Source organism: Acetobacter tropicalis, from assembly GCF_001580915.1.
GTDB classification, from domain to species: domain Bacteria; phylum Pseudomonadota; class Alphaproteobacteria; order Acetobacterales; family Acetobacteraceae; genus Acetobacter; species Acetobacter tropicalis.
Genome location: NZ_LHZQ01000204.1, coordinates 1 through 52,306, shown reverse-complemented (window position 1 = coordinate 52,306; position 52,306 = coordinate 1). Strand labels below are relative to the sequence as shown.

Genomic DNA, 52,306 nt, shown 5'->3' with positions numbered 1-52,306 from the left:
TTCTCATTCAAAAGCCACTCTTTTTATGGGGGGATTACCATGCAAGAGAGTAATAAGGGGTTAGTTTCCATAATAACCTCAGCCTTACTGACTCTTATTGGACTATTCCTGTTCCTGGGAGGGGCTGAACTGCTCTTCCTTGGTGGGTCCTGGTTCTATATTCTGGCAGGCGGTGTACTGCTTGCCATTGTCTTCAGTAGCTTCAAGAACCCCAAACTAGCAGCCCGCCTGTATGCAGCCCTGCTGCTAGTGGCCACTGTCTGGTCCCTTTTTGAAGTCGGCTTCAATATCTGGGGCTTGGAAGTTCGTCTTCTTACCCTCATCGGCCTTGGCGTTTGGTTGCTGCTGCCGTGGGTATGGCGCACCGGCGCAAGCTGGCTTACCGATAAACGCGAAGTGCTGGGTGCGGTTGCCGTCTCCAGCTTGGTCGTGCTGGCAAGCTGCTTCTCCTCCTATTCCATCAATGGCAGCTTACCGGCTGACCGCATGAATGCGCAGGGGCAGAGCGACCAGGCCTCCAATGGTGAACCGGATGGAGACTGGAGCGCTTACGGCCGCACTGTGGGAGGGGACCGCTATTCTCCCGTTGGGCAGATCACGCCAGCCAATGTCAACCACCTGAAACGGGCGTGGATGACGCGCACAGGTGACGTTCAGCAGGCCGGAGAAGGCACTGTTGCAGGTCCGGACCAAGGCCATGAGTTCAATCTGGAACTCACCCCCATTAAGGTTGGAGACACACTTTATATGTGTACTCCCCATAGCTGGGTGATGGCCGTTGATGCCGCAACAGGCAAGATCAAGTGGAAGTTTGACCCCAAGCCGAACACGGCGGATCTGGACAAAAACGTCTATCTGGCTTGCCGTGGGGTGTCCTACTATCACATCCCCGATGAAATCCAGACAAGCTGCCGTAACCGGATTTACTCCCCGGTAGCAGACGTGCGCATGGTGGCCGTAAACGCGGAAACCGGCAAACCGTGTGATGATTTTGGCGACCACGGCTTTATTTCCCTCCGCCAGTATCTGGGCCATGTGCCGCTGGGCTTCCACTTTGTGACATCCCCGCCCATGGTGGCTAAAAACCGGGTGATCACCGGCGGCTGGATTTTTGATAACCAGGCAAATTTTGAACCCTCCGGCGCTATCCGCGCATTCAACGCCACCACTGGCGAAATTGAATGGGTCTGGGATGCCGGCCACACGCCGGAAACCTGGAAGCCCGGCCCGGATGATGTGCTGACCCGCGATACTCCCAACGCGTGGGGTGTTTATACGGCAGATCTCAACCTTGGCCTGGTTTACATTCCCACCGGCAACTCCCCGCCGGACAACTGGGGTGGATCACGCCGTCCGTTTGATGATGCCACATCCTCCGCCACCATTGCACTTGATATTGAAACCGGTGAACGCCGCTGGACGTATCAGACCGTGCATCATGACCTGTGGGATATGGACATTCCGTCTGGCCCCTCCATGGTTGATCTGCCCGGACCGAATGGGGAAACTATCCCTGCCCTGGTACAAAGCACCAAGCGCGGGGAATTCTTTGTGCTTGACCGCCGTACCGGCCAGCCGGTACCTGGTTACCCGGTGGAAGAAAAACCGGTGCCAACCGCAGGCATCGCCCCGGATGACCGCGTATCTCCTACGCAGCCCTACCCGACGGCCATACCTTCCCTTACACCGCCTGACCTGAAAGAAACGGACATGTGGGGTGCAACCCTGCTGGATCAGATGATCTGCCGTATCGAGTATCGTCAGTCCGCTTATGAAGGGCAGTTCACGCCGCCGCATGTTGGCAAGACAACCATTGTCTATCCTGCATTCTATGGCGTGGTGGACTGGCAGGGCATTACCATTGACCCGCAGCGCAAGATTCTGCTCGCCAATGCAAGCTACCTGCCGTTCCGCATCCGGCTGGAAAAACGCTCAACGCTTGAAAACTCCGGCACACTGCCGAAGTGGGATGGCAAGGGTGAAGAACCTGCCGCCAAAGGAGATGCTCTTTCCGTCTCCCCGGATTATGGCACGCCTTACATTGCTTACACCAACCCTTGGCTGAACCCGCTCCAAATTCCTTGCAAGGGGCCAGTATGGGGCACGCTGACGGCCATTGACCTGGTAACCAAGAAAATTGTCTGGCAGCACCCTGTTGGCACAACGCGGGATACGGGGCCTTTCCGGACCCACAACAACCTGCCGCTGCCTACCGGGATGTATAATATTGGTGGCAATATTGTAACCAAAGGTGGCGTGGTGTTCATGGGGGCTACAGCAGATGACTATCTGCGCGCCTTTGACCTTTCCACCGGCAAGGTGATCTGGCGTGACCGTCTGCCCGCAGGTGGTCAGGCAACACCTATGTCCTATGAGATTGGCGGCAAGCAGTACGTTCTGATTGCAGCCGGTGGCCACGGTGGCCTCGGGACAAGAAGCGGTGATTACATCATAGCTTATACGCTCGACGGTGCTCAGGGCTCCAACGCCCAATAAGCAGACTTATTGCGGGGCTTCCGGCTTCTGCCGGGGCCCCGTTTCTTTTTACGGAAATTCTTCTCATGCATCTGACAGAAAAGCCGGAGCGGCTCCGCTCTCTGCTTCGTTTCGTCATACCCGGCATGGCGCTGATTTATGCATCTTCAGCCCAGGCAGCAGACATTACGCTCGGGATTATCGGCCCGCACGAGTACGATCTGCCTGTTGATTTCAAGCCCTTCAATGTTCTTGTGCAGTACGGCAACGGAAATGCAGCAGGCAACACGTATAACAGCGTGGGCCAGCGCGAAGCCCGTGGCGGCAGCCACACCTGGTCCGGCATGACCAAATACGTGCATTTCCGCAGTTTTGACGCCATTCCGCACGTAGGCTTTGCGTTTGAGCTCATTCAAAGTGAAAGCTTCACGCTTGCAGATGGCTCAAATTATGGTGGGTTCGGACCGACCATTGTAGGACCCGCAGCGTGGTTCAAGCCCAATGCGCACAGCACGTTCGGGTTTCAGACTTTCATGCAGACACCCGTTGGCACACGGGATGCAACATCCCCCAATTACTGGTCCAACATTTCCAGTTTTATCTTTGATTATGAGTGGAAACATTTCAGCTTTGATGGCGATGCAGGAACTGTTACCGGCTCCACCAAGCATGTCAAAGGCCAACACAGTTATTTTCCTGGCGTTGTATTTTACTCCAACCTGCGATTCAGTTGGAAAGCCACCCAAAAGATAGAACCTTTTCTGGCATTTGACTGGCAGAATGTTACCGGAACATATGATAATACATCCGGGCACTATCTGGATAATTCAAACAGCCGCGAAATTGCCATGGGACCGGGTATCATGTTCAATATTTCGAAGCATGTCTCCTTTACCGGCCGCTACTCTCATTCTCTGGAAGGACGCAATACCCCTGAAACCAACGCATATTATATGAAGTTCGTGTATCTCTGGTAGGAAGCCTTTTCAGCCTCACCCGTTCTCTGCCACACACAGAATTTTCTTTAAAATCGGCAAGGAGATATAGTAACAGGTAAGTCAAAGCTCAAGAAATGGTCTCTTTGCTCCAGCAAGGAGGATAAAAAAACGAATTGGCTGGTAACTGCATGAACGGTAAACAAAAACCTCTCTCTGAGACGGAAAGTGATATTCTTCCTGGCCGTACTGCCTATCCTTTGACATCCGTGAATGCGCCCTATGTTCAGCAATCCTGGCAACGTTGTATGTCAGCCTATAATCTGGACCCGGCACAGGGATGGACAGCCGATGTCCTTTCCAGCTCCGAATTCCTGCATATCAGTGGCCGCTCCGCTGTTCTGTTAAAATCCGCCATGGGCGAGATGCGCAGGCTGTTCAAGCTTGTACAGGGGATGGGCCTTATGGTGCTGCTGGCTGATCCTGATGCCACCATTCTGGCGCGCTGCGTGGATGAAACCCATCTTTCGGTCTGCCGCCGCCTGTATCTGCGGAAAGGTGCCATCTGGAACGAGGCTGCAGCAGGCACAAACGGCGTTGGAACCTGCATAAAAGAGAAATGCCCGGTTTTTCTGGGGCAAGGCGACCACTGGCGCTTCTGTTTCTCTCTTCTTGCCAGCTATGCGGTGCCTGTATTTGACGCGCAGGGACAAATTGCAGGCGCACTGAACCTTGCCGCCCTGAGCGGCAACACCACCCGCCCGTATGCCGCCCTTGTCACTGAAACGCTGATGCTGTCAGGGCGCCGCATTGAAGAGCAGCTTTTCCGCACCCGCTATGAGGGAGACAGAATTCTCACGCTTGGCCCTGCGGAAGACTGCTCCTCCCCGTTGGTTGCCATCAACACCGATGGTGAAGTAACCGGCGCAACCCACGCTGCTCGCACCCTGATGGGATGGACTGATGACATGATTCAGGACCACCCTAATCTGCTGGCCGAACTGGATTCTGAAGGAACTGTGAGTTTTCAGAAAGCGGAAGAAAGTGTTGTCCGTTCAGCTCTTGCAGCCTGCCAAGGCAATGTGAGCGCCACAGCACAAAGCCTGGGCGTAAGCCGGGCAACCCTTTACCGCAAAATGAAAGCACTCAACATTTCTCATTGAGGCCCGTGCGCGCCAGATACTCCGCATACACTGCCCCCACCGCAACGGAGACCAGACGCGCCTGAACACTATCGGCCCGGCTCGTTAGCAGAATGGGCACTTTTGCACCAAGAACAACACCTGCGGACTCTGCATGAGACATGAAAATCATGTTTTTTGCCAGCATGTTTCCTGACTCCAGATCAGGGGAGACAAGAATCTGGGCGCGCCCTGCTACGGGAGACTCAATGCCCTTGATCTGCGCGGCTTCCTTGTTGATGGCATTATCCATAGCAAGAGGACCATCCAGAACGCCCCCCAGTATCTGTTTCCGCTCCGCCATCTTGCACAAGCAGGCGGCATCCACCGTGCCGGGAATTTTAGGGTTAACAACCTCTACAGCAGAGAGAAGGGCAACACGGGGCTCTCCCAGCCCTAACCCGATATGCAGATCAATTGCATTTTGAACAATATCGCGTTTTGCTTCCAGGTCCGGAAAAATATTGATAGCCGCATCTGTTACAAAAACCAGATCATCATAGTCAGGAAGAGCCAATAAAAAAACGTGGCTGATACGGCGGCTTGTCCGTAATCCTGCTTCAGGCACCACAACAGAATGCATCAGGATATCCGTATGCAGGCTCCCCTTCATCAAGGTACGGAGGCGACCTTCCTTGACCAGAGACACAGCCCGCGCCGCAGCAGCCTCCGGTGTAGGCATATCAATAATGTCCGCCTTTCCAAGATCACGATTGGAGGCTTTTGCCAACGCAGTGATAATTTCTTTATCCCCGATCAAAACTGCCTGCATGAGGCCATGTTCCCCTGCCTCCAGCGCCGCTTCAAGCGCATGCTGTTCACAGGGCCAGACCACACCGACTGGTATAGGGGATGATAGTTTGGCAGCTTTCTCTATCAGATTTTCAAAAACATGATGACTTTTAAAGCGGGACACCACTGTCATATCCGCAGCATCCTGAATGTAGCATTTTGATACTCTTTTTGCAGAAAAGACATCAGTCATGATTCAACTTTCAGGAAGTGGTTACGTTCTGAAGATAGACTATCGTCAAGATACGCCGATATTCTACCAGGATAAACCGTGTCTGTTCTGGCGCAGCTCCCTGCGCTGCCAGACATCTCTGGACAGAGGCAAATTTCCCCACCCCGTTCTGCTCCATCCAGTATTGCACCTCTTCCAACATTGTCTGAATCTACTGAGGTCCTCAATGCAACAGTTGAGCACTTATCAAGTCCTATATCGTTTCCCAAAGAAAGAACGGTTAATAATTTTGGCATGAATGTCTTTATTTTATGGAGCTCTGTCTAGAAGCCATACGCCTGCGGCTATACTTGTTTGACTTTTTGTGGAAATCTTTACCGTATCGTCAAGGAGCAAGGAGTGTGGACACCGTTGGCACGGCAACAGCAGGATAAACTTTCTGAGGACAGTCCAGCGGCCCCCCGGAAACGTGGGGCTTATCGTGCGTCTCAAAAACGCGAAATGACAAAAGCCTTCAAACAGGACGCTTTGGAAAGCGCCGCATGGAAAGTTTTTTCCACTATTGGTTTTGATGCTGCCACCATACGAGACATTGTTTCCGTCAGCGCAGTTTCACCCGGAAGTTTCTATAATTATTACAAAACCAAAGATGTTATTTTTGATCTGCTGCTGATCAAAATTATCAAACGTGTCCGGAACGCCATTCTGCATTCTCGGTGTGAAACTGACACGCTGGAAGAAATGCTTGTCAAAAGCCAAAGCGCAGTCTTGCAGGAGCTACTGAGCATTAGCGGCGCACCGCGTTTTTTTGAGCTGAACCAGCATCATGTGCGTGCACGTTTGTTCATTATGCCAGAAACAAGCGAGATGCTGGATGATCTGAAAAAAAAGCTTATTCAGACAGTAAACATGCTCCACATTTCTCCAGACCGCATGAACTTCATTGCCTCTACCGTGCTGACAACAGGGCTGGAGGCATTGCTTTATATTGCCCATAACCCCATTCTGGATATCCAGAATGTTGCAAAGCTGAGCGCCAACATGTCCGCCGCGAGTATCCGGGCAGCAAGTGCTGTTTCCGCCTGAACACTAAGTCCCAACTATCTGGTGAAAATGCTCTCCCGCAGGCGTTTTTGCCAGATCCCACGGAACCCATCCCTGCTCTATCCTTCGGGTGGTAACACCATAAACGGACCGTAAAATATTTTCCCTCAGATCTGATGGTGGCAGACTGGTTACGGTTTCTCCGTCCTTCATAAGCACCAGTTGATCACAAAAACGCGTTGCCAATAGCAGATCATGGATTACCAGCACAATACAACGCCCTTCAGCCGCAAGATTACGCAGTAGATGCATGACCGCAAGTGCATGGGCAGGATCAAGTGCCGCCACAGCTTCATCCGCCAGCAGAACTGGCGTTTCCGTGCTCAGCGCCCGCGCCAACATAAGGCGCGCCCTCTCCCCTCCTGAAAGTTGATCAGCCGTGCGGCCAGCCAGAGCCTGCAATCCTGTCAGCGCCAAAGCACGCTCAACAGCGGGGTGATATTCAGCCCTGGTGGCTCCCTCTCCATAAGGCAGCCGCCCCAACGATGCGATTTCCCGCACCGGCATGGGCGGAAAAGGAGGAATATCCTGCGGCATGTAAGCCAGCATCCGCGCCCGTTTCTGGGCTGTCAGGGTTGAAAGAGCCCGTCCCTCCGCCAAGACTGTGCCAGAAGACGGTACACTCAAACCCGCCATGAGACGCAACAAGGTGCTTTTACCCGCGCCATTCGGCCCGATAAGCCCGGTGACACACCCCGCAGGGAAAGTGGCGGAAGCAGAACGCAGCAGCGTATTTTCGCCATGCCGACAGGAGAGTTCAGTAACGGTCAGCATCAGAACCCTCCGCGTTTTCTGAACTGAATCACCCTGTGAAAAAACACAGGAGCCCCGATCAATGCCGTTACAACACCAATCTGCAATTCCTTGTGCGTAGCAGCCAGACGCACCACGATATCAGCCCCCAGTAGAAGAGTAGCACCTCCCAGAAAAGCAGGCAGTAACAGACGGGATGGCCGATGGCCTGCCAGCCCGCGCAACAGATGCGGCACAACAAGCCCGACAAAGCCAATAGCCCCCGATACAGCAACACACGACCCAACGGCCAGAGACGTCCCCATAACGATCCGCATCTGCACGCCCGTTACGCCCTTAAAGCGAAAACCGAGCGTTGTCGCGACATCCTCCCCCATGATCAGGGCATCAAGTGCTCGTGCGGAAGAAGCCATAAGCACACACCCAATACCAACACCGGGCAACACGAGCAGAACGTCCAATACTGTCCGATCTGTCAGAGATCCCATAAGCCAGCGCATGATTTCAAAAGATGCATAAGGGCTTGGCACCAGATTGAGCACCATGGCCGTTAAGGCAGCGGTAAAGCTGCTGAGTGCTGCGCCCGCAAGCAGCAGCACAAGAGCCCCACCCCGCCCGACAAGCATGACCAGCAGAACAGCCGCCACCAATGCACCTGTAAGCCCCCCAAGCGGCAGCACGGCCAAACCCAGTTGTGCGAGCCCTGTATAAAATACGCATACCGCCCCCAAAGCCGCCCCGCCTGACACACCTAGCAAGCCTGGGTCTGCCAACGGATTACGCAGATAGCCTTGCAGCACGGCACCAGAAAGCCCCAAAGTGCCCCCCACTAGAATGGCAAGCAGCATACGCGGCAAGCGTAATTCGCCTAGAATGACAGCCTCGGCCGTGTGTTGCCCTGCCAGCCACTCCAGCAAGGCCTGTGTGAAAGAAAACGCATGCTCGCCCCAGAGCAGCGACAATGCGGAAAGACCTACAATACAGCCTGCCAGCACGCCATTCAGAACCAAGGCCCGCGTTTTCATTCTGCGTCCTCCGTCTGCTTCAGGTTATTCCGCGCGTGCCGGAGAAGGGCGACAGCATCCAAGGTTTGGGGGAGACCACAAAGCCAGAGGGAGGCCGGAATATCCACGACGTGTTTTCCTGAAAAAAAGCGTTTCAGCACCGGATTATCCAACATGGCTTGCGCAAGGGAATAGCCCTGCCCTGATCTGTCTCGCACCAGAAGGTCAGGTTGCTGAGCCAGCAATGTTTCAAGCGGCACGCGTCCGGCCGCTGTGATACCAGCTACCGTTGACAGATTACGCAACCCGGCATGCGCCAGCACATCATCCGGTAAAGACCCCGCACCTGCTACAAAACCATTTGCTTCATACACTGCGGCCACGGGGTCCTCCGCCTGACGTGAGATGCTGAGAAGCGCAAGTCTTTTCAGGAAGGCATCCACCATCTGTTGGCCTCGTTCAGGGTGCCCAACAGCCTGTGCCACCTGCATGATCTGTACTGGAATATCCACCAGAGAAGAGGCCGGTGGAAGAGTAAGAACCTTCGCTCCGACCTCCCGCGCAGCTTTCACGGCAACGCGGGCCGTGAACTGTCCTGCCAGCACCACATCCGGATGCGCACCAATCACATTTTCCGCCGTTGACGACAGAACCGGAACATCCTGTGCTTTTTGACACAAGACCGACCCAGAACAATCCTGCACCAGCGGACTAAGCCCCACAATCTCGGCCCGGTCAGCCAACATCAGAGCCAACTGATCCGTACAAAGATTCAAGGATACAATCCGTTTGGCAGCCCGCGCCGGAGCAGGCAGCGCTGCCACCAGCAGGCTACACAACCCCAGCAGATGCAGCCACCTCCGCATCAGTAGCTCAGGGTCACACCGCCATATCCCCCTCTGCCCGGCTGAAGATAACCAATTGGCTCTTCATACTGCCGGTTAAGAAGATTGTCGGCGCGCGCAAAAATGCTGACATAGCGGTTAATCTTGTAATTGGCCGCAATATCTATGGTGAAGTAGCCGTGCCCCTTGCCGCAGGTGCTGCAATAGGATGTCCCGATAACCGGCAGATCACGCCACCCGCTGACGTACAGGATATTCCCCGAGAACATCAGATCCTGAATAGGGGTCCAGGTTGTATTGAAGTTGAACTTGTGTTGCGGACGACGCTGCAAAGCCAGATCACTGCTGACATCCCGTGCGTGGGTCCAGGTATAATTCAGGTTGAAGTCCAACGTTTTGAGGGCCTTCCAGTCAAGAAAAGCTTCCACACCATACATACGCGCGCGCGCCACGTTGCCATAGGAATACTGATAATAGGGATACCCCCCTACCATCTGAACATTTTCCGTGGACTGGATCAGGTTTTTGACGCGGTTATCATACCATATAGCGCCAAAATGCAGCTTATCCCCCAGCAGTTTCTGTTCCACCCCAGCATCATACCCGATCAGCCTTTCCGCCCGCAGGTTCGGATTACCCGTCTGGGAATAGCTGGAACCGACCTGACTGGAAAAAAGCTGATACAACGTGGGCCCATGGAAGCCTGAACCCGCGCTGGCTTTGATGATGGTACCTGTGCCGGGCACATGGATGGAAGGGGCAACACGCCACGTTACATAATGCCCGTAGCGGGAATTGGAATCATACCGCACGTTAGCCGCACCATAGAGAATATGGTTCCAACTGCCCTGATACTGGCCATATCCTGCCGTCGTATCCATACCAGCCTGTGTGTGATAGCCGGTATCATACGCTGAGGCCGCCGTATGGCTGGAATCAAACGTATCATGAAAATGCTCCGCACCAATCAGGAGCGTGCCGTATTTCTTGAAATCAAACTTACCGTGCCAGTCAATTTTCAGGCGGCTTGAACGGTAATAATCCGGCCCGGTGGCATAGAAGCCCGTTTCATTCCAGCGGTTACGGTTGGTCATGTACCCAAGTCCAATAACCTGATCAAAAAAACCATTAAAAGACACGAGATGCGCAGTGCCGCGCACCACGGCCTCATTCATGTTGTTCTGCTCACGCACATTCCCTCCCCCGTAGGCCTCGCTTTGCAGATCATAGAGGGAATAGGTGTGGTAATTGCTTTGAATGAGGCGAGCAGTCAGCCCCAGATCGAAATTTCGGGTGACATCATACCCAAGACGGATAGTGGCAGACCGGTTGTCGTTACGGTTACCTTTATGCCGTTGCTCCCGTGTCGCCCCATAATAGCGGTCAATATAACGCGGAATGCCGTGAAACCCTTCCATCCGGTAATGAGAGAGTTCGACATTGTAGTGGAAGCGCCCCTTGCTCCCGCGCGCGCCGATAACCTGATTGAAGGTGCCGTAAGACCCCCCTTCTATCCGCACAAACGGCTTGAAACGCCCCTGCCCCTGCGCAGTGGTCATATCAATCACGCCTGCCATGGCATCCGCACCATACAAACCGCTTTGTGGCCCGCGCAGAATTTCTATGCGGCCCAGACCATCTGTAACAAACTGACCCGCATCGAACATACCGCTGGCTGAACTGCCATCGTTCACGTCCATGCCGTCCAGCCGGACCTTGACTTCATTGGCGTTATTACCGCGCATCAAAATGGACGTTGTGGCCCCAAACCCGCCAGAGCGCACCACGTTCAGCCCCGGCTGGCGTGCCAGAATATCTGGCAACGTGCGGCGCTGCTGGGTCAGCATCTGTTCTTCCGTAACAATGGTCAGTGCCGTGCCAATATCATCCGTGCGTGTGGGCGTTCTGGCAGCACTGACTGTTATCAGTTCGGAGACGAGCTGGCTGGGAACAGGCTGCACAGAAACCGGAGTAGGTGTGGCGACGGACTGTTTTTTGGCAGGTTGTGCTTTTAGCCGCGGTGAAACAGGCGCATCCGCCGCCAGCGCGGAACTACCCCACAACGTGAGAAGAGTGGAACTGATGAGAAAAGCATTGCGGAACATCAGAGAAAAAGGCCTCGCGGTAAGAAAGACGTCGCCACGAGAGAAAGCCCGACCCTGACCACCCCGAAAACGTCAGGAGTGCCCCTGGTCCAGTCACTTTGCTGACACCCCCCGATCAGCACTTCCCGTCTGCAACCCCGGCTGATGGCAGGTTTCCTGGCTTGCGGTAGGTCATCCTGCACCAACCTTCCCAGGAGAGGCTCCCAGTGGCCTGACGTACCAGCCAGTATGTGCAGGACATGCCGCTTACAGTTGCGGGGACAGCCCAGGCTTTGGCCTTGCATGGCAGACCGCACCCGGTTCCCTTTTACATCGCTCCCTGACAGGGAGAGAACCATCACGCCCGGTTGATGCCGCCAAAAGGCAGGAAGTGTCAAGAAAACAGCCGTCTTCTCCCCCATGCTTCCAGAACATTCCGCACGATTGAAAGAGCACTGAATGTTATGTTATATTGTAACATTTATCACGTTATTGAACTCAGCTTCAGGGAGCCCCTCCATGCCCGCATTGCTGCCCGTTACCGTCCTTTCCGGCTTTCTGGGGGCGGGAAAGACGACGGTGTTGAACCATATTCTCAATAATCGGGAAGGCCGGAAGGTCGCCGTTATTGTGAATGACATGAGCGAAGTGAATATTGACGCTGATCTTGTGCGAGAAGGCGGAGGCGATCTTTCCCGCACTGATGAAAAACTGGTGGAAATGACCAATGGGTGCATCTGCTGCACCTTGCGGGATGATCTATTGCAGGAAGTTCATCGGCTGGCGGCAGAGGGTAAATTTGACTATCTGCTGATTGAATCAACCGGCATTGCAGAGCCGCTGCCTGTTGCCGCAACCTTTGAATTCCGGGATGAAGACGGCAACAGCCTGAGCGATAGCGCAAGGTTGGACACCATGGTCACTGTGGTGGATGCCGTAAATCTGCTTAACGATTACGCCTCAACCGACTTCCTGAAAGACCGCGGTGAAACCGCAGACGAGGAAGATGACCGTGCCTTGGTCGATCTGTTGGTCGAACAGATTGAATTTGCAGATGTGGTGGTCATCAACAAGGTCTCTACCGCCACGCCGGAGCAGGGAGAAGCAGCCCGCCAGATTGTGCTGGCACTGAACCCTGATGCGGATGTTATTGAAACGGACATGGGGAAGGTTCCCCTTGAGCGTGTCCTGAACACGGGCCGGTTTGATTATGACAAAGCCCATCAGCATCCTCTATGGTTCAAAGAGCTTTATGGCTTTAAAGACCACACGCCGGAAACCGAGGAATACGGCATCCGTAGTTTTGTCTATCGCGCTCGCCGTCCCTTCGTGCCCGCTAAATTCAAGACTTTTCTGGATACCAACTGGCCGGGCGTAGTGCGCGCCAAGGGGCATTTCTGGCTGGCCACGCGCCCGGACTGGGTAGGGGAACTTGGACAAGCGGGCGCACTGGTACGCAATCAGGCCATTGGCTTGTGGTGGGCGGCCATTCCCAAAAGCCAGTGGCCGGAAACTGACCAGTGGCGCGATTTTGTACTGAGCAAGTGGGACCCTGTGTTTGGAGACCGGCGACAGGAAATTGTGTTCATTGGTACGCAGGACATGGATGAAAGCGCGCTACGCGCCGCATTGGACGCCTGCCTGACGCCAGAGGATGGCACTGGCCGCTTTGACCCTGAACGCTATGCCCACCTGCCAGACCCCTTTCCCGTCTGGCGGCGAGAAGCAGCATAACGGAGGGTGGCATGTCGGCGTATCAGTTTACCCACCACCCCCACAGATCCAACTCGGAAGGACAGATTACTCCCCCCTCAAACGAGCGCACGCTGCGTCATGAAATCTGGCACCGGCATGCGGGCGATGAATGGTCCGCCTTTGAACAACTGCCACCGTCCATTCGCCAGAGGCTAAGGGAACATGCGTATGACGCGTGGTCCGTTAATGCACTGATCCTGTGGCGACATTATAAACGGGTGCATGGCCCCAACCGCAGAGCGGAACGGGCCCTTATCCGGTATCTGGACTATTGTGAGCGGCTTGAGCGGGACGCCTTTGCCACGCGCTACCACAACAGCTACGGCACCCCTCTGCCGCATGATGCCGCTGTTGCCAGTATTCTGCGCTATACCGCACCGGCCATGCCTTAACGGTAAAGGAACTCTCTGATCAGGCAGGCTTCCACACTCTCTCACCCTCAGCTTCAAGCGTGGTGCAGGGTTTTGAGAGCCCCCTGTTTTTATGTATAAATCCGATATGTGAGTGGAATGGTTTCTGTTACGCAGGAACTATAAACCACGTCTCTACCGGATGGTGTTTCTGTATGTTTTTACGTTCCTTGTTACTGGCCTGCGCTGTTCTGACAACGCCGTTTTCCCTCTGTCAGGCTGCAACGTCTGACGAGCAGAAAACGGCCCATATGTTCAGCACCCTGCAAACAGACCCCGTGCGGCTTGCTGTGTTCATGCGCCAGTTCCCCAAAGGAGCGGACCTTCATAACCATCTCGTGGGTGCCATTTATGCGGAAAGTTATCTGAAATGGGCCGCGCAGGATGGGCTGTGTGTTTCAGTTGAACAGGGCACAATCTTGCCCCGTGCATGCACCTCCACCCCGGCAAAAGGCGAAAAACCGGCAACAGACCTCCCCTCTGATGAAACATCCGAAAACCGCATGATTGATGCCCTTTCCATGCGGGATTTTGTGCCTACGGCCAATGATCGGTCAGGCCATGACCATTTCTTTGCAAGCTTTGCAGGTTTTGGCCCCGCAACCGAAAAACATGCCGGGGACAGTCTGGCGGAAGCGCTTGACCGCGCTGCGCAAGATCACATCACGTATGTGGAACTGATGATCTCACCCGGCCTGGGCGGTATGATTGCGAGCGGAAACGCCCATCCTCTTCATGGTGAGAATTATGAGCAGGCCATGAAAACCCTTCAGGCAGACCTTCCCAAACTGGTTGCCCAAGCCCGCCATGAAACAGACGACATGGAACAGCAGGCCCAACACGTGCTGCACTGCGGTACGCCGCAGGCTCACCCCGGTTGTGCTGTGACAGTGCATTATCTTTACCAGACCTTACGCACCGTTGCTCCCGCTGCCGTGTTTGCACAGTTGTATGCAGGCTATGAAATGGCCCATACAGATCCCCGCTTTGTGGGCGTCAATTTTGTCTGCCCGGAAGATGACCCCATTGCCATGCGCGATTATGACCAGCATATGCGCATGTTTCAGGCGTTAAACGCTGTCTACCCGGACGTAAAACTCAGCCTGCATGCTGGCGAACTAACACCGGGCCTTGTACCGCCGGAAGGCCTGACACACCATATTCGCTCCGCCATAGAGGTAGCCGGTGCCCGCCGTATCGGACACGGGGTAGATATCATGTGGGAAAATGATGCCACGGGCCTTTTGAAGGAAATGGCGCAGAAAAAGGTGATGGTAGAAATCAACCTGACCAGCAATGATGTTATTCTCAATATCAAAGGCAAGGCTCATCCCTTTACCTTGTATCGTCGGGCCGGTGTTCCTGTTGCCCTTTCCACGGATGATGAAGGGGTATCCCGTGGAGACCTGACGCAGGAATATCTACGCGCCGCCACAACATGGCCACTGACATATCAGGAACTGAAGCAGCTTTCCCGCAATGGATTAATCTATTCCTTCATTCCCGGGGCAAGCCTGTGGCAGGATGGGTATATTGTTTCAGCCTGCCGTGCTTCAGAAACCTCACAATGCCGTTCTTTTCTGGCCACGAGCGAAAAAGCCCGTTTACAAATGGTGCTTGAGAATAATTTCAAGCAGTTTGAAGCAGACACTGCACATAACACGCTTCTTGCTAACTGAAACGGCGCTGTAGAAAAAAGAGCTACGGTTTTCATCCCTGAAGCCGTGGCCCGTGGGTCTTGCCGCACAGGTTTTAAGCTTGCTCCGGCACCTACCGGCCAGAAAGCCTGCTCCGGCTGGCGGGGCTGGTAAAAATTGACCACCAAAAGCATATCAGTGGCTGCTCCCTCTTCTTGAAAACACAGGCACAAAACAGGCCGTGCAAAAATTTTTGGCACGGCCTCTCTTTATCTCAGAAGAAAAGTGTTTTCTTGGAGCTCTATGCTCTGAGAATTGTTTATTGCAGAACAGGCTTTCCCAGCGCCGGGTCTGTTCTGCTCGGCTTGCCTGTTTCCACATGGCCTGCAAAGCGGCTCTCTGTTTTGGGTTCAGATGCTACACGCACGCTAACATCATACCACTGATCACTCTTGGCAAGCGTGAGCACTGTGTGGGACACGCCATTGGCAGGCACCACCACAGTTTGCTGCGGTTGACCGTAAGCATTGTCATGCAGATGGAGCGTTTGCGGGCGGTGAGTTCGGTTGGAAAATGCGAGTGTCAGGCCGCCGGTGTGGGTATTTTCCTGAGCGGTTACACGCACCGCCGTCCGGCCCGGACGGTGGAAATAACGCGCAAACCCATTGGGACCAATAACCGTCAAGCGAAGCTCATAGCCCTCAGCCTCACGCCATTCATCCTGAAGAGAAGCTCCAGCTCCCACCGTGTAACGACGCGGCTTTTCGCTGGTCTTGTCCTGATAGACGTAAAAACATGCCCCTGTTGTTCCATAGTTTTCAAACTGAAGTGTCAGGCTACCAGCGGGGCCATCCACTTCATTAACAGCAAGAACATACGGAAGCGCACGGGCAGGACGGCGCCCGGGTTCCTGCTCTCCAATATCAGAAAGGCTGCTTTGCACCGGCACTGCCGGGTCTGGCAGTTTACAGGACTGATCAACCTGCTGCTTGTAATCCGCTGTATCCGGCAACCCACCCTTGAGGCCCTGATTGCGTGAAAAATCAAACGCGCTTGTCAGGTCACCGCAAATAGAGCGACGCCATGGGGTGATGTTTTCCTCACGCACGCCAAAACGAGCTTCAATAAAGCGGAGAACAGACGTGTGATCAAATACTTCCGAGCACACAAAACCACCCGTGCTCCATGGAGAAAGCGCCAGCATGGGAACACGCGGTCCCAACCCATACGGCAACATATCTGCTGTATAACGTTTGGGTTCATACGGTGTAATCCGGTCATGAATTTCACCGCGTGTCTCTACCGTGCTTTTACCGGGCAATACGGGTGTTGGAGGCTGTGGCGGAGGCACGTGATCAAAATAGCCGTCATTTTCGTCATACATGACAAGCAGAACGGTTTTGGCCCACACTTGCGGGTTGGCTGTCAGGGCATTCAGCACTCTGGCAATATAAGTTGCGCCGTAACCCGGCGTCCAACGCGGATGTTCAGAATAAGCCGCAGGCGGCAGTAGCCATGAAACCTGTGGCAGACGATCCGCCATGACATCCTGCCGTAGATTATCCAGCGTGCGTTTTGTCATGGCACGTTGATGCAGAGGCGAACCCTCCGGCGCGTCCACATAATTACGGAAATTCATCAGCACATTGGTACCAAAGTTTCCGTTCTCTACATCGGAAGGAGAAAGCCCCTGCTGATAAACCTGCCAACTGACACCGGCCGCTTCCAGCCGCTCCGGATAGGTTGTCCAGCTAAAGGGGCCCGGCACTTCAGGGTAAAACGCACGGTCCACCCAGTCCACATTATCCAGAACCGGGCCGCCACCCACTCCATCCGCATCAACCGTACCGGTCATGAGGTAAAAACGGTTAGGATGCGTTTGCGTAGGGGTCGAGCAGAAATAGTGGTCACAGACCGTAAAGGCATCTGCCAGCGCGTAATGATATGGAATGTCTTCGCGCGTATAGTAGCCCATGGTCATGTCGGTTTTATGCCGGGGCCATTGATCATTCCATCCAGCATTGATTGCCGCGTGAGTGGGCTTCCAGTTATGATCAAGGTCAAGCACGCACTGCGCACTGGTTACATGGGTGCGCAACTGGAAGGGCATGATCCGCCCTTCCCCTGCTTTTTGGCGCCACTGAGACCAGACAGGCGCGCCATCTGGAGAGCGAACGGGATGACGGTCTGCCACCCCTCGCACCCCACTCAGATGCCCGAAATAATGGTCGAAGGAGCGGTTTTCCTGCATGAGCACCACAATATGCTCTACATCTTCAAGAGTGCCACTCCGCCGCTCCGCCGGAATGGCCAGCGCCCTGTTTATGGACGCCAGCAGGCCTGCCGTAACTAATCCACCACCACTTTTCAGCAGCCCTCTACGCCCGATAACCGGCATGGTTTTCCTCTCAGTCAATACAAGGCCGTTATGATACCCTGCCTGAGAGGAAGAGACCAGTTCCTTTAAAAATCACTGCTGATGGTTACGATCGCCGCAAACGGTGAGGCAATTTTGTAAGTCGCCGAGCTTCCGCGGATTGTATTTCCAAAAATCCCCATGGTTGATTTTGCATTCACCTGCGTACCATTGATCCAGCTCAGATACCGCTCATTAGAGATGTTTTGCAGATTCAGGCGAATGGTCGGGCTTTTGAAAATACCCATTTTTGGTAGACGGTAGCCCACATTGATATTCATGCGCACATACCCTGGAATGTGCTCATCATTCATGAAGGTGGAATACTGCTTTGCGACATATTTGAGGTTGAAGCCGGCAAAGCGGTGTCCATCATCATAATCCAGGCCAAAACCAACCTGATATGCCGGTGCCTGAGGCGCTGCCTTGCCTTTGGTATGCATGTAATCCGTTATGGAACCTGAGGAAACCGGCAGATTGCTGTCTGTCACCGCATGCAGATATTCAAAGGAAACATAAGGCCGAACATGGTGGAAAGGACGGGTGCCGATTTCTGCATCCACACCATCAGAATGTTCACCACCCCCGTTGATGTTGGTTGTCCAGGTCTGTCCCCGTTCATTGACCAGAGTCTGTGTAAACAGGCGGTTGGTGAAGTTGTAATGGAAATAGGTCACGGAGCTTGAAATCAGATCATCCTGATAACGCCAACCCACTTCTTCCGAAATGGAGATTTCAGGCTTCTGGTCAGGATTGGCCTGCGTGCTGTACCCTCGGCCAGCCTGATAGGTGCCTGAATCATAGAGCGCATAGTTCTGCGGCATACGATAATTGGTAGCAACAGAGACAAAAACCTGATTGTGGGTATCAATCTTGTACCGGATCGCCGCCGTTGGCAGAGCTTGATAGTAGTTTGTATTGACGTATTTCTGACCAACATCAGGCAGATAGTTGGTGCCCCGCCGCTTGACGATGGAATATTTCAGACCTGCATCAAGTGTCAGCTTGCCATGAAGAAGGGAAAGACTATCGCCAATAAATGGCGTGTGAACCTGTGTCTGGGTTAACGTATTACGATACTGGGCGGTCTGACCGTTGCTCAGCACCACATTATTGCTGTCTCCCCACAAGCTCAGCGGCGTGCCATCACTGCTCACTTCGCTATAAGGAGAGGTCTGGCGCTGCTTCGAATACTCAAACCAGTATCCAACCATCAAACGGTTGATGCCTGCAGTCCATGTCAACTTTGTTGTCGCTCCCGGACGATAGGTTTCCGTCAGGGATGGATTGTACAACATCACGTTGCCTGACGGAGTCTGGCCGTTTATGGAACCCGGCAGCGTCTGGCTGCCATAAGACATCTGGCTCATGTTTGTGGAATACGCGCCACCACCATTGCCGTAACCATACCAGAAGTAAGGTGTTTCGGTCAGCACCAGATGATCAGTCAGCTTGAAAGTGGACGGCATTGAGGCATAGATATTGGTGAACGGATTAGGGCGCATTTTGTAATAATTGCTATCCCCTTTCACGTAATGCCGTTCATAGACCGTATTGGGCGGGTCACCACTCACCAGTCCACTGCTGCCCACCGGGTTATCAAACCCAATTCCCCATTTGTTCCAGCTTGCCTTCGTAACGTTGGGGTAAGCATTGTTTTTCAAAGAGTTTCCAACTACGGCAAGAGAAATACGGTTTCCATCGCCCCAGTCATTCACGATTTTCATTTCACCGTGTTTCTTGTTTTCCCAGCCGGGCCCGCGCCAGTGGTCCTGCCGCGCCTGCGAATAGGAGAAATAGGCACGCAGGTTGGTGTTCCCAATATAGCCCGTATCAAACCGAGCGAAGCCCCTCGTTGCGTTATAGGAGCCGTAGGTCATGTCCACATGCCCCCCCATGGTCTTCTTGGGGTCGATCATATACATATCGACCACACCGCCAGACGCACTGATATGCGGACTATCCAGATCGGCAGATCCCTGCGCCAACCGAACGGTCTTCAGGTTTTCGGCATCAACAATTTCCTGCGGATAGACGGCAAAATTCCCGATATCATTGATAGGGAAGCCTTCCAGCGTAAAGCCCATCTGGGATTCTGTCAGGCCACGGACGGACATATTGCCGCCCGTCATACCAAGAGGATCCGTATCAGAAACGTTTGCACCCGGCAGGAGCTGAAGCAACTGCATCGGGTTAAGGGCCGGGTTCTGCTTGGCAATATAATCACGGGTGACCGCAGAAACAGATTTTGGAGAATCCGTTGGCGTCATGAGCCCCCCACCAAACGCACGCCCCGTATCCCCATCCCCCAGATCACGCGTGTGGCCGCGCACTTCCACATTTTCATCTGTTGGAGAGGTTTGCCCCATCATGGTTGGAAGAGCGGCCTTCTGTTGAGACGGCTTGGTCTCCTTAGCGGGCTGGGCCTTGGCCGTGCTACCAGCAGCCTTCTTTTCAGACACTGTGTCAGCCAGCGCCACGAGAGGTGACGACAGAACAGTCGAACAGATCAGGCAGGCAAGAACTGAGAAGTGCCGCTTGGAAGACATTCAATCCTACTTTCAGTGAGGAATATGGGAGGAACTTGCCGCGCAGTTTATTCAGTTGTTTTACTAATAGAAGACATTCATAATAATTTCATATTTCCTCCGGACGCACCGCCCCCACAGGTTTTAAGAAACTGACATTTTGTTTTTTTATCGTAATGAGATAAGGCATTTTTTAATGGCTGCCATTCCTAAAAACAACTACATTTTCGAAGGAAGTAAAATAATTACAGAAAAGTAACATTATATGAAAATACGTGCTCGTTCTTTCTCTGTCGCGGCAAGCGTCATGCTGGCTCTGGCGGCCTCCAGCAGCCAAGCTTTGGCTTGGGGACGAGAAGGCCATCAGGTGGTGGCTGCACTTGCTTGGGACTATCTGACGCCCGATGTGCGGAACACGATCACCAGCCTCCTGAGCCAGGATAAAGACACCCTCACCCCGCCGGACTTTGTGTCCCGTTCCACCTGGGCTGATTCCTGGCGGGCGGCCGGACACAAGGAAACTGGCGAATGGCACTTTGTTGATATCGAACTGGACCATCCTGATCTGGCACAGGCGTGCTACAATTTTCCCGCGCAAACCGGCCTAGCCAGCGCTGGCCCTGCTCAGGACTGTGTGGTCAACAAACTCCCTCAATTTGAAAAAGAACTGGCTGACCGAACAACCCCAACGGCAGAGCGTATTCTGGCTCTAAAATATATTGTGCATTTTGTAGGAGATCTTCACCAACCTCTGCATGCTGCGGATAATCATGACAAAGGCGGAAATTGTGTGCGGATTGCTTTAGGGGGCCCCCGCACCACAAACCTGCATTCCTACTGGGATACAGCGCTGGTCTCCGAGCTTGACCCCAACCCCACCAGTCTGGCTGACAAACTCTTCATGCAGATTACGTATGACGATAAACAGAAGTGGCAGCAGGGCACACCCGCAGACTGGGCACAAGAAAGTTTCACGTTTGCCAAGCAATATGCCTACATTCTGAACACCCCGGCCGGGTGCTCTCAGGACAGCGCTCCCATTACCCTCCCCCCCGGATATGATGCAGCAGCCCAAACTGTTGTCCGGGAGCAGCTTATGAAAGCGGGCGTTCGTCTTGCCTCTGTTCTAAATGCCGCCCTCACCACCGGCCAGCCTAAACCCTGATCATCCGCAAAGCGCGGCGCAGCCCAGCCGAAAGGACAATCCCGAGAGGGAGCTGTGCCGCACCTCAAGCTACACGCCAAACATGCGTCTTTCTTCTTTTGTTCGTGAGCACACGCACCTGACAATCTGAGAGCAAATGCTGAGCCTCCTTTCTCCACGACATAAAAGCTTTTCCAATATGCCCCCCATGGGTATACTGAAATTGATACGAGGTGTGTCAGTTTAAAAAGGAGCGCCAAATGGTCAGGATGTATGGCCGGATCGCAATCAGTCTGTTTGCGTGCCTGCTCATGCAGATCGGAGTGCTTGGTGGCGTTTCTCCCGTTCAGGCACAGGCGCATGTGGTCAGCATAGTCGTGGCTCACTGCCATGACAGAGCAGAGACGGGATGTAACGGAATGCATCATTCCATACATTCCCCACCTGTCCACCATCATGAAAAATGTTGTGACGCCCATACCGCGGCAGCGGACATTCCCCCGCCGTCCTCGTCTCCCAAGGCTCTCTATTATCCGGTGATCAGCAGACAGCCATTTGCGTTTCAGAAAGCGGCTGGATTTATAGGAACAGACAGCCTTCCCCTGCTTCCCCCGCCCAAAATCCGCACATTCTGAGTGCCAGATATGTAAAGTCTGTCCTGCGGTCCTTACGGACAAAAAGGATGTTGTACATTTCCTGTTCGGATTTTTCTGATGTCCATTTCGTTCTCTCAACGAAGTGGGGTGACTCGTCGTCGGTTTATTCAGGGGTTGGGTGCTGGAGGTGTGGTGGCAACACTACCGCATCAGGCTTCAGCCATGGCCAGCGCATCTGGCATTTTGCCTGCGCAAGCCTCCTCCCTATGGAACCTGACTGTTGGCCACACCCGCACGACCATTGACCATAAAAGCCTGAATGCGCCCTGTATCGGGAATGCGGTTCCAGGCCCTATTCTGCGATGGAAACAAGGAGACACTGTTTCCGTCTCTGTTACCAACACCCTGAAGCATGAGGACACTTCCATCCATTGGCACGGCATCCGTGTGCCCTCTGATATGGATGGCGTACCCGGCCTGAGCTTTGATGGCATCAAACCGGGAGACACGTTTACCTATCGGTTTCGCGTGCATCAAAGTGGAACCTACTGGTACCACAGCCATTCCGGCATGCAAGAAGCACAGGGACTATACGGGGCCATTGTGATTGACCCTGCCCACCCTGACCCCAACTACTGTGAACGGGATTATGTGATTGTTCTGTCCGAATGGACAGATGTGTCCCCCATGGACATGATCAGCAATCTCAAGATGCAGGATGACTATTATACATTCAGGCAACGCACGGCAGCCTCCTTTCCGCAGGATGCCCGCGCCGCCAAAGGTGCATGGGCAGCTCTCAAGGACCGGCTTGCATGGTCCCGCATGCGTATGGCTGCCACAGATATCTCTGATGTAAGCGGCGTTATCTATACCTATCTCCTGAATGGCCATGCCCCGGATATGAACTGGAACGGCCTGTTCCGCCCCGGTGAACGGGTTCGGCTGCGCTTCATAAATGCCTCCTCCATGACGCTGTTTGATGTGCGTATTCCCGGTCTGGAAATGCTTGTCGTGCAGGCTGACGGGAACGATGTAGAGCCGGTGCCCGTGGATGAATTCCGCATTGGCGTGGCGGAAACATATGATGTGATTGTGTGCCCGCAGGATAATCAGGCCTACACCATTTTTGCACAGAGTGAGGACCGCACAGGCTATGCACGTGGCACTCTTGCCCCACGCCCCGGCATGATTGGTACCATTCCGCCCATGGACCCGCGCCCTGTGCGCACCATGATCGACATGGGTATGGGAACCATGAGACCCGGCGAGACTATGGGGGATATGTCCATGCCTGAGCACGATATGGCTAGCATGGATATGCCTGAAATGGGCTCAGCCCATATGCATCATATGGGCTCCATGCCCGCACCACCTCTGGAAGTGGATGACCCCGGTCCGCCGCCGCTGAATGTGGAAAACCAGAACGTGGCCATTATGCCGATTGATCGGTTAGATAGCCCCGGAGATGGACTGGAACATAACGGTCGGCGCGTTCTCACTTACAAACAGTTACGGGCAACGCGACCGGGTGCAGACCCACGCCCCCCAACACGCGAAATCATCCTGCATCTAACAGGCAATATGGAGCGCTACATCTGGGGTTTCAATGGGCGTAAATATTCAGAATCCGGGCCTATCCGCCTCAAAAAAGGTGAGCGTGTCCGCTTCACCCTGATTAACGATACCATGATGGAGCACCCCATTCACCTCCATGGGTTGTGGAGCGAACTGGAAAACGGACAAGGCGTGTTCCGCCCTTACAAGCACACCATTATCGCGCAACCGGGTTCCCGCCTGAGCTATCTGGTTACGGCTGATGTGGCAGGCACATGGGCGTATCACTGCCACCTTATGCTGCATATGGATCTAGGCATGTTTCGCACGGTGATTGTGGAATGAAACAGATTTTGTGGCTTGCAACTGTTTCGGCCTGCATGCTGACAGGCACAACCAGTTCATGGGCAGCCCCAAAAGAGTATCATGCAGCGGATGCGCCTTCTGAAATTCCCGTGGTTTCGCTTGGGCACATCTCCCCTGTTATGGATCAGGGCCGTTATTTCCATGGCATTCTGGACGAATTCGAAGGCCGCTACGCTGCGCGGGGAACGGATTTCCGTTGGGATGGTGAGGCCTGGTATGGATCGGATTATAATAAGCTCTGGCTGAAAACCGAAGGAACCCTGGAACGGGGACGCCTGCACGATGGAGACCATGAACTTTTATATAGTCGGGCAATTTCAACATACTTTGATGTTCAAGGTGGCATTCGGGCAGACATTGATGATGGCCCCACACGCACATGGGGGGCATTGGGCATACAAGGCTTAGCCCTTTATCAGTTTGAAGTGCAGGCTACCGCTTATGTCAGTGATAGAGGACGCTTTGCTGCCCGCTTTGAAGGCTCTTACGATTTTCTATTAACCAACCGTCTGATTTTACAACCTCAGGCAGAACTGAACCTCTACACCAAATCCGACACAGGCAGGCGCGTTGGCGCTGGCCTTTCCGATGTGGATACAGGATTGAGACTTCGTTATGAACTCTGGCGAAAATTTGCGCCTTACATCGCCTTTACCTATGCGGGTTATCTCACTCAGGCCCGAAGAATTGCCCACGATCACGGAGAAGAAACCGGCTCCCTAAGGTTTACTTTTGGAATACGCAGCTGGTTCTAATCTCTCATTTTTCTCAGGATTTTGTGTTATGCTTTCTCTTTCCATATCTATTGTTACGTCTTTTTTCATAAATGTAGCTCACGCAGAGCCACATCCTCAAAGATCTCTTCACACTCTACCTGTCTCAAAGGCAAATCAGGATCGTGCGCAGGAAAAACCATCGCTTCCGACTGATATGCCCCACCTCACCATGGATCAGCAGATGGCGTTGTGTGATAAAATTGATTTGTTGCGAAAGCAGGGACAAACTCTCCCTTCTAAAATGCAACAAGAAGAAAAAGAATGTCAGAAAATGGATATGGGGCAGCCCCTCTCTCCTCCTTCAGAAACTTTGGATCGTTAGACACTCTTGTTTGAGTGTTTGAGAAATAATCGGTCTGCGCTTTGCTGATAAAACAAAGAGAAGCAAGAGAACGGGCTGCTGAAGCAAAAAAACAGGCAGTTCAGCATCTTTTCTTCATATTCTGCATTGTTCTCAAATTTTTGAGAACAATGTTTCTGGAGGGTTCGAAAAACTTCTATCCGAGTTTTTACCTCACGAGCAATTTCAATAGTTATGATCCTGCTGTGACCGATCAAGAAGGATTTTTCTACCTGTTCTTCTTGTATTACCGTATCATTTTACGAATAACACCAAGCAATTCTTCTATTGCTTCATCTCCATCATCTTCTTTCACAGCCTTACGCACACACCCATTAGCATGGGTCGATAAAATCTGAATTGCGACACCATCCAGAGCTGATTTCACTGCGGATATCTGCATCAGGATGTCCACGCAGTAGCGATCATCCTCTACCATACTCAGAACGCCACCAATCTGGCCCTCTATCCGGCGCAAACGGTTGATAAGGGCTTTTTTCCCAGGCTGTTGCACCCGTTTATCTGCCACGCTCTCTGGAGGAGCACATGCTTCACATGCTGCTGAAAAAGCAGATTCCTTCTGCGCCGTTTTCATGGTTTTCCCGTCAGTTGCCCGGTATGTGTATCAGATTCCTCTATCTGATTTATCAGAATATCTCTGTGCTTAATACACACCCACACTTAATTTACGGCATAGATCAGATATCCAAGAAAACGGAAGTTTAGATCATTTGCCTTTCAGACCTCCTCATAGAGTTACTAGAGCCTGCATGTCCATTCTCCTCACACCCTTTTCACATCCGCCAAGATGTTTCTGAAGGAAACTGTCCGCTCCCCCTTCTGCTTCAAGAATAAGACGTTGGAAGATGCGGAGACTCTTCTCTCGCCAAACAGACCAACTATGATATGTTGAAAATACCGGTATGGGGTATAATCAAGCAAGACGTTCTTGAGGAGCGATAAACATGTCAAACGCCGTCAGTTTTTCCGTTGGAGGCATGACATGCGCCGCCTGCGCTGCCCGTATCGAAAAAATTCTTAATCGCCTTAAAGGAGTAGAGGCGACCGTCAATCTTGCCTCCGAAAAAGTTCAGCTCCAGCTTGATGCCTCCGCCCCCCCCCTCAACACGATTATTGATGCTATCCGCAAGGCAGGCTTCACAGTCGAGCAACAAAGCCTGACCTTGTCTCTAACAGGCATGACCTGCTCGGCCTGCGCCACTCGTATCGAAAAAATTCTCAACAGACTCCCCGCCACACAGGCAACTGTTAACTTCGCAACAGAGCAGGCCCTTATCCACTTTGTACCAGGCGTTGCCACCCCAGAAAATTTTGTGGCTGCCATTGAGAAAGCCGGTTATGGCTCCTTTCCTTTCCAAGAAGAAAAGCCAGAAAGCCTGCGTGCACAGCGCGAAGAAGCATGGCTTAAGGAACGTAATCATTTCCTTTTGACCGCAGCTTTTTCCATCCCCTTCTTTGTTCAAATGATCACAATGTTTTTCAGTCACATTGGGATGATGCCGGGGTGGTTACAACTGGTGTTAGCGACCCCAGTACAGTTTTTCTGCGGTGGACGGTTTTACAGACAGGCATGGAACGCGCTCCGTGGTGGCGCGGCCAATATGGATGTTCTGGTCGTTTTAGGAACCAGCATCGCCTATTTTTTCAGCCTGGCTGTCGTATTACTCAAACTAGACCTGCCCCTTTATTTTGAAACCAGCGTTTCCATCATCACCCTGATTTCTCTTGGCAAGTTAATGGAGATGCGCGCCAGACGTCAAACAGGAGCAGGATTGGAAAGCCTGCTGCAACTTCAACCTCAGATTGCTCATATAGAAAGCAATGGAGGTATATCTGATCGTCCTGTAGCGGATGTCTCCATTGGCGATATTTTTATTGTGCGGCCTGGTGAAACTGTCCCTGTTGACGGAATAGTTCTTGAAGGCGCTTCTGATGTCAATGAAGCCATGCTGACAGGTGAGAGCGTTCCTGTTTTAAAGCAGAAAACAGATCAGGTTTTTGGTGGAACCATGAACGCCAACGGCATGTTACGCGTGAAAACTACCGGGGTTGGAACCAATACGGCGCTCGCGCATATAGTCAAAATGGTTGAGCAGGCGCAGGGCTCAAAAGCAAGTGTTCAACGGCTGGCTGACAAGGTATCTGGAATTTTTGTGCCTGCGATTATTGTTATTGCAGCCATAACGTTTCTGATTGGGTGGGGCATTACAGGCAATATAACATGGAGTTTGATATCGACTGTATCTGTTCTTGTCATTGCGTGTCCCTGCTCCCTAGGCTTGGCAACCCCCACAGCCATTATGGTAGGTACAGGACTGGGAGCGCGGGCAGGCATTCTCTTCCGAAATGCAGATGCTCTTGAACAGGCACAAAAACTGACCACTCTGATTGTTGATAAGACAGGAACTCTGACACAAGGGAAACCGACAGTCAGTGATGTCATTTCGGCAGCGGGCGTCAGACAGGAAGACCTCCTTTCTGTAGCGTCTGCACTAGAAGCAGGCTCTGAACATCCTCTTGCTCGTGCCATTGTGGAATATGCGGACTCAAAAGGAATAAAAGCTCCCCTTGCAAAGAGTGTAAACGCCATTCCTGGCATGGGGGTTATCGGTCAGGTGGATGGTTTTTCCGCTTATCTTGGATCTCCAAATTTCCTGAAAAAGAATGGTTTTATAGAAAATGATACGCTTATCTCCAATCTGGAAGAGGAAGGAAAAACTGTTGTTGGCGTGGGAAAAGGTGAGCAGTTTCTCGGGTTTATCGCTCTATCTGATCATCTTCGTCCCGATGCCGTTTCTACCGTTAAAGCCCTGAAAAAAGCTGGGATAACAGTTGTTATGCTGACAGGTGATAATGAGCGTACAGCGCGGGTGGTCGCTCAGCAGGCCGGCATAGAGAACTATATGGCTGCAGTCCTGCCTGAGGGAAAAGCCGATGCTGTAAAGAAATTTCACGCATCCGGGCACTGTGTCGGCATGGTAGGAGACGGCATCAATGATGCACCTGCCCTTGCCGCCGCCGATGTCAGTTTTGCAATTGGAACGGGAGCAGATATTGCACGAGATACAGCAGACATTGTCTTGATGAGAAATAATCTGGCTGGAGTGCTGGATGCACTCTCACTCTCACAGGCAACACTTGCCAAAGTCAGGCAAAATCTTTTCTTCGCTTTTGTCTATAACACCTTGGGGGTCCCTCTCGCTGCATTCGGTCTGCTCAACCCCATTATCGCAGGCGCTGCGATGGCTATGAGCTCTGTGTCAGTGGTGACCAATGCCTTACTCCTGAATCACTGGAAACCGTCATCTAGCTATAAGTAGAGGATCAACAAAAACCTTTTCATAATCAAATAATATTATAATATATATTAATTAAAAATCATGTTTGTAATTAAAGAGAATATGTTCTCATAATTAAAATGACTGAACTACCTTAGGCTCAGGCCTCATAGCCAGAAGATGACGGTCGGGCACCTATCAGAGCGTGTTGCGACCCGACGCCAGTCCTTGAGGCGGTCAAACATGATTTCGATACGGTTGCGTCTTTTGTATTTTCGCTTGTCCTGTTTGACTGGTTTTCCGCGGGATCTTCTTCCCGGAATGCTGGGCCTGATCCCTTTTTCCTCCAGGGCATCCCGGAACCAGTCAGCATCATCACCCCGATCCGCCAGCAACCACTGTGGCATGGGAAGGCTGTCCAGCAGAGCAGAGGCTCCGGTGTAATCACTGATCTGTCCGGCTGTCATAAAGAAGCTCAGCGGTCGTCCGTTCTGATCGGTGACCGCATGCAGCTTGGTGTTCATGCCCCCTTTAGTGCGTCCGATCAGGCGGCCTGGATCCCCTTTTTTAACCGCAGGCTTGAAGCCGTGCGGTGTGCCCTGAGATAGGTCGCATCAATCATAATAGTCTGAGGCTCAGCCTTCGCGGCAGACAGGCCATCCATCATCCGCATGAAAATGCCCATGTCGCCCCAACGCTTCCAACGGTTGTAGAGCGTCACGACATTTCCATAAATCAGGCTGTTCATTTCTTACATAAACCAAAGCCTCATGGTGTTGAGTGTCTTCAATATCATGAAGTTGACGACATCGAACAACGTAAGAAGGCGCGCAGCATAGTACCTATCTATGAGCAGAAAATTTACGTACATTTAGAAAATTATCGGCCTCCTAAACTGAGCCGCTATGAATAGCCAGGTCATATCGTTGGGCAACAAAATCATGGTATGTATCGGAGAAACGAAGATCCAAATTCAGGTTTTGATATTTCTCTGCCAAATCGAGCAGTAATGGCGCCACACAATGCCTACCGAACGACGCCGACATTGGAACTTTCAATCTACATTTGACATTAAAGCCTCCGAACTCCAGCATAGATTCACCAGCTCGAAGTTCTTCAAGGGCACGAACACACCGTTCGTAGTAAATGCCTCTCTTCCGTCAAACTGTTGCGATGGGCCGTTCGATTGAACAATTTTACGCCCAGTAGATGCTCAATGCGACCAATTATTTTCGCCACGGCGGAGCGCGAGAGTCCCAAACATTCAGCGGCTGGGGCGAAACCTCCAGCCTCGACCGTTGCGAGAAAGATGCTCACTCATACGAAAGGATTTTTCGTAATAGTATCGCTATGCGGAACAGTATTGCTCTCGAATTTTTACAAAATATGTTCCTTGAAAGATGACTTACGCTTGGGTGGGGTATCATTCCAACCTCCCCCCAGCACCTTGTATAAGGTGACACTGTTAGAGAGCGTCTGAAGCTGCGTCGTAATCGCGCTCAATTGCGCTGTATAAAGTGCCCGCTGTGCCACGAGAGTCTCCAGATACGGATCATACCCCGCCATATAGCGCTGCAACGCCAGAGCATATTGCCGCTGATTGGCTGCAACGGCTTTCTGCTGCGCGCTCGTCTGTCGCTCATATGTTTCACGTCCGATCAGAGCATCCGCAACTTCCCGGAATCCCTGCTGAACTGTTTTTTCGTATCGCGCCACTTCCTCGCTTTTGCGGCTATGGGCCTGCTTGAGCTGGGCGGTCAGGCGGCCCGCATCAAACAAAGGTAATGTGATTTGAGGCGCCACATTCCATGCGCCCATGCCGCTTTGGAAGAGGCGGGTAATGTTGTTGCTTGCCGTGCCATTGGCGGCAGTGATCTGGATTTTAGGGAAGAATTCGGCCCGGGCCGCACCAATATCATCGTTAGCGGCGCGCAGATCCGCTTCTGCTGCGCGAATATCTGGTCGACGCGCGATCATCTCCGAAGGCAGACCTTCGGGAACCTCGGGAAAAGCACTGACCGCTTCAAGAGATGCTTTCATGTTGAGTGACTGCATAATCGCCTCGGACAACGGCATCCCGACAAGCAGGGTCAACTGGTTAAACGCTTCGGCTTTCTGACGGGTGTAGATTTCAACATTCGTTTCCACATCATGCAGAGTAGATTCAGCCTCCGCAACATCGAGTTGCGTTCCGGTGCCCACGTCCGCCGTCTGCCTAACCAGATCGTAGGTACGCTGTCTGTTGGCAAGAACGGCCTGCGTCAAGGTCAGCGCCTGAGTATTGGCCACCCAGTTCAGCATAGCCGTCGCAACACTGGAAATAATACTCAGCCTCATGGCCTGCTGGTTCAGCGCGCTAGCCATATAACGGTCAAAAGAAGCTCTTGAGGCACTTCGTATGCGGCCCCAAAGATCCACCTCGTAGGCGGAAACGCCGAAACCAACTGCATACTGCCGCATGTAGATCGGTTCGTCCGTGCGGGAGAGGCTCCAGATATGAGAGTTCATTTTCTGGATATTGGCACCCGCCATTCCGTTCAAAGTCGGGAACAGGGCTGCATTCTCAATGTCGAATTGCGAACTGGCAGCCAGCATCTGCTGTTGCGCAATCCGCAGATCCCGGTTGTTCTCCAGAGCCGTGGCGATGAGGTTCTGCATGACAGGATCGCGGTAGAAATCGCGCCAGTCCTGCATGAGCGCCGTATCATCCTTAGCCTGCGTAGGGCGTTCGCCGCGGGACGGCCATGCCGTGGGCACCGGTGCAGCCGGTCTGTGATAATGCGGGATCATGGTGCAACCACCGAGCAAAGCCGTCAGCGCGATCCCGTGAAGAAGGAATGAAGCCCTCACGCTCAGATCACCTTCAGGCTCTTGTCGAGTTGCGGCGCGACAACACTGCCTTCATGCAAAGCGGACGGGGGATGCACCACAAGCTGACTGCCATCGGGCAACCCGTCCAGAATTTCCAGATGATCTCCATAATCCCGGCCGATTTTGACCTTGTGAACCGCGATTTTATTGTCAGCCGTGACAGTTTCAACAGACAGACCATCAGCCTCATAATTGAGGGCTTCTGAGGGCACCATGATGACAGACGCCGCCCGTGGCAGATCAAAATGGATTTCCGCATAAAGCCCTGCTGTCAGGCGATTATCGTGGTTATCAATTTCGATCTCGACGGGCAGCATACGGCTTCCCTGTTCCAGCGCGTGCCCTGTTCGCGTCACTGTGCCTTTGAAAGTCTGACCAGGTCGTTCCGGCACTACGATCGAGGCCGGCTCACCCACTTTGACTGTCAGAGCAGCATCCTGGGGAACGTGGACACGCACGCGTAACCGGTCGGTGCGGGTGACCACAAACAGGGGACGTGACGTGGCATTATCAGCGCTGACCAGATCCCCGGCCTCCACATTCCTGACGGTGACAACGCCGTCATAAGGGGCGGTTACCGTCGTATAGGCCCGACGTTGCGCTGTTTCAGCCAGCACGGCATCAGCGGCTTTCTGTTCGGCCTGTCGGGCATTTTGTGTCAGGCGGTCCACATCAAAATTCTGCTTGCTGACAGCCCCGCCACCGACAAGTCCGCCGGACCGCCTCGCGGTAATCTGCGCCAGAGCTAGATTGGCACGAGCCTGCGCCAGTGTCGCCTGCGCCTGCTCTACGCGGTGATCAAGTTCCGGCGCTCGGATAATAGCCAGAACCTGTCCCGCCTGCACTGGGGTTCCGATATCGACAAGCCGCTTGTCGATATAGCCTGATGCGCGTGCGCCGATGGGTGTTGTCTCAATCCCCACGGTTTCGCCCGGCAGGTCCAGTGATAAAGGTTGTGTCGAAGCACGCGCGATCATGGTCCGCACATCCGGAACCTGCTGGTCCCGTTCTCTGGCCGTCGCCGTGACCGCGTGTGCGCGTTCGACATGGGTATAAACGCCATAACCAACTGCAACGATAACACCCAGTCCGGCAACAAGACCAGTGGAAAGCCGCCTGCGTTCGTGGCCAGAATGGGACATGACAGGATCAGACGACATTCTCATATTCCTCAAGTAGGCGGGATTCACGACGGCGCAGGCGGCTGTAGAGCCAGGGGACGACAAAAAGCGTGGTGCAGGTGCCAATCATCAGCCCACCGATTACGGCACGGCCCAGAGGCGCGTTCTGCTCGCCGCCGTCTCCGAGGCCCAGCGACATCGGCAGCATGCCGATCACCATCGCAAGCGACGTCATCAAAATTGGCCTCAGGCGCTCACGTCCGGCTTCCATTGCGGCTTCCATGGCGGTCATGCCATGGGCGCGGCTTTCCTTGGCGAAGGTGACAAGCAGGATGGAATTGGCGCTCGCCACACCCACGCTCATGATCGCGCCCATGAGTGAAGGTACGGAGAAGGTCGTTCCCGTGACGAAAAGCATGAGCACAATGCCGCACATGGCGCCGGGCAGACCCAGTATGACAACCAGCGGGTCCATGAAGGACTGGAAGTTCACGACCATCAACAGATAGACCGCAACGGCCGCCACCAGCAGGCCGATTTCAAGGCGCGTGAACGAGGTGTTCATGCTGTCAATCTGCCCTGCCACTTCGATGTTGTTGCCGGGTTTCAGGTCGCCTTTGTGGCGGGCGACAATTCGCCCGATATCCCGCGCAATACTCCCGAGGTCGCGATTTTCCGCGCTGGCGTCGATATCCAGAACCGGCTGGATATTGCTGTGTGAAATCACGTCAGGCGCTACCGTGCGTTCAATGGTCGCCACATTCCGCAAAAGGGTCGGGATCGCGGCCGCCTGCGATGCATTCCCTGCCACCACCAGCTTGCCCAGATCATCAACGGTGTTGACCTGATATTGCGGCGTCTGCACGGCAACCGGGTAAAGCGTTCCCATCTGCGGATCAGGCCAGAAGTTCGGTGTGACAGTGTTGGAGGAGGCCTGCGAAACCATGACACTACGGGCGACATCATTCAGAACGAGATTGAGGTCCTGTGCCCGTTCACGGTCGATCGATACGTTCAGGGCTGGTGCTGCAAGCTGCTGATGCAGGTGCACATCCACCAGACCGCGCACATGGCGCATGTCCTCCATGATCTTGCCCATAACCGCGCGGTTATTCGCCTGATCATACCCCGTAATCCGCACATCAATCTGGGATGTCAGACCAAAATTCAGGATCTGCGTCACCATGTCGGCGGGCTGGAAATAGAAGACGACATCAGGGAAGCGCTTGGCCAGAACCGTGCGCAGACGGCTGATATACTGCGCTGTCGGACGGTGCTTTTCCTTCAATGCCACCATGATCTGCCCATCATTCGGGCCGATGGTCGAGCCATCATCAAAGGGCATGGAATAGCGAAACGGGATGCCGATATCATCGAGCACAAGCTCGCGCTCATCCTTGGGAACAACTTCGCGAATGGTATCTTCCACCTGATCGAAAATCCGTTCGGTCGTCTCAATTCGCGTACCCGCAGGCGCACGGACATGCAGCTTGAACTCGCCAGCATCAATAACCGGGAAGAAGTCTTGTCCCACCTGCGTTGCAAGAAGCACCGCGCCCAGAACAAAGATGCCGCCCAGAGCCGGAACTTTCCATGAGCTATGAAGAAGGCCGGACAGCGTCTTTTCATAACCATTTCGCAGACGCTCAAACCGGGCATCAAATTTCGCGCCGAACCGTTCAAAAATCGTGGGGGGCTTCCCAGCCTCTTCACGGCGCTTTTTGGCCTGCTCTTCGGAACGCAGCAGAAGAGCCGCAAAAATCGGTACCAGAGTCCGACTAATGACGTAGGAGGCCAGCATCGCATACACAACGGCCAGCGCCATAGGTGTGAACAGGAAGCGTGATGGTCCGGTCAGGAATTCCACAGACACGAACACGCAGGAAATCGCCAGCGTGGACACCAGTGTCGGCAGGGCAATACCTGCTGCGCCATCCAGAACGGCCTTGCGTAAGTCTGCACTGTCATGATGCAAACGGTGGATGTTCTCGATCGTGACCGTGGCATCATCGACCAGAATGCCCACGGCCAGTGCGAGGCCACCCAATGTCATGAGATTAAGGGTTTCTCCCGTAGCAGAGAGAATGGCTATCGACGACAGGATCGCGAGTGGGATGGAGACTGCCACAATCAACGTGGAACGCCAGCTTGCCAGAAAGGCGAGGATCATGGCGGCAGTCAGCAAACCGGCAATCACGGCTTCAGACGCCACGCCTTTGATGGCGGCTTTCACAAACAGGGACTGATCGAACAGTTCGTCAATCTTCATGCCCGGAGGTGCTGCGGCGCGTGAGATGGGCAGAACCGTGTCCCGCATGGCGTTCACAACCGCCAGCGTGGACGCATTCCCGGCTTTCATGATCCGCAGAAGAACCGAACGCTGCCCTTCGCGGCGCACCACGTTATGCTGCACCTCCCAGCCATCACGGACCTGAGCCACATCACGGATGCGGATGATAGCGCCGGTGTTCGGGTCCTTGCGCAGTGGAATGTTGTTGAGCTGCTTTGAAAAATACGGGATGCCGTTCATCTGGATGTTGTATTGGGACGGTCCGAATTTCACCGTGCCGCCCGGAAGTGTCAGGTTCTGGGCGTTGATGGCATTGGACACATCCAGCGGGCTGATTTTCATCGCCTGCAACTTGGTCGGGTCAATATCGACCATGATCTGGCGGATCTTGCCACCATGCGGTGGCGGCAGAAGTGTGCCGGGGACAGGCGCCATCTGCTGCCGGAGACGATACACGCCATAATCGTACAGTTCGCTTTCTGTCAGTTTGTCTGATGACAGGGAAAGCTGGAGCACAGCCACGCTGGAGGCGCTGTACTGCATGATAATGGGTGGCTGGACGCCCGGTGGCAGCTGGGCACGGATGGATTGCGTGGCGGCAACGGTCTGCCCGAGAGCAACCCCGATATCCACCCCCGGCTGGAAATACAGCTTCTGAAGCACAAGACCGGGTGTGGTCTGGCTTTCTATCGTCCGCAGATTATTGACGAAAAAGCTGTGAGAAAATTCTGTATAGGTACTAATGCGTTTTTCGGTTTCCGGTGCAGATAGGCCATCATAATACCAGACGACGGTCACGACCGGGATATCGATATTGGGGAAAATGTCAGTTGGCGTTCTGAAAATGGCGGAAATGCCAAGCAGCAGGATCAGCGCTGCGCCGACGATAAAAGTATAGGGCTTTCGGAGAGCGAGACCAACAATGCCCATATCTTCTGAAAATCCTGCTTTCAACCGGGAGCGCACGCGACCACGATGATTTTGACATCGAGACAGTCAATCATCTTGGAATGTACACTGCACATTTATGGAACGATTAGATGAGCAGAATATTCATAAGCTCCATATTGAGACTAGTCGGTTTTTTCCGAACATGATTATGAGACAAATTCATCAATGATCTCACTATCACGCACAACCAGCCAAATGATCTCATGAGGAACACCTTATCGAGGCACCTCATGAGATTCAAAAAACTATCCCGACCGTCCTGAAATTACCAAGGGAGATGACCGCCTTCATTCTGGAACGTTCCGGTTGGCCCATCTTTCCCGATCAATGCCAGTTTGATGGCGATACCAGCGGCTTGTTCAGGTTTGCGCGTTGGAGCAACCACAGCGTCTTTCGTTGCATCCGTTGCTGTATATCCTGGACAGACGGCATTCACCTTGATGTCCTTCTTGGACAACAGTGTCGCATAAGTTAGTGTGAGTGAATTTACAGCCGCCTTTGACGCCTGATAGGTCGGCAGAACAAAGGCTGAATACTGCCATGCCTTATCACTCCGAAGACCAAACGAACCCAGTTCCGAGGAGACATTCACGATGGTCGCAAAGGGCGCCTCTTCGAGGAGCGGAATACAGGCATCCATCAAGCGAAGCGTGCCGACGACATTGAGGGTCAAAGTCTGTTCCATACGCTCAACAAGCGTCAGATCCTGGGCAAAATCTAAACCTATGCCAGCATTGTTGACCAGAATATCCAAGCGTCCATAGTCACGCTGGATAAGGCCACAGGCTTTCCACACGCTTGCATCGTCTGTCGTATCAAGCTGGACAGCACGGACATCCAGCCTCTCCTGCCTTAAGGCGGCACTAACCTCGTCCCCCTTTTCCAGATTCCGGCTCCCTAAAAGAACCGTTACATCTTGCTGCGCCAGACCTTTGGCAATTGCAAAACCGATGCCCCTATTTGCACCACTCACCAAGGCTATCTTTTTCTGATTGCTTGATTGAAACATTGTCAGTCTTTCAGAACGTAATCGGATATGAGCACCAAATTTGCGGCATATCCTGAAGAAACGGACCCGATCATAAATGAGCGAGAGCCTTGCGGAATCAGGCTGACAACCCGTATAAAACCTCAAGCTAACTTGAGGTCAAGAGCTAAAATGACAGGACAAAAATCATCTGCGAATTTTCTAACGGTCGGGGAAGTCTCGCGTCGTAGTGGCGTTGCCGTGTCGGCTTTACATTTTTACGAAAGTAAAAATCTAATTTCTTCAATCAGAACACAAGGCAACCAAAGGCGCTACGCGCGGGATATGCTGCGGCGAATTGCGCTGATTAAAGCCGCGCAATCCCTGGGTATCTCTTTAGCGGATATTACAGCCATATTGGCTGCGTTTCCGCTCACTGACAAAATTTCCGCCAAAGATATTGATCAAATGGTACGGAAATGGTCTGTAATGCTAGATGGGCGTATTGCAGGACTGACAAAACTCCGTAATCATCTTGATAAATGTATCGGATGCGGATGCTTGTCCCGAACCGATTGCCCATTGGTCAATCCTTCAGACTGTCTTTCCAAGAAGGGTCGCGGCGCGGTCGTTCTCTCCTGATCATTGAGTTCATTACATCAGGGATTCCTTCGCATATAATGCACCTATTTCTTAACTAAAATACGGCGGATCGGGACGACTACATGGCACGCGAAAACTTGAATGATTTGACCGCTCTGGTCGCTGTTGCACGGGCAAAAAGTTTTACAAAAGCTGCCGCGAAATTAGGCGTATCACAATCGGCACTCAGCCATACCATTCGTCTTTTGGAAGAGCGCCTTGACTTGAGATTGCTGACCCGCACGACAAGAAGCGTTACGCCCACAACTGCTGGACAGCAACTGATCAGCGGCATTGCACCACATTTAGATCAAATAGAAAATCAACTGACATCATTAGGAGAATTAAGAAATCAGGAATCTGGAAATCTTCGAATTACAATGCCTGATGATGCTCTGGCTTACGTTGTCCTGCCTAAGATAAAAGAATTCGTCCAAAAATACCCCAAAATCAATGTGGAGTTTGTAGCAGATCTTAAACTTATTGATATTTTTTCTGAAGATTTTGATGGAGCAATTCGACTTGGTGAAAATATTACAAAAGAGATGACATCTGTTCCTATCACGCCAGATATTCGTTTTGTTGTAGCTGGATCACCTGAATATTTTTCAAAAAACTCCAAACCGAAACACCCAAAGGATTTATTAAATCATAATTGTCTGACCTTACGGCTTCCAACGCATGGTCGCATTTACGCCTGGGAGTTCGAGAAAAAGGGGAAAGACATAACCGTGAAGGTAGAAGGATCTTTAATTTTTAATAGCATCTTTCCCATTCGAGATGCCTGCCTGGAAGGCTTAGGTTTGGCTCATATGCCTGAAATGGTAGCACGAAAATACATTCAGGAAGGACGCCTTCTGCAGGTTTTAGAAGACTGGTGCCCTTACTGGTCCGGGTATCATCTCTGCTTCCCAAGACACCATGAAAATGTTGCTCCACTTTCTCTTTTTATTGACGAAATGCGCCTTCATAAAAGCACCCCTTGAATTTCAACAAGCCCCCCATTTTCAAGATTAAAAATGGGGGAGATATTAAAATTAACGTTCAAATATTACGTTAGATTTTACTTTAATATGGCGACACGCACTATACTCCGCGTTTGTAGATGCGGTTTGCCATTAACGCGCTGAATGACGCTGCTGTGAGAATGAGTGCGCTCACACCAAAGGTCGCACGATATCCGCTGCTATCGAAGAGAATTCCCCCGCAGGTTGCTCCCATGGTAATAGCCAATTGTACGACCGCAACCATAAGCCCACCTCCTGCTTCCGCATCATTGGGAAGCGTTCTCGCCAGCCAGGTCCACCAGCCAACAGGAGCAGATGTCGCAAACAGCCCCCAGATGGTAAGAATGACGGCAGACATCACGATCGATTTACCCAAGCAAAGAAGCCCGACAGCCAGTAATGCCATAATAAATGGAATGATAATAAGAACCGGATAAACGCTGTTCTTCAACAACCCGCCAATCAGCAAGGTTCCAACAAGACCGGAGACCCCTATCAGCAACAAAATAAACGACAGAGTGGAGACGTTGACGTGAGCAACAATTTCAAGAAATGGTCTTACATAAGTAAACAGGCTAAATTGCCCCATAAAGAAAAGGCCTGCTCCCGCCATCCCAACGGCGACCAGAGGCTTTTTGAGCAACCTGAAAACGTTTGGTGACGCATGGGTCTTGCCAGACGTCATGGACGGCAGACTTACCAGTTGCCAAAGGAAGACAATAACAGCAACTGGAACAACACAAAAAAATGCTCCACGCCAACCGATCAGACCGCCAAGAAAACTGCCTGCAGGAGCGGCGATAACGGTTGCCAGGGCATTTCCGCCGTTCAGAATGGCCAGAGCCCGTGGAACATGATGTTCTTCGACCAACCGCATGACTGTAGCAGCCGACATCGACCAAAAGCCGCCAATGACCACCCCGATCAAAGCGCGGCCGAGCATGAAAATGAGATAATTTGGTGCGACGGACACAACGCTCCCGGAAACAATCATCACACCAATTAGCCCCAACAGGAGCCATTTGCGATCGAGCCCTCTGGGCAGGGAAGATATGAACAGGCTCGTCAATACGGCAAAAGCACCAGAAACTGAAATGGCCTGCCCGGCCTGCCCTTCACTGATCTGTAAATCAGCCGCAATCGGGGTCAAGAGACTGACGGGCATAAATTCGGATGCAATAAGAGCGAATGCACCGAGAGACATGGCAAGCACGCCACTCCACGAGCCAGATCTCGCTTCTGGCTCCACTTCCACATCAGGTGATATTTCAGATACTTCTTTCATTATACCTCAACTGAGCGGCCCCTTCCGAAATATAAGGGCCATTTTTCTGAATTCATCAGTATTTTTAAGTATATTGTGACTAAAGATAATAAATAATTTTAATCACAATAAAAAACTCATCAAGAATGTGCTGAATAAACCAGATGACGTGCCAGAACTAGACCGTATAATATCATGATCAAAATGAGCAGATTTCATGAATTAGACCAAGATCCCGCCCAGCAGCATTCATGAAATATACTCATCTCTATATTCTAAATATCGCCTCTAAACCCAAGCTTTTTACATCGCTATAATGGTTGAGTCAGGTGTACCAGATGAGTGATTCTCAGCGGCAAGATCACAGCGTATTTTGTTTCTACAAAGCTCGGTGAGCCCGTCTACTGCGTAAGTCGGTCTGAATGTGTCACCCACGTTACGGTTTTCGCAAAGGTTTCATCTCCAGACGGGAGACAGGTGAATATGAAAATACGTCTGACACTTGGAGAACAAGTGATCTTTGCTTCGTTGGAAGACACTCCTTCCGGGAGAGATTTTCTCTCTCTTTTGCCAATGACCTTGATGCTTGAAGATTACAATGCGACTGAGAAGATCTGTGACCTTCCCCGGCATTTGTCGAGCGACAAAGCACCCAAAGGATATGCTCCTTCCGCAGGCGACATTGCCTATTATGCTCCTTGGGGGAATATCGCCATCTTTTATCGTAACTTTGAATATTCATCTGGCCTCATCAAGCTCGGCCAGATTGAAGACAACCTTGAGGGGCTTGCTCTCACCGGTCGCCTAAAAATGCAGGTGGAAGCTCTTTAAGCAAAATACATACTGCTATTAATGTATTAAGAATTGTTCGAGGAATCACCATATGAACCAGAAACAGTTTATTTTATCCTACGTCAAAAGAAAATACGATACGATCCCAGACCATCCTTTTCATTACTTTCCCGACTATATCGCCCTCCGGCACGAAGATCGCGAGACGTGGTTTGGACTTATCATGAATGTGCCCCGTCAGACACTCAATCTGAGTGAAGGCGGGAATATCGATATTCTCGACGTCAAATGCCGTCCAGAACATATACAGGATTATCTTACGACAGAAGGAATTGTTCCGGCCTACCATATGAACAAGGCGCACTGGATCAGTATCCTGCTGGATGGCAGCGTTTCTGATGCTCTCATCGAAAATCTTATCGACGCCAGTTTCGAACTGACGCTCTAGAGATTTTTTCCCATGCACAAGGCTTCAGACAGACTAAAAATCGTAGTCTCTGAACACTCTGTCGATTGCTGCGTGGCAACACTTAAACTGCTTAGGATTACCATAAATGATTAAAGATAAAGTCGTCCTCATCACGGGCGCATCCTCGGGGATCGGCGAAGCCGCGGCAAAGCTACTGGCCGCAAAAGGGGCAAAAGTTGTCCTCGGTGCGCGCCGGGAAAGCCTGCTAAAACAGATCGTGACCGACATTGAAAAAGCCGGCGGTCAGGCTGCCTATCAGGTTCTGGACGTCACGAAGCCATCTGATAACGAACGCATTGTACAATTCGCCAAGGATACGTTCGGCCGTGTGGATGTCATCTTCCTGAACGCGGGCCTCATGCCCAATTCTCCGGTTTCAGCACTCAAAACCGATGACTGGAACAGGATGGTCGACGTCAACATCAAGGGCGTCCTGAACGGCGTGGCAGCCGTCATGCCGTCTTTTCTGGAGCAGAAATCCGGACAGATCATTGCGACGTCATCCGTTGCCGGCATCAAGGCCTATCCGGGATGCGCTGTCTATGGCGGCACGAAATGGTTCGTGCGCAATTTCATGGAAGTGCTGCGTATGGAGTCCGCATCCGCGAACAGCAACATCCGTACCGCAACGCTCTACCCCGCTGCGATCAACACCGAGTTGCTTGATTCCATCACGGACAGTGCCGTGCAGGAACAGATGCAGGGTCTTTACAAGACGTATGGCATCTCGCCCGATCGCGTTGCCGAAGTCGTTGCGTTTGCCATCGACCTACCGGAAGACACCACTGTCAATGAATTTACGGTCGGTCCTGTAAACCAGCCCTGGTAACAGGCAGGCATAGTGTCAGGCTCGCTCCTTTTACGAGCCTGACATTTCCGCTTCGTTTTTCCGGTTTGAAAATACCCGTGCGTTCACGAGAATAATCATCAACGCCGCAGCGATAAAACTCACGGAAAGCAACGGGATACGAGCAGCCCCGAGGCGGTCAAAAACCAGACCTCCAAGCGCGCCTCCGCTGAAAATTCCAGTGTTGTAAACTGTCGTCAGCATCGCTGTCGCCAGTTCCGCATGGGCACGTCCGGCAATCCGGGCTGTTGCCGATTGCAGGATCGTTGGCAGTCCGCCGAATGAGCATCCCCACAAGAAAATCATCACAACTTCGATTGCCGGAGAACGGACCAAAAACAGGACCAGAAGCGACACCACCGTCAGTGCAGGCGCCGTAACCGCGACACCAAACGGAGATTCGTCAGTCAGCCGGCCTACCGTCGTAACGCCTATCAGGGCGCCACTCCCGAAAAGCAGCAAGGCCTCGGTCGTTCCATGCGTCAAACTCAGCATTCCGGCAAAAGGTGCGATATAGGTGTAAAGAGCATAATGCGCGATGATGCCCAACAGCGTCACCAGCAACACCGGCCGCATTCCCGGAATACGTGCGACATGTTTTATGGAAGACGCCTGCTCTTCCTCCTGACTGGAAACAGACGGAAGAATAACCAGCACCCATGCGACAATGCCGAGCGCCACAGCCGACAGCAACGCGTAACTGACACGCCAGCCCAACACTCCCCCCATCATGGTCCCGAGAGGCAAGCCCGCGACCATAGCAACCGTGCTCCCCACAAGCGTCATTGCAACGGCCCGCCCGACATTCCTGCCGTCGCTGATCCTGACTGCGAACCCGATCACGACAGGCCATGCAACGCCCGCCGCAAGACCAGCAATGATCCTTGCTGCCACTGTAAGAGCATAAGACCCTGACAGCGCCGTCACGCTGTTCGCCAGCGCAAAACAGAAAAGCAGGCCAATCAGGAGAGGTCTACGTGGAAGGCCTCTGGTCAGCGCCACGACTGGAATGGCAGCCGCCGCGGAAGCCAGTGCATAAACAGAGACAAGCAGACCAATCGCAGAGGGCGCGACATCAAGATCCTGCGCCATGGCCGGCAGGACACCCGCCGGCATGGTCTCGGTCACAATCATCAGAAAAGCTGTCGTCGTCAGCGGGAGCAGAGCGCCAATCCGCATTCGACCACCGGGAAAGTCATGATCCAGTCGGGCGTTGGGGGATGTCGTCACACTCTGGTTTTTCCTGAACGAAGGGCCATCACGTAGTGGTTAATGGCCCCTGGATGCTTTGTGTCCTGATAAACTCGGCGAGGACACGGGCCGAGGAAATCGCCCGCGGCCAGCCAATATAGAACGAAAGATGCGTGACAAGTTCGGAAAGTTCGTCCCGCGTCACGCCCATCTTCACGGCTTTTCCAAGATACATCGCCAGAAACTCATTCTGCCCGGAGCCAATCATGGCACTGACAGTCACGAGATTTCGGTCTCTTGGCGTCAGGCCAGGACGCAACCACACGTCTCCATACAGCAGATCGTTCGTAATCTCGACAAGGCCCGGCGCAACCGTCCCGAAACGCTCATGAAGCAGGGCAACTCGGGCCGCATCCCCCGGAAGCGCCTCATCAACCGACAACAGATCCGGACTCACGGGTGGCAACTGATCCGCTGACACACCGCGTTGCGCGAAAACCCCTTTCAGGGAAACAACCGCATTAAACGCCGTTGACCACCCCGCATAAAAAGCGACATGCGTGATGAGTTCAGACAGTTCACCAGGTGTCACACCACTGTCGAGCGCCTTGGTGAAATAATGCGAGAACCCGATTGTCCGCTCCCCAGCCACAAGAGCGGAGACGGTCACCAGACTTCGGTCACGTGCGGAAAGACCGGAGCGCGCCCACAGATCCCGAATGATTGCGGTTTCCGTATAATGCGCCAGAGCAGGAGCCACACCGCGCACATCTTCCAGCGTCAGAGACGGAGTATTGGACATCGTCTTGCTTCCTCCACGGCACCGCTCGAAGCGAAAGAGACAATGCTCTTCCGCTGCCGCATACGCGGCAGAGCCGAGCGTTCCAAAAATTACTTGCTCTGTGTTGAACCCGAGACAAAGCGCTGGGTGATTTCCGCCACGCGCTGCCCAAGATGGGCCGCCGTGTCGAGATCGCTCTTGATCGGCGTCACATCCGGGGCCTGATCATTGTTGGACTGCGCCATGGCGCCCAGCCAGCTTCCGATGCGGTTCAGATCGTTCACACTGCCGGTGCTGCTGCTGTTGCCCGACATCAGGCCGAGATTAACCCACGTCATGCCGTGCTGGGCAGCAAAGAGCGCGATGGACACCAGCGAGTTGAGCTTGTCGCCGTGCTGTGCACCAGAGTTGGTGAACCCCGCCGCAATCTTGTTAAGCCATTTCTGCTCGAACCATGCCGTCTTGGTCGAGGCTTCCATGAATTCCTTGAATTTCGCGCTGATCAGCCCGTTATAGGTCGGCGAACCGAAAATGATCGCATCACTGGCTTCCAGCGTGTCCCAGGGAATCTCCCCGTCACCGATCGAAATCAGCTTCACATCGGCTCCCGCCACGCGACGCGCGCCTTCCGCAACCGCTTCTGCCTGCCTCGCGGTATGGCCGTAACCACTGTGATATACGATAGAAATCAGCATGATAGATAATCCTGCACTATGTTTTTGCCGCAGAGGGCGGGCAAAGAGCGACACTCTTCCGACCAACTCCACGCTGGGCCTCGGTAAGTTTATAATGTAGAATTATATGAGCGTGTGGCGAAATCCATTCCCATAATATGAGCGTATAATTCTACAATAAGGGCACCATGCACCACCGCCTTGAAAATATATCCGTCTTTGTCGAAGCCGTTGAGGCAGGCGGTTTCTCCCGCGCGGCAGAGCGTCTCGGTCTGTCGCGTTCTGCTGTGGGAAAGGCCGTGGCACGACTGGAGGAACGGCTTGACGCCAGGCTCTTCAACCGGACAACGCGCGTTCTCACCCTGACCGAAGAAGGGCAGATCTATTACGATAAATGTCGACGCGCCCTTAAGGAATTACGCTCGGGAGAAGAACAGCTCCACGCGGGTCGTACCGACGTTGCTGGCAAGGTTCGCATGTCGATGCCAATCTTGTTTGGTCGTCATTGTGTCACACCGATTCTTTTGGAACTGGCTCGCCAATATCCCAATCTTGATCTTGATCTGCGCTTCAGCGATCTCCTTGTGGACGTGATAGGAGAAGGTTTTGATCTGGCAATCCGCCAAGGTCCGATCGCAGATGGAAGCGGATTGCGCATTCGAAAAATATGCAGTCAGAATAAAATTGTTTGTGCTGCACCATCATATTTTTCCGAACGTGCCAAACCTCAAACAATTCATGATCTTGAGATACACGATGCCCTGGTTTACTGGCGTTCAAACAGGCTTTTCCCGTGGCAGTTAAGGGATCTGGACGGCAATTTACAGAACTGTAAATTAAAGTGGCGTCTTCAGTTCGACAATCTCGAGGCGATTGTCGATGCTGCCGTTGCAGGACTAGGGATTGCGTGGTTGCCTGACTGGCTTATCAGACCTCATCTGAATGAAGGTCGCCTTCTCTCTCTCTCCTGGACGGATTTCCCTCTACTGCTGTTGACACGTTCGCTGTCTGGCCAGAAACGCCAACATTACCCAAACGCCTGCGTGTAATTGTCGATACTTTGGCTGAAAAATTGCCCGGTATCAGTCAAGAAGATCCGATGCCCCACTAATGTAATTGAGTAAAAATGGCCCTGTTGTAAGGATGCTTCAATCCATACACAGTTTACTCACACTCATGAAAATACCTCATGACCATGTCTATAATGAAAGGGCTAATCCCTGCCTGGGAAAAAGGCTATCTTTTCCCTCATTAGCGCCTTTATCAAAAGCTGATCGATAGACAGAGCTGTTTCAACGGATAATGGGTGGCCCAAATAGTGACCTGAAAGGTCGCTTCAGGCTCCTGTCATTCGAAAAAAGAAAAGAACTTACAGCCCTAACGGGGCGCGATCAAACACGGAAGGATTGACCATGCATTATACATATCTTGGTCGGACAGGTCTGAAAGTCAGTAAGTTCTGTCTGGGCACCATGAATTTCGGTATGGTTACGGATGAGCCGACAAGTTTCACCATCATGGATGCTGCGCTGGACTCAGGCATCAATTTCTTCGACACGGCCGACGTTTACGGTGGGCCACAAACACCGGACATGGCACAGGGTTTTGGCACATCCGAAGAGATCATCGGCAACTGGCTCTCAAAAGATACAAGTCGCCGGAACCAGATCGTCCTGTCCACCAAGGTGTACCAGCCGATGGGTCTGGGTCCGAACGACAAATATCTGTCAGCCTATCACATCAGAAAGGCCTGTGAGGACAGCCTGCGACGCCTCAAGACAGATCATATCGATCTGTATCAGATGCACCACATCGATCACCGGACGCCTTGGGAAGAAATCTGGCAGGCAATGGAACTGCTCGTTCAGCAGGGCAAAGTACTTTACGTCGGCAGCAGCAATTTCGGCGGCTGGCACATTGCCACCGCACAGGCCGCGGCCAAGGCCCGGAACTTCATGGGTCTGGTCTCGGAGCAGAGTCTGTATAATCTGACCGCCCGCATGATCGAACTTGAGGTCATTCCCTCCTGTCGGCACCATGGTCTCGGCATCATCCCGTGGAGCCCGCTTGGCGGCGGTCTTCTCGGTGGCGTTCTGGGCAAAGAAAGCGGGACGCGCAGAGCCAGCAAAATCAAGGAAATCGAGAAATGCCGACCACAGCTTGAAGCCTATGAATCCCTCTGCGCGGAACTTGGCGAACAGCCCGCTGACGTCGCACTGGCCTGGCTGCTCCACAACCCTGTCGTGACCGCCCCAATCGTCGGCCCCCGCACGCAGGAGCAGTTGGCAAGCAGTCTTAAAGCACTGGACGTTAGTCTCTCTCCGGACACATTGAAGCGTCTGGATGAAATCTGGCCCGGCCCCGGCGGTGAAGCGCCCGAAGCTTACGCCTGGTAATAACCGCCCTCTTCCGACTGCCACTTCCCCCTGACACCAGCACGCTTGCCCGTGTCAGGGGGCGATACCCTTTTATAGACTTCTCGACGCGGCATCGAGCTGGTCGAATTCTTCATCCGAAAGCGTGATCGCAGCCGCAGCAACGTTCTCTTCCAGATGGCTGACACGGCTGGTTCCCGGAATGGGCAACATCACGGGACTACGCCTGAGGAGCCATGCCAATGCGATCTGACCCGGTGTCGCACCATGTGTTCTGGCAATGCTATCGACAATCCCGCCCGGCTTTGCCAGTTCGCCTGCCGCCAGAGGAAACCAGGGCATAAAACCGATGCCATTGGCTTCACAGTATTCCAGCACATCTTCATCCGCACGGTCGGTCAGATTGTACCGGTTCTGAACAGTAGCGACCGGGAATATCTTTCTGGCAGCCTCAATCTCCGCGACCGACACCTGCCTCAACCCGGCATATCGGATGAAGCCCTGATCGATAAAGGAGCGAATGGTCTCAAACTGCCCCTCTGCGGGAAGTTTGGGATCGATCCTGTGAAGCTGCCAGAGATCGATCCGTTCAACCTTCAGCCGCCGAAGGCTCAGACGAACAGCCTGCCCGAGATAGTTGGGATCCCCGACCTGCGGCCATTGTCCTTCCGTCCGGCCAGGACGAACCAGACCGCCTTTCGTCGCGATGGTCAGGCCCCTGTAAGGCGCCATAGCCTCAGCAATCAGATCCTCGCTGACGAACGGGCCATAGCTGTCCGCGGTGTCGATGAAATTGACACCGATTTCCGGTAGGCGGCGCAAGACGCGCAGAGCCTCTTCCCGATCTTCAGGCTCTCCCCACACACCCGGTCCGGTAAGGCGCATTGCACCAAACCCGAGACGATGAACGGAAATTTCTCCGCCTAGCCGGAACTCTCCGGAAAGACTGGCATTAATTCGTGTCATGTCGGCATCCTTCATCACGCATTCGGCACCTGCACTCGGGCATCGTAACACTCGTTTTTTTCAATCCCCGAGAAATTCAACGAGTTTTCAAAATAACCGGACTGCTGCTGGCAGGAACGGTCTGCTCCCTGAGTTTTTTCACATCCGGCTTCATCACGGGAGACTGCCGGTTTCCCCACGAGGATCGGATAAAAGTCAGCACATCTGCGATTTCCCCGTCGGAGAGCTGCTCGCGATATGACGGCATTCGGTAGGAATCCGGCACACCGGCCGCGACGACACGGCCAGACCCGTTGAGTGTGACGTTGATGGAAGAGGAACTGTCCGGCACCAGAGACGAAGCAGCTCCTGCCAGCGGCGGAACCCACTGCCCCTGCCCGCGCCCATCCGCCCCATGACAGAAGCTGCATTTCGCCATGTAGGTCTGCGCACCGGGGATGCCCTGCCGTCCGGCAGGTTGGAGTGCCTTGGTCTGTGTCGGCTCATACTGCCACGGCGTTCCGTCACGTTGCCCGTCGCCAGGCAGGGATTTGAGATAGTGTGCCACAGCCCGCAGATCATCATCCGAGAAAAACTGCGTCGAGTTGTTGAAAGCCTCTGTCATGGAGCCGAACACAACAGCATGGTCGTTCCGGCCGGTCTTGAGAAAACGGAAGACATCGTCCTCGCTCCACCGGCCCAGACCCGTGTTGGCATCGTTGCGCAGGCTGGGCGCAAACCAGCCATCGATCAGAGCGCCGGAGACAAAGGCCGCACTCCGGCTGTCTGTCCCCTTTTCGTTGAAGGCCAGACTTCGCGGCGTATGACAGGCCCCGCAGTGCCCCGCCCCTTCAACAAGATAGGCCCCCCGGTTCCATTGGGCATCTTTCGACGTGTCCGGGCGATAAACGTCTGACGGGGCAAAAACCACATTCCAGAAAGCCAGAGGCCAGCGCATGTTCAGCGGCCAGGGGATCGTGCTTTTCCGGTTTTCCAGATGAACGGCCGGGACGCCCTTCATGAAATAGGCATAAAGCGCTTTGACATCATCGTCAGAAAGCTTGGCATAGGACGGATAGGGCATGGCCGGATAAAGACGGTGCCCATCCTTTGCCACACCGGAACGAAGCGCCCTGTCGAAATCTGCCAGCGTATAGGCACCGATCCCCCTCTCTCGATCAGGCGTGATGTTGGTTGCAAAGATTGCGCCCATCGGCGTCACCATCTTCAGGCCCCCGGTATAGGCTGCCCCACCCGGCACACTGTGACAGGCCACGCAATCCGTCAGGCGGGAGACATACTCCCCTCGCGCCACGAGCTGCGCCGACGGCTCCCCCTGAGAACCGGTTTTCTCAAAGGACGACGCAGGGAAACGGGTCACGAACCATGCCGTTCCCGCAGCCAGAACAGCCGACGCAGGGATCACGACTGTGAAAATTTTCTTCAGGCGGTTGGTCATGTTCAGTTCCGCACTCTTTCTGCTGCACGCGTGACGTGCCCGACGACAATCAAAGTCTCAGCTTGCAAAGTCATGACGTGACAGCGGCATGCTTCGGATACGCCGCCCGGTCAGGGTCGAAACCGCGTTGACTACCGCGGGCGGAATGGCAGGCAGCGGAGGCTCCCCGACGCCACCCATCTTCTCGCCACTCTCGACAATCTTCACATGCACGCGAGGCATCTGATTCAAAGCGAGAATTGGGTAGCCATCATAGTTCCGCGCGCGCGGCATGCCGTTCTCGTAAACAGTCTCTTCAAGAAGCACCTGAGACAGTCCGAGAGCTATGGCTCCATTGACCTGCGCTTCCACAATCGCGGGGTTTACGACCTTTCCAGGGTCGATGGCTTCCCAGACCTCGTGCACCCTGACACGCCCGTTTTCGAGCGATACTTCCGCAATCGCCGCAGCTTCAGACCCGAAAGGGGACGCCATGCCAATCCCGCGCGCGCGGCGTGAACCATCCGCCGCCGTAAACGGGCCACGCTTCCAGCCACCGGACAGATCTGCGACCGCCTTGAGCAAAGTCGTCAGACGCCTGTTGTCTCTGAGCAGGTGCAGCCGAAGCTCGTAGGGGTCCTGACGTCCCTTGTCCGCAAGTTCGTCCAGAAATGTTTCATAGAGAAAATCATTCATGGAATTCCCGACGGAACGCCAGTATCCCAGCGTCGCCGGATTTCTGACGAACAACTGGGCGATCCGACGGTCGGGAATATCGTAGGCCTTGTTGGTCAGTCCTTCGAGGGCTGTCGGGTCAAGGTCTTTTCCGCGCTTCGTTCCGAGACCCTCCGTTGCTCCTTCCGTAGCGCTGACGACGTCAAGCGCAACAGGACAACCAGTTGTATCAAGCCCCGCGCGGAACCGCACGGCCGCCATGGGGCGCAGGGCATCGCGCAGGAACTCTTCCTCACGGGTCCAGATCAGCTTGATGGGCCGACCCGTCGCTTTGGCGAGCGCAATGGCCTGCGGATAGGGGCTACCATGGTCGTAAAGGAAATGACGTCCGAAAAACCCGCCCAGAAGTGGTGAGTGGATCGTGATCTTTTCCGCGTCCATCCCGGTGCGCCTGGCCATATCAGCACGGAACATGTCGGGCGCCTGATTGGGGAGCCAGACATCGAGTGTTCCATCGGGGTTATACCGTGCCAGCGCGGAAGGAGGCTCAAGCTGCCCATGGTTCACATACTGGCTGAAATACGTTGCCTCGACGACTGTATGGGCGTTTTTCAATCCGCGCGTCACATCGCCTTTGGTCTCCGCGTTCTCTTCTTTCCCGGATACTGTCGCAAGGTGTTTCCTGAACTCTTCCGTCGAAAAATCCGCTGGCATCACACGAATGTCTGAGGCTACCCCCGGTTCAGCCTCGACCCAGTTCACCAGCAGAGCTTCAACCCCGCGTCTGGCGTGCCACCACCGCTCAGCCACGACCGCCACCGCCCCCGGCAGACGATGAACGGAGTGAACACCCTTCATCTGGCGCACCTGTTCTTCGTTGCGGATGGAGCCGACCGTCATGCCAAGACGCGGCGCATGCTGGACCGCTGCGTGCAGCATGCCATCAACCCGCACATCAATTGCGTAGTCGACCTTGCCTGTCGATTTCTCGTAAATATCCAGCCGCTTGACCGACTTGCCGATCCAGCGGAACTGCGACGGATCTCTCAGCTTTACGCTGGCCGGATCAGGCACCGGGAGATCCATGGCCACATGCGCCAGTTCTCCATACTTGACCGTTCGGCCCGATGCGACATGAACGACCTGTCCCGGCTGAGTGGTCAGCTCTGACACGGGAACACCCAGATGCTGCGCCCCGGCCTGAAGCAGCATCTCACGTCCGAGCGCACCGAGACGCCGCATGGCCGGATACCCGTTCCGCACCGACATGCTCCCGCCCGTGATGCGCATACCGCTGTCCATCACAGCGTATTCATCACCTGCCGGGGCATTTTCAACAAGGAAAGTCGAAGGGTCCGCGTCCAGTTCCTCGCCGACGATCTGCGCCATGGCAGTGAACGTTCCCTGCCCGCCTTCAATGAAGGGGCTTTGCAGGCGCACGGTATTATCCGGACGGATTTCCAGGAATGCGGGGACCTGTGTTCCGCGATATTTTGGTCCCTGCGCGGCCTGGGCGCGCGCCTGTCGGGCCGGCAGACCGAAACCCAACACGAATGCGCCTGCCGATGTCAGCATAAAGCGCCGTCTGGACAGATTGACCGGTCCCTGCTGCATCAGAGAAGCATCATCAAAAAGACCGTTCACCATTCTTATGCTCCCCCGTCCGTTGAACCGGATGCCAGATCATGAATGGCGGCACGAATGGCGTTATAGGTTCCGCAGCGGCAGAGATTGACCATCGCTGCGTCGATGTCGGCATCCGTGGGGTGGGGAACCTGCCTGAGCAGTGAGGTCGCGGCCATGACCTGACCGGACTGGCAATAACCACACTGCGGCACCTGATGTTTCACCCATGCAGCAACCACACGCTTGCCAAGATCATCCTGCTCGATCGCCTCGATGGTCGTGATCGACGCTCCTGCCACTTTTTCAACAGGTGTCACGCAGGACCGCACGGCCTGGCCGTCAACCAGCACAGTGCAGGCCCCGCACTGCGCCAGCCCACAGCCATACTTGGTACCCGTCATCGCAAGATCGTCGCGCAGAGCCCAGAGCAAGGGAGTATCAGGTTCGACATCCACATGGTGCTGAATACCGTTGATGTTCAACTCCATGTAAACCTCCCATTATTGATTTTGTACAAAATCATTATGAATGGTGACGTAATTCACCAATCCAGAGTTTTGTTTTCAATCCATTCAACGGCGTGAACTCTTATGTTATTATTTTTCAAAATAGAAAATTAGCCCTAATTTAATGCATATAATCATGAGCGCAGCACATAAATGTATAACGATTTGAAGCTGTAAAACTTAAGGTATTCTATGTCTTCCCATGAACTGGACTTTGGATTGAAGTGAAGTCTGTGCCCTGAAAACTGACATTAAAAAATACCCAGAATCATGTCATCGGGATCCTGAAGGGGGGTCAGAAATGTTCTGCGGCTACATATTTATGCCGCAGGCTCAGGACCAGAGATACTATGTTTATACGTGGGAAAATACGGCGGGATGGTGGAATGGCCGCTCAACGCTCTCTGTGAAGAGCTTGATAGCGGTCTAATCACTGGAGACACTGCCGGCAAAACACTCGCAGCACCCGGTGTGCACCGAGAAGCTATGATCTGGGCTCCCCGGGTAAGACGTATTCGCCATTCACTCACCGGTTGACCCGCTTCGTAAGTGGCTTCTCGTGCCAATTCTAGGTTGGCTCCGGAACTCACGCGAACGTGAACACCGACAAAATTGCGCCTGAATTCCTTTTCGTTTGTTTCCTATGTGTTTCCTGCGCCGCGTTTCAGACAACAAAAAACCCGCCTCAACGGGCGGGTTTTAATG

General features: G+C 53.4%; 41 protein-coding genes, 1 pseudogene and 1 riboswitch. Of the genes and pseudogenes, 20 read left to right on the top strand and 22 right to left on the bottom strand.

The window, feature by feature from the left end; genetic code table 11:
- Positions 1–39 precede the first annotated feature (39 nt).
- The 3 genes from AD944_RS08500 to AD944_RS08490 all read left to right on the top strand — a co-directional run bounded on the left by AD944_RS08500 (position 40) and on the right by AD944_RS08490 (position 4,573).
- Entirely contained in the window at positions 40–2,496 is a 2,457-nt protein-coding gene (locus AD944_RS08500) for a membrane-bound PQQ-dependent dehydrogenase, glucose/quinate/shikimate family (protein WP_045543473.1), read from the top strand.
- Between the two features lie 65 nt (positions 2,497–2,561).
- A complete protein-coding gene (locus AD944_RS08495; RefSeq protein ID WP_045543458.1) occupies positions 2,562–3,452 on the top strand; it encodes a transporter in 891 nt (296 codons plus the stop codon).
- Between the two features lie 149 nt (positions 3,453–3,601).
- Positions 3,602–4,573: a helix-turn-helix domain-containing protein gene (locus AD944_RS08490; protein WP_176364748.1), complete on the top strand. Its 972-nt coding sequence runs from the start codon at positions 3,602–3,604 to the stop codon at positions 4,571–4,573.
- On the opposite strand, the gene AD944_RS08485 is transcribed toward AD944_RS08490, so the two are convergent.
- Positions 4,557–5,576, bottom strand: coding sequence for a bifunctional enoyl-CoA hydratase/phosphate acetyltransferase (locus AD944_RS08485; protein ID WP_045543459.1), 1,020 nt, complete (start codon positions 5,574–5,576; stop codon positions 4,557–4,559). The genes AD944_RS08490 and AD944_RS08485 overlap by 17 nt on opposite strands.
- A gap of 390 nt (positions 5,577–5,966) precedes the next feature.
- On the opposite strand from AD944_RS08485, the gene AD944_RS08480 reads away from it, so the two are divergent.
- The gene (locus AD944_RS08480) at positions 5,967–6,641 is read left to right on the top strand and encodes a TetR/AcrR family transcriptional regulator (RefSeq protein WP_045543475.1); all 675 of its coding nucleotides are present in this window, start codon (positions 5,967–5,969) and stop codon (positions 6,639–6,641) included.
- A 3-nt stretch (positions 6,642–6,644) separates the two neighbouring features.
- Here AD944_RS08480 and AD944_RS08475 read toward each other — a convergent pair whose 3' ends face one another.
- From AD944_RS08475 to AD944_RS08460, 4 genes are read right to left on the bottom strand one after another with little or no spacing between them, the layout of a single operon-like run.
- Positions 6,645–7,433, bottom strand: coding sequence for an ABC transporter ATP-binding protein (locus AD944_RS08475; protein ID WP_045543460.1), 789 nt, complete (start codon positions 7,431–7,433; stop codon positions 6,645–6,647).
- Positions 7,433–8,437 carry a FecCD family ABC transporter permease gene (locus tag AD944_RS08470; RefSeq protein WP_045543461.1) on the bottom strand — a complete coding sequence of 335 codons (1,005 nt, stop codon included), beginning with the start codon at positions 8,435–8,437 and terminating at the stop codon, positions 7,433–7,435. The genes AD944_RS08475 and AD944_RS08470 overlap by 1 nt, the downstream gene beginning before the upstream one ends.
- Positions 8,434–9,282 carry an ABC transporter substrate-binding protein gene (locus AD944_RS08465; RefSeq protein WP_045543462.1) on the bottom strand — a complete coding sequence of 283 codons (849 nt, stop codon included), beginning with the start codon at positions 9,280–9,282 and terminating at the stop codon, positions 8,434–8,436. The genes AD944_RS08470 and AD944_RS08465 overlap by 4 nt, the downstream gene beginning before the upstream one ends.
- The gene (locus AD944_RS08460) at positions 9,282–11,369 is read right to left on the bottom strand and encodes a TonB-dependent receptor plug domain-containing protein (protein ID WP_373317142.1); all 2,088 of its coding nucleotides are present in this window, start codon (positions 11,367–11,369) and stop codon (positions 9,282–9,284) included. The genes AD944_RS08465 and AD944_RS08460 overlap by 1 nt, the downstream gene beginning before the upstream one ends.
- 126 nt (positions 11,370–11,495) lie before the next feature.
- A riboswitch (cobalamin riboswitch) is annotated at positions 11,496–11,720 on the bottom strand.
- A 144-nt stretch (positions 11,721–11,864) separates the two neighbouring features.
- Between AD944_RS08460 and zigA the strand changes: the two genes are divergently transcribed.
- From zigA to AD944_RS08445, 3 genes are all read left to right on the top strand, one after another.
- On the top strand, positions 11,865–13,079 hold the full coding sequence (zigA, locus tag AD944_RS08455) for a zinc metallochaperone GTPase ZigA (protein ID WP_045543465.1): 1,215 nt from the start codon (positions 11,865–11,867) through the stop codon (positions 13,077–13,079).
- An 11-nt stretch (positions 13,080–13,090) separates the two neighbouring features.
- Entirely contained in the window at positions 13,091–13,492 is a 402-nt protein-coding gene (locus tag AD944_RS08450) for a DUF6525 family protein (RefSeq protein WP_045543466.1), read from the top strand.
- Positions 13,493–13,665: 173 nt separating this feature from the next.
- A complete protein-coding gene (locus AD944_RS08445; protein WP_045543467.1) occupies positions 13,666–15,189 on the top strand; it encodes an adenosine deaminase family protein in 1,524 nt (507 codons plus the stop codon).
- A 277-nt stretch (positions 15,190–15,466) separates the two neighbouring features.
- On the opposite strand, the gene AD944_RS08440 is transcribed toward AD944_RS08445, so the two are convergent.
- Positions 15,467–17,563: a phosphocholine-specific phospholipase C gene (locus tag AD944_RS08440; protein ID WP_236709318.1), complete on the bottom strand. Its 2,097-nt coding sequence runs from the start codon at positions 17,561–17,563 to the stop codon at positions 15,467–15,469.
- A gap of 47 nt (positions 17,564–17,610) precedes the next feature.
- On the bottom strand, positions 17,611–20,112 hold the full coding sequence (locus AD944_RS08435; RefSeq protein WP_045543468.1) for a TonB-dependent receptor: 2,502 nt from the start codon (positions 20,110–20,112) through the stop codon (positions 17,611–17,613).
- A gap of 244 nt (positions 20,113–20,356) precedes the next feature.
- Between AD944_RS08435 and AD944_RS08430 the strand changes: the two genes are divergently transcribed.
- The 5 genes from AD944_RS08430 (at position 20,357) to AD944_RS08410 (ending at position 24,852) form a co-directional block, all read left to right on the top strand.
- Entirely contained in the window at positions 20,357–21,256 is a 900-nt protein-coding gene (locus AD944_RS08430; RefSeq protein ID WP_052427280.1) for a S1/P1 nuclease, read from the top strand.
- Between the two features lie 239 nt (positions 21,257–21,495).
- Positions 21,496–21,870 carry a hypothetical protein gene (locus AD944_RS08425; RefSeq protein ID WP_145912933.1) on the top strand — a complete coding sequence of 125 codons (375 nt, stop codon included), beginning with the start codon at positions 21,496–21,498 and terminating at the stop codon, positions 21,868–21,870.
- Positions 21,871–21,948: 78 nt separating this feature from the next.
- The gene (locus AD944_RS08420) at positions 21,949–23,733 is read left to right on the top strand and encodes a copper resistance system multicopper oxidase (RefSeq protein WP_045543469.1); all 1,785 of its coding nucleotides are present in this window, start codon (positions 21,949–21,951) and stop codon (positions 23,731–23,733) included.
- A 35-nt stretch (positions 23,734–23,768) separates the two neighbouring features.
- Entirely contained in the window at positions 23,769–24,509 is a 741-nt protein-coding gene (locus AD944_RS08415) for a copper resistance protein B (RefSeq protein WP_373317141.1), read from the top strand.
- 28 nt (positions 24,510–24,537) lie between these two features.
- A complete protein-coding gene (locus tag AD944_RS08410; protein ID WP_052427282.1) occupies positions 24,538–24,852 on the top strand; it encodes a hypothetical protein in 315 nt (104 codons plus the stop codon).
- Positions 24,853–25,117: 265 nt separating this feature from the next.
- On the opposite strand, the gene AD944_RS08405 is transcribed toward AD944_RS08410, so the two are convergent.
- Positions 25,118–25,465: a metal-sensitive transcriptional regulator gene (locus tag AD944_RS08405; protein ID WP_045543471.1), complete on the bottom strand. Its 348-nt coding sequence runs from the start codon at positions 25,463–25,465 to the stop codon at positions 25,118–25,120.
- Positions 25,466–25,835: 370 nt separating this feature from the next.
- On the opposite strand from AD944_RS08405, the gene AD944_RS08400 reads away from it, so the two are divergent.
- Positions 25,836–28,211: a heavy metal translocating P-type ATPase gene (locus tag AD944_RS08400; RefSeq protein WP_045543472.1), complete on the top strand. Its 2,376-nt coding sequence runs from the start codon at positions 25,836–25,838 to the stop codon at positions 28,209–28,211.
- A gap of 125 nt (positions 28,212–28,336) precedes the next feature.
- On the opposite strand, the pseudogene AD944_RS16365 reads toward AD944_RS08400, so the two are convergent.
- The 6 genes and pseudogenes from AD944_RS16365 to AD944_RS08370 all read right to left on the bottom strand — a co-directional run.
- A pseudogene (locus AD944_RS16365) lies at positions 28,337–28,902 on the bottom strand (IS5 family transposase); the annotation flags it as partial.
- A 383-nt stretch (positions 28,903–29,285) separates the two neighbouring features.
- Complete coding sequence (locus tag AD944_RS17710; protein WP_082741333.1) at positions 29,286–29,486, bottom strand: helix-turn-helix domain-containing protein; 201 nt, start codon at positions 29,484–29,486, stop codon at positions 29,286–29,288.
- A 60-nt stretch (positions 29,487–29,546) separates the two neighbouring features.
- Positions 29,547–31,019, bottom strand: a complete 1,473-nt coding sequence (locus AD944_RS08385; RefSeq protein ID WP_045543455.1) for an efflux transporter outer membrane subunit — start codon at positions 31,017–31,019, stop codon at positions 29,547–29,549.
- Between the two features lie 2 nt (positions 31,020–31,021).
- Positions 31,022–32,200 (bottom strand): efflux RND transporter periplasmic adaptor subunit, encoded by a 1,179-nt coding sequence (locus tag AD944_RS08380; protein WP_045543454.1) that lies wholly within the window; start codon positions 32,198–32,200, stop codon positions 31,022–31,024.
- The gene (locus AD944_RS08375; protein ID WP_045543453.1) at positions 32,190–35,381 is read right to left on the bottom strand and encodes an efflux RND transporter permease subunit; all 3,192 of its coding nucleotides are present in this window, start codon (positions 35,379–35,381) and stop codon (positions 32,190–32,192) included. Before AD944_RS08375 ends, AD944_RS08380 begins: the two co-directional genes overlap by 11 nt.
- A gap of 286 nt (positions 35,382–35,667) precedes the next feature.
- Positions 35,668–36,411 carry an SDR family NAD(P)-dependent oxidoreductase gene (locus AD944_RS08370; protein ID WP_045543452.1) on the bottom strand — a complete coding sequence of 248 codons (744 nt, stop codon included), beginning with the start codon at positions 36,409–36,411 and terminating at the stop codon, positions 35,668–35,670.
- A gap of 27 nt (positions 36,412–36,438) precedes the next feature.
- Here AD944_RS08370 and soxR point away from each other — a divergent pair, with 27 nt between their 5' ends.
- Both soxR and AD944_RS08360 read left to right on the top strand, forming a co-directional pair.
- On the top strand, positions 36,439–37,011 hold the full coding sequence (gene soxR / locus AD944_RS08365) for a redox-sensitive transcriptional activator SoxR (protein WP_306310192.1): 573 nt from the start codon (positions 36,439–36,441) through the stop codon (positions 37,009–37,011).
- An 83-nt stretch (positions 37,012–37,094) separates the two neighbouring features.
- Positions 37,095–37,997, top strand: coding sequence for a LysR family transcriptional regulator (locus AD944_RS08360; RefSeq protein WP_045543450.1), 903 nt, complete (start codon positions 37,095–37,097; stop codon positions 37,995–37,997).
- A 100-nt stretch (positions 37,998–38,097) separates the two neighbouring features.
- On the opposite strand, the gene AD944_RS08355 is transcribed toward AD944_RS08360, so the two are convergent.
- Positions 38,098–39,303 (bottom strand): MFS transporter, encoded by a 1,206-nt coding sequence (locus AD944_RS08355; protein WP_045543449.1) that lies wholly within the window; start codon positions 39,301–39,303, stop codon positions 38,098–38,100.
- Between the two features lie 462 nt (positions 39,304–39,765).
- Here AD944_RS08355 and AD944_RS08350 point away from each other — a divergent pair, with 462 nt between their 5' ends.
- The 3 genes from AD944_RS08350 to AD944_RS08340 all read left to right on the top strand — a co-directional run bounded on the left by AD944_RS08350 (position 39,766) and on the right by AD944_RS08340 (position 41,372).
- Positions 39,766–40,113: a cyclophilin-like fold protein gene (locus tag AD944_RS08350; RefSeq protein ID WP_035352020.1), complete on the top strand. Its 348-nt coding sequence runs from the start codon at positions 39,766–39,768 to the stop codon at positions 40,111–40,113.
- 52 nt (positions 40,114–40,165) lie between these two features.
- The gene (locus AD944_RS08345) at positions 40,166–40,522 is read left to right on the top strand and encodes an MmcQ/YjbR family DNA-binding protein (protein WP_045543448.1); all 357 of its coding nucleotides are present in this window, start codon (positions 40,166–40,168) and stop codon (positions 40,520–40,522) included.
- 106 nt (positions 40,523–40,628) lie between these two features.
- On the top strand, positions 40,629–41,372 hold the full coding sequence (locus tag AD944_RS08340) for an SDR family oxidoreductase (RefSeq protein WP_045543447.1): 744 nt from the start codon (positions 40,629–40,631) through the stop codon (positions 41,370–41,372).
- Between the two features lie 30 nt (positions 41,373–41,402).
- Here the strand turns inward: AD944_RS08340 and AD944_RS08335 are convergent, their stop codons facing one another.
- The 3 genes from AD944_RS08335 to AD944_RS08325 all read right to left on the bottom strand — a co-directional run bounded on the left by AD944_RS08335 (position 41,403) and on the right by AD944_RS08325 (position 44,057).
- Positions 41,403–42,620 (bottom strand): MFS transporter, encoded by a 1,218-nt coding sequence (locus tag AD944_RS08335; protein ID WP_145912927.1) that lies wholly within the window; start codon positions 42,618–42,620, stop codon positions 41,403–41,405.
- A gap of 28 nt (positions 42,621–42,648) precedes the next feature.
- Entirely contained in the window at positions 42,649–43,383 is a 735-nt protein-coding gene (locus AD944_RS08330; protein WP_045543445.1) for a carboxymuconolactone decarboxylase family protein, read from the bottom strand.
- A gap of 89 nt (positions 43,384–43,472) precedes the next feature.
- On the bottom strand, positions 43,473–44,057 hold the full coding sequence (locus tag AD944_RS08325; protein WP_045543444.1) for a flavodoxin family protein: 585 nt from the start codon (positions 44,055–44,057) through the stop codon (positions 43,473–43,475).
- Positions 44,058–44,224: 167 nt separating this feature from the next.
- Between AD944_RS08325 and AD944_RS08320 the strand changes: the two genes are divergently transcribed.
- The gene (locus tag AD944_RS08320; protein ID WP_236709316.1) at positions 44,225–45,085 is read left to right on the top strand and encodes a LysR family transcriptional regulator; all 861 of its coding nucleotides are present in this window, start codon (positions 44,225–44,227) and stop codon (positions 45,083–45,085) included.
- Between the two features lie 363 nt (positions 45,086–45,448).
- Positions 45,449–46,432, top strand: coding sequence for an aldo/keto reductase (locus AD944_RS08315; RefSeq protein WP_045543443.1), 984 nt, complete (start codon positions 45,449–45,451; stop codon positions 46,430–46,432).
- Between the two features lie 72 nt (positions 46,433–46,504).
- Here AD944_RS08315 and AD944_RS08310 read toward each other — a convergent pair whose 3' ends face one another.
- The 4 genes from AD944_RS08310 to AD944_RS08295 all read right to left on the bottom strand — a co-directional run bounded on the left by AD944_RS08310 (position 46,505) and on the right by AD944_RS08295 (position 51,583).
- Positions 46,505–47,377 (bottom strand): aldo/keto reductase, encoded by an 873-nt coding sequence (locus tag AD944_RS08310; RefSeq protein WP_045543442.1) that lies wholly within the window; start codon positions 47,375–47,377, stop codon positions 46,505–46,507.
- A 76-nt stretch (positions 47,378–47,453) separates the two neighbouring features.
- Complete coding sequence (locus AD944_RS08305; RefSeq protein ID WP_045543441.1) at positions 47,454–48,815, bottom strand: c-type cytochrome; 1,362 nt, start codon at positions 48,813–48,815, stop codon at positions 47,454–47,456.
- Positions 48,816–48,872: 57 nt separating this feature from the next.
- Entirely contained in the window at positions 48,873–51,116 is a 2,244-nt protein-coding gene (locus tag AD944_RS08300; RefSeq protein ID WP_045543440.1) for a xanthine dehydrogenase family protein molybdopterin-binding subunit, read from the bottom strand.
- A 2-nt stretch (positions 51,117–51,118) separates the two neighbouring features.
- Positions 51,119–51,583, bottom strand: coding sequence for a (2Fe-2S)-binding protein (locus AD944_RS08295; protein ID WP_045543439.1), 465 nt, complete (start codon positions 51,581–51,583; stop codon positions 51,119–51,121).
- Between the last annotated feature and the right edge of the window lie 723 nt (positions 51,584–52,306).

What these genes read in the sequence shown, in the direction of transcription:
- AD944_RS08300 (WP_045543440.1), bottom strand. Translation starts at nt 51,116, where the DNA reads ATGGTGAACGGTCTTTTTGATGATGCTTCTCTGATGCAGCAGGGACCG.
- AD944_RS08330 (WP_045543445.1), bottom strand. Translation starts at nt 43,383, where the DNA reads ATGTCCAATACTCCGTCTCTGACGCTGGAAGATGTGCGCGGTGTGGCT.
- AD944_RS08360 (WP_045543450.1), top strand. Translation starts at nt 37,095, where the DNA reads ATGGCACGCGAAAACTTGAATGATTTGACCGCTCTGGTCGCTGTTGCA.
- AD944_RS08370 (WP_045543452.1), bottom strand. Translation starts at nt 36,411, where the DNA reads ATGTTTCAATCAAGCAATCAGAAAAAGATAGCCTTGGTGAGTGGTGCA.
- AD944_RS08325 (WP_045543444.1), bottom strand. Translation starts at nt 44,057, where the DNA reads ATGCTGATTTCTATCGTATATCACAGTGGTTACGGCCATACCGCGAGG.
- AD944_RS08305 (WP_045543441.1), bottom strand. Translation starts at nt 48,815, where the DNA reads ATGACCAACCGCCTGAAGAAAATTTTCACAGTCGTGATCCCTGCGTCG.
- AD944_RS08295 (WP_045543439.1), bottom strand. Translation starts at nt 51,583, where the DNA reads ATGGAGTTGAACATCAACGGTATTCAGCACCATGTGGATGTCGAACCT.
- AD944_RS08345 (WP_045543448.1), top strand. Translation starts at nt 40,166, where the DNA reads ATGAACCAGAAACAGTTTATTTTATCCTACGTCAAAAGAAAATACGAT.
- AD944_RS08350 (WP_035352020.1), top strand. Translation starts at nt 39,766, where the DNA reads ATGAAAATACGTCTGACACTTGGAGAACAAGTGATCTTTGCTTCGTTG.
- AD944_RS08340 (WP_045543447.1), top strand. Translation starts at nt 40,629, where the DNA reads ATGATTAAAGATAAAGTCGTCCTCATCACGGGCGCATCCTCGGGGATC.
- AD944_RS08450 (WP_045543466.1), top strand. Translation starts at nt 13,091, where the DNA reads ATGTCGGCGTATCAGTTTACCCACCACCCCCACAGATCCAACTCGGAA.
- AD944_RS08320 (WP_236709316.1), top strand. Translation starts at nt 44,225, where the DNA reads ATGCACCACCGCCTTGAAAATATATCCGTCTTTGTCGAAGCCGTTGAG.
- AD944_RS08430 (WP_052427280.1), top strand. Translation starts at nt 20,357, where the DNA reads ATGAAAATACGTGCTCGTTCTTTCTCTGTCGCGGCAAGCGTCATGCTG.
- AD944_RS08355 (WP_045543449.1), bottom strand. Translation starts at nt 39,303, where the DNA reads ATGAAAGAAGTATCTGAAATATCACCTGATGTGGAAGTGGAGCCAGAA.
- AD944_RS08475 (WP_045543460.1), bottom strand. Translation starts at nt 7,433, where the DNA reads ATGCTGACCGTTACTGAACTCTCCTGTCGGCATGGCGAAAATACGCTG.
- AD944_RS08420 (WP_045543469.1), top strand. Translation starts at nt 21,949, where the DNA reads ATGTCCATTTCGTTCTCTCAACGAAGTGGGGTGACTCGTCGTCGGTTT.
- AD944_RS08425 (WP_145912933.1), top strand. Translation starts at nt 21,496, where the DNA reads ATGGTCAGGATGTATGGCCGGATCGCAATCAGTCTGTTTGCGTGCCTG.
- AD944_RS08315 (WP_045543443.1), top strand. Translation starts at nt 45,449, where the DNA reads ATGCATTATACATATCTTGGTCGGACAGGTCTGAAAGTCAGTAAGTTC.
- AD944_RS08400 (WP_045543472.1), top strand. Translation starts at nt 25,836, where the DNA reads ATGTCAAACGCCGTCAGTTTTTCCGTTGGAGGCATGACATGCGCCGCC.
- AD944_RS08310 (WP_045543442.1), bottom strand. Translation starts at nt 47,377, where the DNA reads ATGACACGAATTAATGCCAGTCTTTCCGGAGAGTTCCGGCTAGGCGGA.
- zigA (WP_045543465.1), top strand. Translation starts at nt 11,865, where the DNA reads ATGCCCGCATTGCTGCCCGTTACCGTCCTTTCCGGCTTTCTGGGGGCG.
- AD944_RS08495 (WP_045543458.1), top strand. Translation starts at nt 2,562, where the DNA reads ATGCATCTGACAGAAAAGCCGGAGCGGCTCCGCTCTCTGCTTCGTTTC.
- AD944_RS08415 (WP_373317141.1), top strand. Translation starts at nt 23,769, where the DNA reads ATGCTGACAGGCACAACCAGTTCATGGGCAGCCCCAAAAGAGTATCAT.
- AD944_RS08500 (WP_045543473.1), top strand. Translation starts at nt 40, where the DNA reads ATGCAAGAGAGTAATAAGGGGTTAGTTTCCATAATAACCTCAGCCTTA.
- soxR (WP_306310192.1), top strand. Translation starts at nt 36,439, where the DNA reads ATGAGCACCAAATTTGCGGCATATCCTGAAGAAACGGACCCGATCATA.
- AD944_RS08465 (WP_045543462.1), bottom strand. Translation starts at nt 9,282, where the DNA reads ATGCGGAGGTGGCTGCATCTGCTGGGGTTGTGTAGCCTGCTGGTGGCA.
- AD944_RS08375 (WP_045543453.1), bottom strand. Translation starts at nt 35,381, where the DNA reads ATGGGCATTGTTGGTCTCGCTCTCCGAAAGCCCTATACTTTTATCGTC.
- AD944_RS08470 (WP_045543461.1), bottom strand. Translation starts at nt 8,437, where the DNA reads ATGAAAACGCGGGCCTTGGTTCTGAATGGCGTGCTGGCAGGCTGTATT.
- AD944_RS08435 (WP_045543468.1), bottom strand. Translation starts at nt 20,112, where the DNA reads ATGTCTTCCAAGCGGCACTTCTCAGTTCTTGCCTGCCTGATCTGTTCG.
- AD944_RS08490 (WP_176364748.1), top strand. Translation starts at nt 3,602, where the DNA reads ATGAACGGTAAACAAAAACCTCTCTCTGAGACGGAAAGTGATATTCTT.
- AD944_RS08405 (WP_045543471.1), bottom strand. Translation starts at nt 25,465, where the DNA reads ATGAAAACGGCGCAGAAGGAATCTGCTTTTTCAGCAGCATGTGAAGCA.
- AD944_RS08380 (WP_045543454.1), bottom strand. Translation starts at nt 32,200, where the DNA reads ATGTCGTCTGATCCTGTCATGTCCCATTCTGGCCACGAACGCAGGCGG.
- AD944_RS08410 (WP_052427282.1), top strand. Translation starts at nt 24,538, where the DNA reads ATGCTTTCTCTTTCCATATCTATTGTTACGTCTTTTTTCATAAATGTA.
- AD944_RS08445 (WP_045543467.1), top strand. Translation starts at nt 13,666, where the DNA reads ATGTTTTTACGTTCCTTGTTACTGGCCTGCGCTGTTCTGACAACGCCG.
- AD944_RS08485 (WP_045543459.1), bottom strand. Translation starts at nt 5,576, where the DNA reads ATGACTGATGTCTTTTCTGCAAAAAGAGTATCAAAATGCTACATTCAG.